The 56964-nt window shown below is 60.1% G+C and carries 50 protein-coding genes (2 of these 50 cut by a window edge); 28 read left to right on the top strand and 22 right to left on the bottom strand.

Annotated features, from left to right (window positions below):
* On the bottom strand, positions 1-446 hold the 5' portion of the coding sequence (locus ACP7B9_RS04330; protein ID WP_425861086.1) for an MFS transporter. 1045 nt of this gene lie to the left of the window's left edge; 446 of the gene's 1491 nt are visible here — the first part of the coding sequence; it begins with the start codon at positions 444-446; its stop codon lies off the left edge, out of view.
* A gap of 162 nt (positions 447-608) precedes the next feature.
* Between ACP7B9_RS04330 and ACP7B9_RS04325 the strand changes: the two genes are divergently transcribed.
* On the top strand, positions 609-1289 hold the full coding sequence (locus ACP7B9_RS04325; protein WP_425861084.1) for a TetR/AcrR family transcriptional regulator: 681 nt from the start codon (positions 609-611) through the stop codon (positions 1287-1289).
* On the opposite strand, the gene ACP7B9_RS04320 is transcribed toward ACP7B9_RS04325, so the two are convergent.
* Positions 1253-2515: an amidohydrolase gene (locus ACP7B9_RS04320; protein ID WP_425861082.1), complete on the bottom strand. Its 1263-nt coding sequence runs from the start codon at positions 2513-2515 to the stop codon at positions 1253-1255. The two genes, ACP7B9_RS04325 and ACP7B9_RS04320, sit on opposite strands and share 37 nt — an antisense overlap.
* Positions 2516-2701: 186 nt before the next feature.
* Between ACP7B9_RS04320 and ACP7B9_RS04315 the strand changes: the two genes are divergently transcribed.
* Positions 2702-4138 (top strand): mycothione reductase, encoded by a 1437-nt coding sequence (locus tag ACP7B9_RS04315; protein ID WP_425861081.1) that lies wholly within the window; start codon positions 2702-2704, stop codon positions 4136-4138.
* 105 nt (positions 4139-4243) lie between these two features.
* Here ACP7B9_RS04315 and ACP7B9_RS04310 read toward each other — a convergent pair whose 3' ends face one another.
* Genes ACP7B9_RS04310 through acs form a run of 4 tightly spaced genes read right to left on the bottom strand, consistent with a single transcriptional unit; the run spans position 4244 to position 9223 of the window.
* Positions 4244-4738: a CoA-binding protein gene (locus tag ACP7B9_RS04310; protein ID WP_425861079.1), complete on the bottom strand. Its 495-nt coding sequence runs from the start codon at positions 4736-4738 to the stop codon at positions 4244-4246.
* Complete coding sequence (locus ACP7B9_RS04305) at positions 4735-6081, bottom strand: O-acetylhomoserine aminocarboxypropyltransferase/cysteine synthase family protein (RefSeq protein ID WP_425861078.1); 1347 nt, start codon at positions 6079-6081, stop codon at positions 4735-4737. The genes ACP7B9_RS04310 and ACP7B9_RS04305 overlap by 4 nt, the downstream gene beginning before the upstream one ends.
* Positions 6081-7259, bottom strand: coding sequence for a dimethylsulfone monooxygenase SfnG (gene sfnG, locus ACP7B9_RS04300; RefSeq protein ID WP_425861076.1), 1179 nt, complete (start codon positions 7257-7259; stop codon positions 6081-6083). The genes ACP7B9_RS04305 and sfnG overlap by 1 nt, the downstream gene beginning before the upstream one ends.
* The gene (acs, locus tag ACP7B9_RS04295) at positions 7256-9223 is read right to left on the bottom strand and encodes an acetate--CoA ligase (protein WP_425861074.1); all 1968 of its coding nucleotides are present in this window, start codon (positions 9221-9223) and stop codon (positions 7256-7258) included. The genes sfnG and acs overlap by 4 nt, the downstream gene beginning before the upstream one ends.
* A gap of 315 nt (positions 9224-9538) precedes the next feature.
* Between acs and ACP7B9_RS04290 the strand changes: the two genes are divergently transcribed.
* The 3 genes from ACP7B9_RS04290 to ACP7B9_RS04280 all read left to right on the top strand — a co-directional run bounded on the left by ACP7B9_RS04290 (position 9539) and on the right by ACP7B9_RS04280 (position 12098).
* Entirely contained in the window at positions 9539-10111 is a 573-nt protein-coding gene (locus tag ACP7B9_RS04290) for a flavin reductase family protein (protein WP_425861073.1), read from the top strand.
* Between the two features lie 151 nt (positions 10112-10262).
* Positions 10263-10817 (top strand): NAD(P)H-dependent oxidoreductase, encoded by a 555-nt coding sequence (locus ACP7B9_RS04285; protein WP_425861071.1) that lies wholly within the window; start codon positions 10263-10265, stop codon positions 10815-10817.
* A 165-nt stretch (positions 10818-10982) separates the two neighbouring features.
* Positions 10983-12098, top strand: coding sequence for an FAD-dependent oxidoreductase (locus tag ACP7B9_RS04280; RefSeq protein WP_425861069.1), 1116 nt, complete (start codon positions 10983-10985; stop codon positions 12096-12098).
* An 80-nt stretch (positions 12099-12178) separates the two neighbouring features.
* Here the strand turns inward: ACP7B9_RS04280 and ACP7B9_RS04275 are convergent, their stop codons facing one another.
* The 6 genes from ACP7B9_RS04275 to ACP7B9_RS04250 all read right to left on the bottom strand — a co-directional run bounded on the left by ACP7B9_RS04275 (position 12179) and on the right by ACP7B9_RS04250 (position 19556).
* Positions 12179-13717 (bottom strand): alpha-N-arabinofuranosidase, encoded by a 1539-nt coding sequence (locus ACP7B9_RS04275; protein WP_425861067.1) that lies wholly within the window; start codon positions 13715-13717, stop codon positions 12179-12181.
* Between the two features lie 47 nt (positions 13718-13764).
* Positions 13765-14667, bottom strand: a complete 903-nt coding sequence (locus tag ACP7B9_RS04270) for a carbohydrate ABC transporter permease (protein ID WP_425861065.1) — start codon at positions 14665-14667, stop codon at positions 13765-13767.
* A 3-nt stretch (positions 14668-14670) separates the two neighbouring features.
* Entirely contained in the window at positions 14671-15609 is a 939-nt protein-coding gene (locus ACP7B9_RS04265) for a carbohydrate ABC transporter permease (RefSeq protein ID WP_425861064.1), read from the bottom strand.
* Between the two features lie 75 nt (positions 15610-15684).
* Positions 15685-17007 carry an extracellular solute-binding protein gene (locus ACP7B9_RS04260; RefSeq protein WP_425861063.1) on the bottom strand — a complete coding sequence of 441 codons (1323 nt, stop codon included), beginning with the start codon at positions 17005-17007 and terminating at the stop codon, positions 15685-15687.
* Positions 17008-17404: 397 nt separating this feature from the next.
* On the bottom strand, positions 17405-18409 hold the full coding sequence (locus ACP7B9_RS04255) for a LacI family DNA-binding transcriptional regulator (RefSeq protein ID WP_425861062.1): 1005 nt from the start codon (positions 18407-18409) through the stop codon (positions 17405-17407).
* Between the two features lie 106 nt (positions 18410-18515).
* The gene (locus ACP7B9_RS04250) at positions 18516-19556 is read right to left on the bottom strand and encodes a LacI family DNA-binding transcriptional regulator (protein ID WP_425861060.1); all 1041 of its coding nucleotides are present in this window, start codon (positions 19554-19556) and stop codon (positions 18516-18518) included.
* A 223-nt stretch (positions 19557-19779) separates the two neighbouring features.
* Here ACP7B9_RS04250 and ACP7B9_RS04245 point away from each other — a divergent pair, with 223 nt between their 5' ends.
* From ACP7B9_RS04245 to ACP7B9_RS04220, 6 genes are all read left to right on the top strand, one after another.
* Positions 19780-21111: an extracellular solute-binding protein gene (locus tag ACP7B9_RS04245; RefSeq protein ID WP_425861058.1), complete on the top strand. Its 1332-nt coding sequence runs from the start codon at positions 19780-19782 to the stop codon at positions 21109-21111.
* A 140-nt stretch (positions 21112-21251) separates the two neighbouring features.
* Complete coding sequence (locus ACP7B9_RS04240) at positions 21252-22097, top strand: carbohydrate ABC transporter permease (protein WP_425861056.1); 846 nt, start codon at positions 21252-21254, stop codon at positions 22095-22097.
* Between the two features lie 2 nt (positions 22098-22099).
* A complete protein-coding gene (locus ACP7B9_RS04235; RefSeq protein WP_425861054.1) occupies positions 22100-22981 on the top strand; it encodes a carbohydrate ABC transporter permease in 882 nt (293 codons plus the stop codon).
* Positions 22982-23003: 22 nt separating this feature from the next.
* A complete protein-coding gene (locus tag ACP7B9_RS04230) occupies positions 23004-24203 on the top strand; it encodes a Gfo/Idh/MocA family protein (RefSeq protein ID WP_425861052.1) in 1200 nt (399 codons plus the stop codon).
* On the top strand, positions 24200-24895 hold the full coding sequence (locus ACP7B9_RS04225; RefSeq protein WP_425861051.1) for a ThuA domain-containing protein: 696 nt from the start codon (positions 24200-24202) through the stop codon (positions 24893-24895). The genes ACP7B9_RS04230 and ACP7B9_RS04225 overlap by 4 nt, the downstream gene beginning before the upstream one ends.
* Positions 24880-26010, top strand: a complete 1131-nt coding sequence (locus ACP7B9_RS04220) for a Gfo/Idh/MocA family protein (protein WP_425861049.1) — start codon at positions 24880-24882, stop codon at positions 26008-26010. The genes ACP7B9_RS04225 and ACP7B9_RS04220 overlap by 16 nt, the downstream gene beginning before the upstream one ends.
* A gap of 93 nt (positions 26011-26103) precedes the next feature.
* Here ACP7B9_RS04220 and ACP7B9_RS04215 read toward each other — a convergent pair whose 3' ends face one another.
* Positions 26104-27381, bottom strand: a complete 1278-nt coding sequence (locus tag ACP7B9_RS04215) for a D-arabinono-1,4-lactone oxidase (RefSeq protein WP_425861047.1) — start codon at positions 27379-27381, stop codon at positions 26104-26106.
* 249 nt (positions 27382-27630) lie between these two features.
* Between ACP7B9_RS04215 and ACP7B9_RS04210 the strand changes: the two genes are divergently transcribed.
* The gene (locus ACP7B9_RS04210) at positions 27631-28089 is read left to right on the top strand and encodes a MarR family winged helix-turn-helix transcriptional regulator (RefSeq protein ID WP_425861046.1); all 459 of its coding nucleotides are present in this window, start codon (positions 27631-27633) and stop codon (positions 28087-28089) included.
* Between the two features lie 54 nt (positions 28090-28143).
* Positions 28144-28566: an organic hydroperoxide resistance protein gene (locus tag ACP7B9_RS04205; RefSeq protein ID WP_425861044.1), complete on the top strand. Its 423-nt coding sequence runs from the start codon at positions 28144-28146 to the stop codon at positions 28564-28566.
* A 90-nt stretch (positions 28567-28656) separates the two neighbouring features.
* Here the strand turns inward: ACP7B9_RS04205 and ACP7B9_RS04200 are convergent, their stop codons facing one another.
* The gene (locus ACP7B9_RS04200; RefSeq protein WP_425861042.1) at positions 28657-29574 is read right to left on the bottom strand and encodes a helix-turn-helix transcriptional regulator; all 918 of its coding nucleotides are present in this window, start codon (positions 29572-29574) and stop codon (positions 28657-28659) included.
* A 92-nt stretch (positions 29575-29666) separates the two neighbouring features.
* Positions 29667-30419, bottom strand: a complete 753-nt coding sequence (locus tag ACP7B9_RS04195) for a FadR/GntR family transcriptional regulator (protein ID WP_425861041.1) — start codon at positions 30417-30419, stop codon at positions 29667-29669.
* A 370-nt stretch (positions 30420-30789) separates the two neighbouring features.
* Between ACP7B9_RS04195 and ACP7B9_RS04190 the strand changes: the two genes are divergently transcribed.
* The 5 genes from ACP7B9_RS04190 (at position 30790) to ACP7B9_RS04170 (ending at position 37439) form a co-directional block, all read left to right on the top strand.
* Positions 30790-32307: an ABC transporter substrate-binding protein gene (locus tag ACP7B9_RS04190; protein ID WP_425861039.1), complete on the top strand. Its 1518-nt coding sequence runs from the start codon at positions 30790-30792 to the stop codon at positions 32305-32307.
* Positions 32308-32388: 81 nt separating this feature from the next.
* The gene (locus ACP7B9_RS04185; protein ID WP_425861037.1) at positions 32389-33336 is read left to right on the top strand and encodes an ABC transporter permease; all 948 of its coding nucleotides are present in this window, start codon (positions 32389-32391) and stop codon (positions 33334-33336) included.
* Between the two features lie 10 nt (positions 33337-33346).
* Positions 33347-34207, top strand: a complete 861-nt coding sequence (locus ACP7B9_RS04180; protein ID WP_425861036.1) for an ABC transporter permease — start codon at positions 33347-33349, stop codon at positions 34205-34207.
* The gene (locus tag ACP7B9_RS04175; RefSeq protein ID WP_425861034.1) at positions 34204-35997 is read left to right on the top strand and encodes an ABC transporter ATP-binding protein; all 1794 of its coding nucleotides are present in this window, start codon (positions 34204-34206) and stop codon (positions 35995-35997) included. Before ACP7B9_RS04180 ends, ACP7B9_RS04175 begins: the two co-directional genes overlap by 4 nt.
* A 23-nt stretch (positions 35998-36020) precedes the next feature.
* Positions 36021-37439, top strand: coding sequence for an amidase (locus ACP7B9_RS04170; protein WP_425861032.1), 1419 nt, complete (start codon positions 36021-36023; stop codon positions 37437-37439).
* Here ACP7B9_RS04170 and ACP7B9_RS04165 read toward each other — a convergent pair.
* Positions 37423-38151, bottom strand: a complete 729-nt coding sequence (locus ACP7B9_RS04165) for an SDR family NAD(P)-dependent oxidoreductase (RefSeq protein WP_425861764.1) — start codon at positions 38149-38151, stop codon at positions 37423-37425. The two genes, ACP7B9_RS04170 and ACP7B9_RS04165, sit on opposite strands and share 17 nt — an antisense overlap.
* Positions 38152-38244: 93 nt before the next feature.
* A complete protein-coding gene (locus ACP7B9_RS04160) occupies positions 38245-39738 on the bottom strand; it encodes an aldehyde dehydrogenase family protein (RefSeq protein WP_425861030.1) in 1494 nt (497 codons plus the stop codon).
* A gap of 128 nt (positions 39739-39866) precedes the next feature.
* Here ACP7B9_RS04160 and ACP7B9_RS04155 point away from each other — a divergent pair, with 128 nt between their 5' ends.
* Positions 39867-41027, top strand: a complete 1161-nt coding sequence (locus tag ACP7B9_RS04155) for a 3-isopropylmalate dehydrogenase (protein ID WP_425861028.1) — start codon at positions 39867-39869, stop codon at positions 41025-41027.
* A gap of 82 nt (positions 41028-41109) precedes the next feature.
* Here the strand turns inward: ACP7B9_RS04155 and ACP7B9_RS04150 are convergent, their stop codons facing one another.
* Both ACP7B9_RS04150 and ACP7B9_RS04145 read right to left on the bottom strand, forming a co-directional pair.
* Positions 41110-42501: an aspartate aminotransferase family protein gene (locus ACP7B9_RS04150; RefSeq protein ID WP_425861026.1), complete on the bottom strand. Its 1392-nt coding sequence runs from the start codon at positions 42499-42501 to the stop codon at positions 41110-41112.
* 35 nt (positions 42502-42536) lie between these two features.
* Positions 42537-44024, bottom strand: a complete 1488-nt coding sequence (locus tag ACP7B9_RS04145; RefSeq protein WP_425861024.1) for a CoA-acylating methylmalonate-semialdehyde dehydrogenase — start codon at positions 44022-44024, stop codon at positions 42537-42539.
* 155 nt (positions 44025-44179) lie between these two features.
* Here ACP7B9_RS04145 and ACP7B9_RS04140 point away from each other — a divergent pair, with 155 nt between their 5' ends.
* Positions 44180-45853 (top strand): PucR family transcriptional regulator, encoded by a 1674-nt coding sequence (locus ACP7B9_RS04140; RefSeq protein WP_425861022.1) that lies wholly within the window; start codon positions 44180-44182, stop codon positions 45851-45853.
* A 46-nt stretch (positions 45854-45899) separates the two neighbouring features.
* Here the strand turns inward: ACP7B9_RS04140 and ACP7B9_RS04135 are convergent, their stop codons facing one another.
* The 3 genes from ACP7B9_RS04135 to ACP7B9_RS04125 all read right to left on the bottom strand — a co-directional run bounded on the left by ACP7B9_RS04135 (position 45900) and on the right by ACP7B9_RS04125 (position 48210).
* Positions 45900-46256, bottom strand: a complete 357-nt coding sequence (locus ACP7B9_RS04135; RefSeq protein WP_425861021.1) for an MFS transporter — start codon at positions 46254-46256, stop codon at positions 45900-45902.
* 133 nt (positions 46257-46389) lie between these two features.
* Positions 46390-46539: a hypothetical protein gene (locus ACP7B9_RS04130; protein ID WP_425861019.1), complete on the bottom strand. Its 150-nt coding sequence runs from the start codon at positions 46537-46539 to the stop codon at positions 46390-46392.
* Positions 46540-46620: 81 nt separating this feature from the next.
* Complete coding sequence (locus ACP7B9_RS04125; protein ID WP_425861018.1) at positions 46621-48210, bottom strand: Na+/H+ antiporter; 1590 nt, start codon at positions 48208-48210, stop codon at positions 46621-46623.
* A gap of 256 nt (positions 48211-48466) precedes the next feature.
* Between ACP7B9_RS04125 and ACP7B9_RS04120 the strand changes: the two genes are divergently transcribed.
* The 8 genes from ACP7B9_RS04120 to ACP7B9_RS04085 form a co-directional block, all read left to right on the top strand.
* Positions 48467-50314: a glycerophosphodiester phosphodiesterase family protein gene (locus ACP7B9_RS04120; protein ID WP_425861016.1), complete on the top strand. Its 1848-nt coding sequence runs from the start codon at positions 48467-48469 to the stop codon at positions 50312-50314.
* A 119-nt stretch (positions 50315-50433) separates the two neighbouring features.
* Positions 50434-50886 (top strand): S-ribosylhomocysteine lyase, encoded by a 453-nt coding sequence (locus tag ACP7B9_RS04115; protein WP_425861014.1) that lies wholly within the window; start codon positions 50434-50436, stop codon positions 50884-50886.
* Positions 50883-51656 (top strand): 5'-methylthioadenosine/S-adenosylhomocysteine nucleosidase, encoded by a 774-nt coding sequence (gene mtnN / locus ACP7B9_RS04110; protein ID WP_425861013.1) that lies wholly within the window; start codon positions 50883-50885, stop codon positions 51654-51656. The genes ACP7B9_RS04115 and mtnN overlap by 4 nt, the downstream gene beginning before the upstream one ends.
* Before the next feature lie 263 nt (positions 51657-51919).
* Positions 51920-52972, top strand: coding sequence for a LacI family DNA-binding transcriptional regulator (locus tag ACP7B9_RS04105; protein ID WP_425861011.1), 1053 nt, complete (start codon positions 51920-51922; stop codon positions 52970-52972).
* A gap of 115 nt (positions 52973-53087) precedes the next feature.
* Positions 53088-54425 (top strand): ABC transporter substrate-binding protein, encoded by a 1338-nt coding sequence (locus ACP7B9_RS04100; protein WP_425861009.1) that lies wholly within the window; start codon positions 53088-53090, stop codon positions 54423-54425.
* Positions 54426-54434: 9 nt separating this feature from the next.
* Positions 54435-55376, top strand: a complete 942-nt coding sequence (locus tag ACP7B9_RS04095; protein ID WP_425861008.1) for a carbohydrate ABC transporter permease — start codon at positions 54435-54437, stop codon at positions 55374-55376.
* Positions 55373-56272 carry a carbohydrate ABC transporter permease gene (locus tag ACP7B9_RS04090; RefSeq protein WP_425861006.1) on the top strand — a complete coding sequence of 300 codons (900 nt, stop codon included), beginning with the start codon at positions 55373-55375 and terminating at the stop codon, positions 56270-56272. The genes ACP7B9_RS04095 and ACP7B9_RS04090 overlap by 4 nt, the downstream gene beginning before the upstream one ends.
* Before the next feature lie 18 nt (positions 56273-56290).
* Positions 56291-56964, top strand: partial view of a beta-galactosidase gene (locus ACP7B9_RS04085; RefSeq protein WP_425861004.1) — the 5' portion only. Its footprint extends 1417 nt past the window's final position; 674 of the gene's 2091 nt are visible here — the first part of the coding sequence; the start codon lies at positions 56291-56293; its stop codon lies off the right edge, out of view.

Below are 56964 nucleotides of genomic sequence, written 5' to 3'. Positions count from 1 at the left end.
GCCGGATCTGTGAACGTGGTGGTAAGCAGCGACAGGGCAGCCGGGGCCAGTAGCGCTGCGAAAATACCCTGCAGCACACGGGCTGCCAACAGAACGCCGAAGGTCGGCGCCGCGCCACCCAACGCGGAGGCCACAGCAAAGCCAACCAGTCCGATGAGGAAGATTTGCTTGCGGCCCATCAGGTCAGCAATGCGACCGCCAAGCAGGAGCAGTCCGCCAAAAGCGAGGGCGTAGGCCGTGATGACCCACGGACGGAGTATGTCGGAAAACCCAAGGTCAATCTGGGCGCTGGGCAGTGCCACATTCATAATCGTTGCGTCCAGAACCACCATGAGCTGGGACATGCCAATGGCAAGCATTGACCACCAGCGCAGGGCCGTCCATTTTGAATCCGGAGCTGACGGTTGGGTCTGGTTGACCTGTTTCGGTTGCGTTGCAGTACTCATATACCTTGCCTCTTGCGAATGATGAAGCCATCCCATCGGAATAGCTATTCCACCATGTTACTACATGCGGAACAGCTATTCCGGACGAATGGAAGTCAGGCTAGACTTGTGTTGTCTTGTATTGACCAAGCTTTATAACCGACCATCGAAGGCTTCACCCGCATGCCGCTGCCGCCATCATTGAATAACCAGACGCCCGCCAACCAGCTCCCTGGAGCGGACATCGCCGTCGTGCCCGCCGGGGCGGAAACGGCCACAGATCTGGCGCATGCACGTGACCGGCAGCTACATGACGCGGCCCATGAACTCTTTTCCCGAGACGGACTTGGCGTGCCCTTAGCGGATGTGGCCAAGGCGGCGGGTATCGGTGTTGCCACCCTGTACCGCCGCTACCGCGACAAGGATCTGCTGATCCTTGAGGTGTACCAGGATCATATGGCCTATGCCGAGAAACTCTCCGTGGAGGCGAACGACTACCAGGATGCTTGGGAAGGGCTCGTCTTCTTCTTGAGCCGCAGCACGGATCAATTCATGGCAGATCGGGGCATGCGCGAGTTGATTCTCGGCGGTTATGTCGGTGGCGTTGGCTGGGCCAGAGGTTCTTCCCACGCAGAACTCATCGAGGCTCTTGACAATCTCGAACACCGAGTCACGAACCAGCTTGAGCATCTCGTTTCCCGAGCCAAGGCCCAACACTCCGTCAGGAGCGATTTCGAGCCAACGGACGTGCTCCTCATGACAGCAATGGCCAACGCGGCTGCGCCGGTCAAGGAGTCCGGATGGCCGGTGTCCGGCCAGCGCGCACTTCAGCTGTTGATCGAGGGCATCCGCCCGCCCAAGTAAGCCATTGCGGCGACCACCTGAGCTTGAACACCTACGGCCAGTGTCGGATCAATGACGGGCGCAAAGAACGGCGAATGATTCGCTGGAATGTCCGCATCTAGCGTGCCCCGATTCGCAGCCGCCCGATATTGTTCCGGATCACTGCCGCCAAGGAACCAGTAGCTGTAAGGGACGCCGAATGCGTCAGGGATAGCGCTAAAGTCTTCGGAAGCGGTCTGTCGCACCGCTAGATGGACGGCCTCCTGACCAAAATGGGACGTAAAGGCGTCCGTGATTCGCGCCGTAACACCGGGGTCGTTGTTCGTGAGTGGGAACCGATCGTATAACTCGAACTCCGGCTCCTTTGGTGATCCCGCAGCAGCGCATTCTCCCCTCACGATGCGCTCGATGGCAGCCAGGACGCGCGCGCGAACGTCGTCGTCGTAGTTGCGGATGTTCAGCAGCATCGTGGCGCGATCGGGGATGATGTTGGATTTTGTGCCGGCATTCAACGCACCCACCGTCACCACGGCGGACTCCCCCGGCTTGACCTCTCGCGAAACGATCGTCTGCAGCTTCAGCACAATGGACGCGGCCAGAACCACAGGATCCACCGACATGTGCGGCATGGACCCGTGCGAACCCTTCCCGTAAACCGTGATCTTGAGCGAATCAGCTGCGGAAAGTACGGGCCCGGCCGCGATGGCCAGCGTCCCTGCAGGCAACGGCATGACATGTTGTCCAAGGACGACGTCAGGCCTGGGCACCTTGCCGACGAGGCCGTCCTCGACCATGACGCGGGAGCCCCCTCCGGCTTCCTCCGCCGGCTGGAACAAGGCAATATAGGTCCCCGACCACGCGTCGTGGCGCTCGGCCATCAGCCGTGCGGCACCGAGCAAAGCCGTCACGTGCACGTCGTGACCACAGGCATGCATAACGCCATCAACCTCGGACGAGTATGGCAGTCCGGTGGCTTCGGTGACAGGCAATGCGTCCATGTCAGCACGTGACATAACTGTGGGACCCTCGCCGTTAACCAGCACGCCAACCATGCCCGTTCCACCGATGTGCTGCACCGCATAACCGAAGGATTTGAGTTGATCGCTCACTAATCTGCTGCTCGCATGCTCTTGGAAGCTCAATTCAGGGTTCCGATGCAATTGCTTGTACGTCTCCGTGAGCCAGTCCATGGCGGGGTCGAGAGCGGCGAGGACTTCTCTTTCCGGAGCAGTGCTTTGCTGGTTCATGGCACAACGCTTTCTGAAAAAGCCATGGCGTCGATGCGCAGAATCAGTCTCGCGGGGTATCCGCGCCGGTTGCCGTGGTGATTGGATCTCAATCCTAGAATGATTCAAGCACTAGTAGGCCACGGCGGGTGGATCCACCCGCAATTAGTCACAGTCACCGAGACACCGCCACCGAAAGCGAAAATCATGCCCCACTTCGATTTAGTCATCATCGGCACGGGATCGGGCAACTCGATTCCGGGACCGGAGTTCGATCATTGGAACATCGCCATTGTTGAGGACGGTCTGTTTGGCGGGACCTGCCTGAACGTGGGGTGCATCCCCACTAAGATGTACGTCCACCCGGCAGAGTTGGCCGACGCCGCCCGCCACGGCCGCCCGCTGGGTATCAACGCCCAGCTGAACTCCGTGGACTGGCCCGCCATCCGGGACCGGATCTTTGCTCGCATCGACGCCATTGAGGCCGGTGGACGCAGCTACCGTGGAGGGGCCGAATGCCCCAATATCACCGTGTTTGCCGGACGAGGTCGCTTTACCGGACACAAGAGCCTGCACGTTGACATGCACGACGGCGGCACCGCCCAGGTGACGGCCGACAGATTTGTCCTCGCTGCAGGCTCGCACGCCGTGGTCCCCCACGTGTCTGGCCTCGCAGCATCAGCGGGTTCTGATGCGGCAGCTCGCGAGAGCGACGGGGCACCGTTCCACACCTCGGATACCATCATGCGCATCGCCGAGCTGCCGGCCAGCATCATTGTTCTGGGCGGAGGTTATATCGCCGCGGAGTTCGCCCACGTATTCTCGTCGTTTGGTGTCAAGGTCACCCAGATCGCGCGCGGCAAGCGCCTGCTCAAGTCGCAGGACGCAGACGTGTCCGCCCTCTTCACTCAGGAAGCTTCTGCGCGTTATGAGGTCCTTCTGGAGACGACGGTTAGTCACGCGGCCAAGTCAGGTGACGGCGTCGAACTTGACGTAAATGGACCCAACGGGGCAGCAACGATCACGGCGGACATTCTTCTGATCGCCACGGGACGCCGCCCCAATGGTGCAGGTCTTGAGGTTGAAAAGACCGGTGTTGCGCTGGACGCCCACGGCAGGGTGGTGGTTGACGAATTCCAGTGCACGGCCGTCGAGGGCATCTATGCGCTGGGTGACATTTCCTCCAAGTTCCAGCTCAAGCACGTCGCCAACCACGAAGCGAAGGTCGTCAAACATAACCTTGCCAACCCGGACGCTCGGATCAGCTCGGATCACCGCTTTGTTCCGGCCGCCGTGTTTACCGATCCGCAGGTTGCATCCGTTGGCATCACCGAGGACCACGCGGTCAAGGCCGGAATCCCCTACGCCGTGAAGGTGCAGAAGTATGCCGATATCGCGGCCGGCTGGGCGCGGGAGGATGCCAGGCACTTCCTGAAGGTTCTGGCGGACCCTGCCACGGGCTTATTGCTCGGCGCGCACGCCATTGGCCCCGAGGCGGCCACCATCATCCAGCCCCTGATTCAGGCCATGCACTTCGGCCAGAGTGCCCACGACGTGGCCCGTAACCAGTACTGGATCCACCCGGCCCTGTCCGAGTTGGTGGAGAACGCACTGCTGGGCTTGCCTGAACCAACGGCCCCATAGCCGCGCCAGGCTCAAGCCACAAGCCAGAAGTCGCCAGGCGCAAGGCGCACAAAAGGAGGAAGTCACCTTGGTTCAGGGTGTCTTCCTCCTGCTTTTTCTAGCTGTTTACGCCAAAACCTGGCGCTTTGAGGAGATCACGCCGGTGTCGAAACCGGCAAGATGCAGTCCCCCGTGGAAGCGGGCGTGCTCGATCTTGACGCAGCGGTCCATGACCACGGCCAATCCGGCGGCCTCGGCTTTCGCCGCAACCTCCTCGTGCCACGAACCCAGCTGCAGCCAGATCGTTTTGGCGCCTATTGCAAGGGTTTCCTCCAACACCGACGGAAGATCGTCATGGCGGCGGAAAACATCCACTAGGTCAGGGACCTCCGGCAGATCGGCCAGCGACTTGTACACCGGCTGGCCCAAGATCTCAGTAGCCACCGGATTCACAAAGTAGACCCGGTACCGGCTAGAGGACAGCAGGTACGTGGCCACGAAGTAGCTGGCACGGGAAGGTTTGTCCGAGGCCCCAACGATGGCAATGGACTTTGTCCGGCCCAGAATGGCCAGACGTTCTGGAGCTGTTGGCCCTACCCAAGTACGTTCAGTGGTGCTCATGCGATTGCTCCAATCGTGCAGGACGGTGCCGCAGCGTCGTCGGTGGTGTCCCCTCCGGATTCTTGGGCCACAGTAAGTGCCTGATCCAGATCCCACAGGATATCGGAGAGGTCCTCGAGCCCCACGGAGATGCGAATCAAGTCCTCGGGCACACCTGCCGCGTTGAGCTGATCGGCCGAGAGCTGCTGGTGTGTGGTGGAGGCCGGGTGCAGCACCAAGGTCCGGGAATCACCAATATTGGCCAGATGGCTGGCCAACTGCAGCGAGTCGATGAACGTCTTTCCGGCAGCACGGCCGCCGCGCACACCGAAGGCAAACACGGAGCCAACGCCCTTGGGGAGGTACTTCTGGCCCCGCTCAAAGTCGGGGTGGCTGGGCAGTCCGGCGAACTTGACCCATGAGACGCGCTCATCGGCTTCGAGCCATGCTGCCACCTCGGTGGCGTTGCGCAGGTGTTCATCCATGCGCTGAGGCAACGTCTCAACACCCTGCAGCAACTGGAACGCGGACTGTGCCGAGAGCGCCGGACCAATGTCACGCAACTGCTCGGAGCGCAACTTGGTCAGGAATCCATACTCGCCAAAGTTGCCCCACCAGGACACATTGCCGTAGGACGCAACCGGCTCGGTCATCGAAGGGAATTTACCGTTGCCCCAATTAAAGCGGCCCGATTCAACCACAACACCGCCGAGCGTTGTGCCATGGCCGCCGAGGAACTTGGTAGCCGAGTGAATGACGATGTCGGCCCCGAATTCGATGGGGCGGATCAGGTACGGCGTGCTCAGGGTGGCATCCACCACGAGAGGTACGCCGGCCGCGTGGGCCACAGCAGCCAGACCTTCCAGATCGGCGATGTCGCCGGAGGGGTTTGCCACGATCTCCGTGTAGACGGCCTTCGTGTTCTCCTTGATGGCAGCTGCGAAATCGGCCGGATCGTTGGAGTCGATGAAGGTTGTGTCCACGCCGAAGCGACGCAGCGTCACATCGAGCTGCGTGATGGTTCCGCCATACAACTTGGAGGAGGCCACAATGTGATCCCCCGCCCCTGCTAGTGCGGCAAAGGTGACAAATTCCGCAGCCATGCCCGACGCCGTTGCAACAGCTCCGATGCCGCCCTCCAGAGACGCAATGCGCTCCTCAAAGGCTGCAACCGTGGGGTTGCCGATACGTGAGTAGATGTTGCCGTACTTTTGCAGCGCAAACAGATTCGCGGCGTCGTCAGTGTCTTTGAACACGAACGAAGTGGTCTGGTAGATCGGCACCGCGCGGGCGCCGTGCTCGGCGTCGGGTGTGCCACCCGCGTGGAGGGCCCGGGTACGGAATCCGAATGTGTGTTCTGCCATTAGATGGATACCTTCTCGAAGTTGGTTTCCGGCAACAGTGAGGTGTCCAGCTCGGTTCCGTTCTTGCGGGCCAGGTCTGCCTCGAGCTCGCGGACAATCGGCATGACGTCCTTGCCGAACGCGGCAACTTCTTCCTGGAAGTGCAGGTAGCCGGTCAGCAGCAGGTTTACGCCGCGTTTCTTGTATTCCACAATGCGGGTTGCGAGCTGCTCGGGGGTACCGATCAGCTGGGTCTTGAAACCGTCGTTGTACTGGATCAGATCCTCGAAGGAGGAATCCGCCCACATGCCCTTGCCGTCCTTGGTGGAGGCGCCGGCTTCCTTGACTGCGGCAGCAAATCCCTCGACGGCGGGGCGGTGCGCCTTGGCCACGATTTCGCGCAGCGTCTCGCGGGCTTCCTTTTCCGAGTCGCGGGCAATGACAAAGCCATTGAGGCCAAAGCGCGGCTTGCGTCCGCTTTCGGCAGCCGCGGCCAGCACGCCGTTGACGTTCTCGGTGTAGCCCTCCAGTGTGCGGCCGTTGGAGAAGTACCAATCAGCCACGCGCCCGGCGGTGGCCTGCGCAGCTGTTGAGTTGCCGCCAAAGAAGATCTCCGGGTGTGCGCGGCCGGGTACGTCCACGGGAGCCGGCTTGAGCGTGAACTCGTTGATGTTGTAGTACTTGCCGGCCTGGGAGAATTCCTGCTCGGTCCAGAGACCACGCAACACGCGAATGAATTCCTCTGTGCGGACATAGCGCTCGTCATGCTCCAGCCAGTCCAAGCCAAAGTTGACGAACTCATCCTTGAGCCAGCCGGAAACAATGTTCACGGCGGCGCGGCCGTTGGAAAGGTGATCGGCGGTGATCATGAACTTGGCCAACACGCCGGGGTGCCACATGCCCGGGTGAACGGCGGCAATAACCTTCAGGCGCTCCGTTGCACCGAGCAAGGCCAAGGAGAAGCTCGTGGCCTCGTGCTGCTGATCCGCGCCATAGGACGCCGCGTAGCGAGTCTGCGTCAGTGCGTACTCAAAGCCACTGTTCTCGGCGATCTGCGCCAGCTTCTTGTTGTAGTCAAAGCTCCAGTCGGTGCGCTGTTCGATGGTGCTCACCACCAAACCGCCGGAAACGTTGGGAACCCAATAGGCAAACTTGAGCGGGGTGGCGAAGTCTGCAATGTTTTCTGGTGCGCTGCTCATGAGTGATCCTTCTTTTTGTTCTGGTCATTTTGGTATTGGGTAACGGCCGCGACGATGCCGGCCATCGATTCTTCATTTTGTAGCGAGGTGGTGTCGCCCAGGGGCGTCCCCTCAAACATTTGGGTCAGCAACCGGCGCATGATCTTTCCGGAGCGTGTCTTTGGGACATCAGGAACCACGACGATGGCGGCCGGCTTGGCGATGGGCCCAATCATGTGTGCCACGTGGGCACGCAATTCGGCTTCCAACGCGATGGGTTCCGGCTCACCGTGGGTCACCACAAAGGCGACGGCGGCATGCCCCGTCAGCGAATCGGCAACGGGGGTGACGCCGGCTTCAATGACGCTGGGGTGGGACACCAGCGCCGATTCAATCTCGATGGTGGAGAGCCTGTGACCGGAAATATTGATGACGTCATCGATGCGGCCAAGGATCCAGACGTGACCGTCCGCGTCATAACGGGCCCCGTCGCCAGCGAGGAAGTAACCCTGTTTGGCGAACTTTCGCCAGTATGAATCGAGGTAGCGCTGCGGGTTTCCCCAGACCGTGCGAGCCATGGCAGGACCTATTCCGTCAACCACAATCAGACCCTGCACATCGCGCTCAACGAGCGTTCCGGCGTCGTCCACTATGCGTACGCTCACTCCGGGCAGGGCACGGGATGCGCAACCGGGTTTGAACGTTGTGTCATCGGGTCGGGGCGAGAGGATGGTGGCGCCGGTCTCGGACTGCCACCAGGTGTCGACCATGGGCAGGGTGCCACCGCCAAGCTGATCCCGCAGCCAGTTCCAGGCTTGCGGATTGACGGCCTCGCCCACCGTGCCAAGGAGGCGAAGTGAGGAAAGGTCGTGGTGGGCCGGAACGCCGTCGGGGAACCAGCCCATAAGTGAGCGGACCAAGGTCGGCGCCGTGTAGTAGCTGGTGACACCGTAGCGTTCGATGATCTCAAAATGACGGCCGGGGTGAGGAGTGTTGGGAGTGCCCTCGAAGATGACCTGCGTGACGCCGTTGGACAGCGGCCCATAGATCTCGTAGGTATGCGCCGTGACCCAGGCCAGATCCGCCGTGCACCAATGCACATCCTGCTCGCGCAGTGCTGGGTCAGGGTTGCTGAACAACAGCTCGTGGCTGTATGAGGCTTGCGTGAGGTAACCGCCGGTGGTGTGGACCAGGCCCTTAGGTTGGCCGGTTGTCCCGGAGGTGTACATGATGAACAGCGGTGTTTCGGCGTCAAAGTACTCGGCCGTGTGCTCGGTGCTGGCACCGCCGACGGCGTCATGCCACCAGACGTCTCGGCCCTCGGTCCAGTCGATATCTGAACCTGTACGGCGAACCACCAAGACGTGCTCGATTGAGTTTTCACCGGACACGGCAGCATCGGCATTGGCCTTGACCGGCACGGCGGCGCCTCTGCGGAACTGGCCATCGGTGGTGACCAATAACTTCGCTCCGGTGTCCTCAACACGGAACTTCAAGGCTTCAGCAGAGAAACCACCAAACACCAATGAATGAATGGCCCCGATGCGCGCCACGGCCAAGGTGATGATGATGGTTTCAGCAATGACAGGTAAGTAAATGACCACCCGATCGCCCTTGCCGATACCCAACGCCTCAAGGGCATTCGCTGCCTGGCAAACCTCGTCTTGGAGTTCGCGGTAGGTGATGGCGCGGCGATCACCGGGCTCACCCTCACAGTAGAGGGCCACCTTCTCTCCCCTACCGGCACTAACATGGCGGTCCACGCAATTGACTGCGGCATTAAGTTTGCCGCCAGCAAACCATTCAATGCTTGGAACCCGAAGTTCACCGGAGGCGGGATCCATGGCCGGGACAAAGGTGTGGTCGGTGTGCCACGGCTGCACCCAATCAAGCCGGCGGGCTTGTTCAGCCCAAAAGTCCACCCTCAGGGCGTCTTCTACTGATCGCCGTGTGGCAGGTTCGGGGGCAATGCTGGTGGTACTCATGAAAACTCCATCAATCCTGGCTGTCGCACCCTTGCGTGCCAGCGGGTAGCTAAGGAGCCTCCGCGAGCAATTCAGGTACCGCGGCCTCAATGGTCCAGGTCTCTTGGCCGCAAGAAATATTTCTTCATAACTAGACCCCATAAGCAGCCCTGTCGCCAAATTTCCGGGTAATAAATGGTCACTATGTGGAACAAGTGCGGTAGAGAGCCATAGTTCGTAATCCCAAATCGTTCATTAGTTCAGTCAGGTGGTAATTTTTCACTCAGGACGGCAGCCGCTGTCCAGGCCAAATTTGGCCGCAATGAAGGAGTCGCCATGTCACAGTCACCCGCCATCGCCGAGCAAGGACCGTCCACCCATCACGGCTTTGCCGACATGCTCAGTGCCGACGACTTCAAATCCGCTTTTCGCAACCATCCTGCCGGCGTAGCCGTGATCACCGCCGACATTGGCGCCGGACCCGTAGGGCTGACGGCAACGTCCGTCATCTCCGTTTCGGCCAACCCGCCCTTGGTGGTGTTTTCATTGTCGTCAGCATCGTCGTCGACCCCCACGGTAAAGCGTGCTGAGACCGTCGTGATCCATCTACTCGGGGCTGAGCAGATCGGCCTGGCGAAGAATTTTGCCACCAGTGGCATTGACCGCTTCGAAGACACCTCGATCTGGTCTCGCCTGATTACCGGTGAACCGTACCTGCCTTCCTCAAACGCGTGGATGCGCGGCCGGATCGTCAATCAGATGGATGCCGGGGATTCGACAGTCGTCGCCGTGCAGATCCTGCAGGTCGATCTACCCGGCGAGACTGGCCGGTCCGCACAGGAATCCCGTCCGCTGGTCTACCACAACCGCACATGGCACTCCCTGAGTGAAACCTCCGTGGTGGAGTAGCGTCAGGGAAACCTTGAATGTGTTGCACATCACCAGAGATTCTTGGAATCCCGCAGCACTACGGGCCGTTATCAATAGTTGAAGCTTGAAACTTCGCGGGTCCGTGCGTGCTGCACTTATCCGTAATCCTTCAACACCGGGAGTTTTCCTTATGACAACAACTGTCCTCACCCTCGTAGGTTCCTTGCGCAACGGTTCCACCAACCGTCAGCTGGCCGAGGCAACAGCCTTGAACGCTCCCGACGGCGTGACCGTCAACGTGTTCTCCGGGCTGGAGAACATTCCGTTCTACAACGAGGACACCGACGTTGAAGGTCAGGTTCCGGAAGCTGCTCGCGAGCTGCGTGCCGCAGCCGCCGACGCCGACGCACTGCTGCTGGTCTCCCCCGAATACAACGGCACCATGCCTGCCGTTTTGAAGAACGCCATTGACTGGCTGTCCCGCCCGTTCGGCAACAGTGCCGCCAAGGACATGCCCGCCGTCGTTATCGGCACCGCATTCGGCCAGTACGGTGGCGTCTGGGCCCAGGACGAGGCCCGCAAGGCCCTGACCATTGCCGGCGCGAACGTCCTTGAAGACGTCAAGCTGTCAATCCCCAACTCGGTGGTGCGTTTCGCCGAGCTTCACCCGAAGGACGACGCCGAAGTTGTCGGCCAGGTTGCTGCCGTTCTTGAAGGCATCCGCGCCGTAGCCGCCAAGAACTAGAGTTCCTGATTGCCTGTTGTGCCCTGACCCTGCGGGGTTGGGGCATAGCGTTTTTAATGCCGTTTTTTGTGTCTTGCAGGGTCTTGCCGGGTCTTGCGAGCAACCTCCGTGGCATGATTGGCGGGCAAGTCCAGCACTCTGCGGACTGGAAGAGGAGTTGGAGCCATGGTTACTAATGTCGACGTAGTTGTCATTGGCGGCGGAGCCATGGGTTCCGCCGCAGCATTGAGTGTGGCCCGCAGTGGGAAGTCAGTGGTGTTGCTGGAACAATTCGCTTCTGGACACAGCCTTGGTGCTTCCCATGGCGCAACCCGAAACTTCAATATTGCCTACCGGGAACCCGAGTACCTTCGCTTGGTCAGCGAGGCCCGTTCCTTATGGGACGAGCTTGCGCAGGAGACCGGCCTCGCGCTGCTGGACCTTGTGGGACTCGTCAATCACGGCAATCTCGGAGTGCTCAAGGAGATCCACAGGGCCCATCAGGGATTTGGTATCCGCAGCTCGTTCATGGGGCCGCAAGAGGCCATGGCCCGGTGGAAAGGCATGCGCTTTCGTTCCGACGTGCTTTTTGTCCCGGAATCAGGACGGGTACGGGCGGCCGAGGCACTGAAGGCGCTGCGCATCGGCGCCGAAGCCAAGGGTGCACAATTTCTCTACGAAACACCTGTGCGAACTGTTGAGGTCCTGAGTGAGGATCTCGTCTCAGTGTCCACGGACACGAACGAATACCGGGCCACGCGCGTCATTGTCACGGCTGGAGCCTGGACCCGGAAACTGCTCGATGGGATCGTCGAACTCCCCCGGCTCGTGGTGACCCAGGAACAGCCGGCGCACTTCCGGCCGGTGAGTTCAACTCTCGAGTGGCCGAGCTTCAATCACAATCCGGATCCCGGTACGCCCGATGACGACTACTGGTACAGCCCGACGTATGGCATGGCAACTCCCGGTGAAGGCATCAAAATTGGGTGGCATGGCGTGGGGCCCGTGGTTGATCCCGATGCGCGGGATTTCACGGCCGAACCGATCCAATTGGAGGCCCTTCGCCGCTACGTGCGTGATTGGTTCCCCGGGCTTGACGCCGATTCCTTCGAAACCATCAGCTGCACCTACACCTCCACGGATTCGGGCGATTTCATCCTGGACCGCTTCGGTCCCGTCGTGGTCGGTGCAGGCTTCTCCGGGCACGGCTTCAAGTTCACTCCGGCCATCGGGCGAATCCTGGCTGACCTCACCGACGGCATCGACGCACCGGAACTTTTCCGAACGCCTCGCTCACGCTGAAGCTTTACGAAATAGCTGAGGGCACCGACCACGTGAAAACGGTCGGTGCCCTCAACTTTCTCTGCTCTTCCTGCGAAACGCTAGTTCTTGGTGACTTCCAGTTCCACCACTGCCCACGACAGGGCCGGAAGAGTCAGCCGCAGCTCATCGCCGGAGGCCTTGACGCCCGCAAGAGCTGCCATGCCAATCCGGTCCTGGCCATCCAGGCTGTTCTTGGTGAAGCGGTCCTGTCCCTCCGGGGCTTCCAGCACTTCGGCCCGAGTTACTCGCCCTGCGTCAAAGCCACGCAGGGCCACCTCGACGTCGGCCGCCTCATCGAGGCCACGGTTGGCGAAGAACAACGCCATCCGGCCATTTTCCTCATCCCACGTTGCGCTGACATCCACCAGATCCGCATCACCGAACTTGGCCGTTTCAACCTTGTCGGACTCCACCTGGGTTCGCAGGATCTGGCCCTTGGCCAGTTCCGCCATGCGGGAGAACGGGTAGAAGATGCTTTGACGCCAGGCCGGCCCGTTCGGCTCGGCCAAGATGGGTGCAATGACGTTGACCAATTGTGCCTGGTTGGCAATCTTGACCCGGTCACCGTGACGGAGCAGTGAGTTCAGGAGCGTACCTACGACGACGGCGTCGGTCACGTTGTATTTGTCTTCAATGACGCGAGGATGTTCGCGCCAGCCTGAAGCGTTGACGCGGTGGGGCTGATCCTCGGTGTCCAGTCCACTCTGGTACCAGACGTTCCATTCGTCGAAGGACAGGTTGATGTTCTTCTTGTGCTTGCCCTTGGCGCGGACCGAATCTGCCGTGGCCACCACTGATTCTATGAAGTAGTCCATATCGACCGCACTGGCAAGGAAACTGGCCGCGTCGCCGTCGTGCTCCTGGTAGTAGGCATGCAGCGAGACGTAGTCCACCTCGTCGTAAGCGTGCGTCAGGACCGTCTGCTCCCATTCGCCGAACGTGGGCATGGCCGAACTAGAACTGCCGCATGCCACCAATTCAATCGTGGGGTCAACCAGACGCATGGCCTTGCCGGCCTCCTGCGCTAGGCGACCATACTCGTGGGCTGTCTTGTGGCCAATCTGCCACGGACCGTCCATCTCATTACCCAAGCACCAGAGCTTGATGTCGAAGGGATCCTTGTGCCCGTTCTTGGCACGCAGATCCGACAGGTACGTGCCGCCGGGGTGGTTGGCGTACTCCACGATCTCGCGGGCCGCATTCACCCCGCGGGTGCCCAAGTTGATGGCCTCCATGATTTCGGTCCCAGCCTTGCGGGACCAATCGACAAACTCGTGCAGACCAAAGGCGTTCGTTTCCAAGGTGTGCCACGCACCATCGAGGCGGCGCGGGCGGTTGGCCACGGGGCCAATCCCGTCTTCCCAGTTGTAGCCCGAGACAAAGTTTCCGCCGGGGTAACGGATCACCGTGGCGCCCAGCTCCTTGGTGAGGGCAAGGACGTCCTTGCGGAAGCCTTGATCGTCGGCCTGGGCATGGCCGGGTTCGTAGATGCCTGTATAGACGCACCTACCCATGTGCTCTACAAACGATCCGAAGAGGCGGTGCGGAACTTCTGAGATGGTGAAATCGCGGTCAATACTGATCCGTGCACGTGACATGGCGCTGTTCTCCTGTTGTGTTTTAGTTGTTGACGTGTAGGAAAAAATTAGGTGCCGGCCAGGCCGGTGGTGGAAATGCCCTTGATGATCTGGCGTTGGAAGAAGAGGAACACCACGATCAGTGGCAGTGCCGCCAACAGGGCCGAGGCCATGTTCTGGGCGTACTGGATGCCATAGGCGCTCTTGATGGTCTGCAGCCCAACCGGCAGGGTGAGCATGGAACTTTCGTTCGTGACAATGAAGGGCCACAGGAAGTTATTCCAAGCTCCGATGAACACGAAGATGGCAACGGCCGCCAGAATGGGCCGTGACAGCGGAAGCACTACCTGCCAGAAGATCCGGATCCGTCCGGCACCGTCCACGAGAGCGGCATCTTCAAGTTCGCGGGGAATCTGGTCAAAGAACTTCTTGAGTACAAACACCATGGCCGGAGCAATGACTTGCGGCAGGATGATCCCCCAGTACGTGTCAATCATGTGAAATGAAACCATCTGGTAGAACAAAGGAATGATCAGCACCGGGGGCGGCACAATGAGCGAGGCGACGATGATGGTCATCATGACCTTCCGGCCCTTGAAATCAATCCTCGACAGCGCATAGGCGGCCAGCGTCGAGATGGCCAAGGTGATGATCGTGATGGCTGCCGCGGTGAAGAGCGAGTTGATTGTCCACTGCGGAATGTTTCCTTGTTGCAGAACCTTGGCAAATGCATCAAAGGTGAACCCGGACTTAGGGACAAGGGTGATGGGGGTGGCCGCTGCTTCCGTCTCGCTTTTGAGTGCCGTGATGGTGGCCCAGGCGAAGGGAACAAGCCAGGTGACGGCTAGGACGGCCACGATGAAGGTGGCGAGAACTCGGCTCGGCTTGATGCGTTTCCGACGTCGTATGACGAGAGTTGGGCGCGCACCGCCGGCGCTTTGATGGGTGGGAGTGAGTGTCGAGGCAGTCATGGTTTATGCGCTCCTCTTACGAGTGACAAAGAACTGTGAAATCGAGACGATGACGATGATGGCGAAGAAGATGTAGGAGATGGCTGCTGAATATCCCAAGCGATATCCTGTGAAGCCGGACTCGAAGATGTACTGCACGACGGTTCGGGTGGATCCTGCCGGGCCGCCGGCCGTCATTTGATAAACCTGATCAAAGATCTTCAACGAGGCCAGCACCTGCAGGATGACGATCATGAGCGTAGTGGCCTTGATCTGCGGCAAAGTGATGGAGAAGAACTGTCGCCATCCGCCGGCTCCGTCCAGCTGGGCCGCCTCATAGTGCGCCTGGGGAATGTTTCCCATGGCGGCCAAGTACAGGAGAAAATTGAAACCAACAGTCCACCAGAGTGTGGCTATGACGATCGACCACATGGCCACATCTGGATTGTTGAGCCAGTCAATGGGGGCAATGCCGATCTTCCCCAGGAGTTCGTTGATGAGGCCCAGCTGGGGGTTGTACATCCACACGAAGAACAACGAAACAACTGTGGACGCCAGTAGATACGGCGCAAAGAAGGATAGCCGCCACAACCACTGTGCAGGCAATCCCATGTTGACAAGGGCCGCCATCGCCAGGGCCACAAGAACCAGTGGCACGGTGCTGATGAGGGTGAAGTAGAACGTGTTGCCCATGGAATGCCACATATCGGCATCACCGAGAGCTTCGAGGTAGTTGGCGAACCCAACGAATTCGCTATTGGCACCCGTGAGTGATTTTCCGGTGAAACTCATATAGAGCCCGTAAATCAGGGGCCAGATGAGGAAGACCCCAAAGAACGCCAAGAACGGTGCCATGAAGGACCATCCGTGTCTGCGGTCTCGCCGCAGCTTGATGGCGTGATTATTTTCAGGTGTTCGTACCGCGGGTATTTCTGACGTGCTAGAAACGGTGGACGTACTCATTGCTTTGGCTCCCTTGCCGCAAAGATGACTCTCCCAAAGATGACTTGCGATGCCTATGAGGTGCTCTGGCCGGCTCTAGACCGGGTTGGGCTTGGACAACAAGGTGTCCAGCCGTTTGATGAAGGAGTCCCAGCCGTCCTTGGCCTTGGTGCGGCCGAGGAAAACGTTCTGGACGTTCTCGGCGAAGAAGGACTGAAAATCCGATCCCGAACCGGTGAACCAGGCTCGCGGATCGTAGTTGATGATGTCCGCCGCGCCTGAATAGTGCGATTGCGGAAGCAGCTCCGCGTACTCTGTTGACCGCACCACAGGCTGGTAGGCGGGGATGTGGCCGGCCTGGGCCCAACTGAATGAGCCCTTCAAGATGTCCGCAACGAATGAGTAGACAAGTTCGCGCTTGCGTGGGTCCAGATTCAATTGGTGCGGCAGTACAAAAGAGTGCGAGTCTGCGTAGGCCGCCGGTGTCCCAAACAACGTGGGAATGGGCATGGCATCAAACGGGACCTTGGCTGTCTGCATGGTGGGCAGCTCCCAGACGCCACTGACGAACATGCCAGAGTCCTGCGCGGCAAACTCTGCAATGGCTGTCCCACCGTCACCGCTGGGCGTGGCGATGGTGTCATCCAGCAGCGAGTGGATGTATTCGAGAACATCAACTGCCACGTCCCGGTCGACCACGGCTTTTTGTCCCTGGACAAGTTCCATGGGTGCCGCATGCTGCTTGTACAGCGTGTAAAACAAACGCCACATCTGCGCCCCGTCACCCAGATAGCCATAGGACAGGCCGTGTTTGCCGGTTACCCTGGCCATCTCAACGGCCAATTCCTTGAAGCCTTCGGGGGTGTATACGGATTCCAGCTGGCCGTTTGCGCCGAGGAGACCTGCCTTCTCCGCCACTTCGGTGTTGTACATGAGAATGAACGGGTGTGAATCAAGGGCGATGGAGAACAACTTCCCATCCTGCAGACTGTTTTCCCAGATTCGGGGCGCAAAGTCCTGCTCGGACACACCCTTGCTGGCCAACAGCTCCAGATCCCAAGAGTCCAGAAGTCCACCTGGGGCGTAGCCAGCAACGCGAGAGGCGTGCATGACAGCCACTTCCGGCGGCCTACCCCCAGCCGACGCCATGGCCAGCTTCGTGTAGTACGGAGGTCCCCAGGCCAAGACTGTTGGATTGACATGAAATTCCTGCTGCGACGCGTTGGCCGCATCAATCATGGCCTGCATTTTGATGCCATCCCCGCCCGAGAGCAGATGCCAGAAACGCAGTTGCTCCTTCTGTGCTGCGTTGGCCGAGCCACCACAGGCGGAGAGTAAACTTCCTATGCCGATAGCCGAAAGGGCCAGTCCCCCACCGCGCAGCAATTGCCGGCGGGAGAAATTATTGACTTGATTCATCGCTCACTCCTTTGGATGCGATTGCACTTCAAGAACTGAGTATTCCCTGCCTCCCCCAACATTCAAGAAGCAAGAAACACATCAGTGATTGTGATCTGCTCCACAGATTACATCGTTGTAATGTGTGGCACAAGACCTTTTTGTTAGCGTGCACAATATTTCTTGTTCGACGGCGTGTGGTCATGGGTGCTGGTGAACAAGGGCCGCGATGACCACCAAATTCTTGCCCGGGGGCTGTTGTGGTGATTCGCTCTAGGTGGACCGGGGGCGAATCACCACAACAGCCCCCGGGTGCCACTATTGAGCGGGCTGGCCCGTATTTGACGCGGTTGTGATCCTCTTGGCTGGCAGCGGCGAGCTCCTTCTCGCGACCAGCTGCGTAATCTGGTGTGGAAAGTTAGCGGATTTCCGTGCTGGCTCGGGACACGAGCCGATAAGGCAGAATGACCTCCACCGGATCCCGCCGCCGGTCCTCCATGCGCCCTGTCAGCAGCCGGAGAACCTCCACGGCAAGGGCCCGCTTGTCGAAGGAAATGGTTGTCAGCGCCGGCACCGCAAACTTGCCGTGGTCAATGTCGTCAAACCCGGCCACGAGGACGTCCTCGGGCACCCGGTGTCCGGCGTCGGCAAGAACACTGAGTGCCCCGATGGCCAACGAGTCCGTGAAACAGAAAATTGCCTGGGGCAGCGGATTCCTCAGGAGGTAGTCACGCAACGCGTGGGCACTGCCCCCGGGTGTCCATTCGTCGCACGGGATTTCAAGCCTTGGGTCATGGGCAATACCAAGTTCGGCCAGGGCCTGCCGATAGCCGCTGGTGCGGACACTGGCGGTGTCCGTGCGCTTCTTTTCCGTGCCGCCCAGGATGGCAATACGGGTCCGGCCGCCAGCGGCAAGGGCCAGCGACATTTCACGGGCCGCATTGAAATTGTCAACACCTACGTGATCCACGCGCCGCTGTTCAACCTCGCCAATCATGACCATGGGCGGAAGGTTCCCACCCACGCGGGTGGCACTTTCATCGAGGGCAACGGGATTGAGGATCAACCCATCAATGAGGTTGGCCCGGGCCTTGGAGACAAGATCCAACTCACGCTGCGGATCGTGACCGGTTTCCTCCAGCTGGACACTCCACCCTTGCTCATGCGCCACTTCCACAATGTGGTGGGCCACCTCGGCGGAGTACGGAGTTCCCAAATCCGGAAGTGCCAAGGCAATGACGCCTGAGCGTCCGTTACGCAGGCCCCGTGCCGACAGATTCGGTATGTAGTCCAACTCGGCAATGGCAGCCTCGACCCTTACCCGTGTTCCTTCACTGACCGGCACCAAGCCGTTGACCACGTTCGAGACAGTTTTGGGTGACACGCCCGCACGAGCGGCAACATCTTTGACGGTGGCCCGCATCGTTCCCCTTTTGTTTCACGAATGTCCCGGCGCACAGCCGATGACACCATCACATTACCCGGCACCCACTGCCTTTCCGCCATACCACTCACCGCGGCGCCAACGCCTATCTGAGGCGCGGTGGAGCCGTTGAGTCCCGGACAACCAACTCGGTAGCCAATTCCATATGCGCCGAATCCAGTGCTTCACCCTTGACCAAGCGAAGCACGGCCCGCAAGGCCGCCCTGCCCATTTCCTGAAGAGGCTGAGCCACGGACGTGAGCCGTGGCAGGGTCTGTTCGGTCAACGGCGTGCCGTCGAAGCCCACAAGGCTCAAGTCGTCAGGCACCCGCAGCCCATGCTGCCGCGCTTCTTCCAAAACACCAAGGGCCACGGTGTCGGACCCGGCAAATATGGCCGTCGGTGGCTCGTCAAGGGTTAGAAGCTCTCGAGTGCCAGCAACACCAAACTGCCTCTTGAACTCCCCCGCCAAGATGTACTCGGGACGCGAGGATATGCCGTGGCTCATCAGAGCCGCCAGGTACCCATGAAGCCGGGCGACACTGCATTCAGCGGCATTGGGCCCGCCCAGGAACGCTATTCGCTCGTGCCCAAGCCCGATGAGGTGCTCCGTAGCTTCCTTGCCGCCGGCCCAATTTGTTGCGCCAACACTGGTGTATCCCTGACGTGGCGGATTCAAGGGGTCAATTACCACCACCGGAATGTTGCGCTGTTGAAATGAGTCCAGCTGTTGGCTCGTCAGTTCGGACGTGACGAGGATGAGCCCCTTGCGCCCGGATTCCACCATGCGCTGGGCCCATTCCTCAGGATTGGCCCGGTGCAGTTTTGCTGGCGTGACGTTGCCAACCACTACGTCAACATCTTCTGCCGCCGCACAATCAAGGATGCCGGTCAGCAACTCCATGGAGTATTGGGTATTTGTGCCATCAATAACCAGGTCAACCATGACTGGTCCGGTGGACCTGGCCCGACGCTGCATCGGTGACTCGTAGCCAAGCTCCGCCAGTGCGGCTTGAACGCGTACACGCGTTGCTTCCGCAACATCGTCGCGTCCGTTGATCACCTTGGACACCGTTGGTGCCGAAACTCCGGCAAGGGCCGCAACAGTCGCAAGGACCGGTTTTGCCTTCAAACCCGCTTGATTCATGCCATCACCCGACTCTTTCGAAATGTTTCAGTCATCGAAGTCTGCAACATTCCCGGCCAATCAGTCAAATAGTCCCCACGAAGGGTTGACATGTGACGACAATCACCACTATGTTCAATCCAGTCGTAGAATTAGTTGCGAAATATTTCGAATCTAATTCTTTTCTTGTTCGTCATCCGCATTCAACGTAGCCACGTATTGGCTCTTTTCAATGGAGATAAGAATGGAACACAACACCACATCGCGCAGATCTTTCCTCACGCTGGCCGGGCTGGCGCCCTTGGCCGTTTGGGGACTTACTGCTTGCGGTACCTCTGGCCCCGGCGGAACTTCGGGCGGCGCTGGCTCGGCCAGCATGTGGTCACTGACCGGCGCTCCCGGTGAGACCATCCGCAAGTCCTCGATCGATGCGTACAACAAGGCCAACGCTGACGAGCAGATCAAGCTCACGTTCTTCCAGAATGACGCGTTCAAAACGAAGATCAAGACCGCCATCGGCGCCGGCGAGGCGCCCACCATGATCTACGGGTGGGGTGGCGGCGGGCTCAAGACGTACGCAGAGGCCGGTCAGGTGATCGATCTGAGCGATTGGCTGGCCGAGAACCCGAAGGTTAAGGACAGGTTGTTCCCTTCCGCTTTTGGTGCGGCAACCGTTGACGGCAAGGTTTATGCCCTCCCCAACGAGACCGTTGCCCCCATCATCTTCTTCTACAACAAGGAGCTCTTTGACAAGGCCGGAGCTCAGCCCCCTAAGACGTGGGATGAGCTCATGACGTTGGTCAAAACGTTTAACGATCTGGGCATCGCACCCATCTCACTCGGTGGCCAGTCCCGCTGGACGTCCATGATGTGGCTTGAGTTTCTGTTTGACCGGGTGGGCGGCCCTGAGGTTTTCAACGACGTCTTCGCCGCGAAGGAAAACGCGTGGTCCAACCCCGCAGCCATCGAGGCCCTGACCAAAATTCAGGATCTCGTCTCGGCCAATGGGTTTATCAAGGGTTTCTCATCCATAACTGCCGATTCCAATGCGGACCAGGCCTTGCTGTACACGGGCAAGGCCGCCATGATGCTTCATGGCGCCTGGACCTATGGCGGTATGAAGAGCGACGGCGCCAACTTCGTTCAGGACGGCAAGCTCGGATGGTTTGACTTCCCAACCGTCGACGGCGGCAAGGGCGATCCGAAGAATACCGTGGGCAACCCCGGCCAGTACATGTCCATCTCGGCCAAGGCGAGCGAGGAAGAGCAGGCGAGCGCGAAGAAGTACTTCGCCGAAGGCATGCTCACCGCCGACGAGGTCTCTGCCTGGATCGCCTCCGGTGCCGTGCCGATCGTCACCGGGATTGAAGATCAGCTGGCGGCGACGGAAGACAAGGACTTCTTGGGCTACGTCTACACGACGGCAAAGGACGCACCCAACTTCCAGCAATCATGGGATCAGGCCTTGAGCCCCACTGCGGCCGAGGCTCTCCTGAACAACATTGACCAGCTGTTCACGAAGTCGATCACGCCGGAGCAGTTTGCCAAGAACATGAACGCGACGCTGGGCAAATGACCTCTACCGTGACTGCGAGAGAGCAGATCTCCGGATCTCGGAGACAGCGGAAAGCGCCAGGGAACGCTCGGAAGACTGACAAAACGAGCCTTGGCAATTCACGTGTCAGTGGGAACACCGCCACGGGCCGATTGAACTGGATGGTGCTGCCGGCACTGATCATCTTCATGGTCTTTGCCATCCTCCCGCTGGCCGGGGTACTCCTCCTTAGCTTCACCGACTGGGACGGCATCGGTGCCATCGGCTTCGCCGGAATTGAAAACTGGCTGCGAGCTTTTGGCGACCCGACCATGTACCAGGCGTTGTGGTTGACGTTTGTCATCATGGCCCTGAGCTGGCTCATCCAGACTCCCATCAGCTTGTTGCTGGGAACGTTCACCGCCGGATCCCAGAAGTACCGGGCGTTGTTGGCGGTGCTGTATTTCCTCCCGCTCCTGCTCTCATCGGCTGCCGTCGCCATCGCCTACAAGGCCTTGCTGGATCCGAACTTTGGCCTCGCCGCCGGCTTGCACATGCCCATTCTGGCTCAGGACTGGCTAGGCCAACCGCAGCTGGCCCTTGGCGTGGTCATCTTCGTGGTGTCGTGGCAGTTCATTCCGTTCCACACGCTCATCTATCAGGGTGGTGTACGCCAGATTCCCAAGTCTCTCTATGAGGCAGCCTCGATTGATGGGGCCGGCAGGGTCAAGCAATTCTTCTTCATTACGGTGCCGCAATTGAAGTACACAATTATCACCTCATCCACCCTCATGGTGGTTGGTGCCGTGACCTACTTTGACATGATCTTCGTGATCACAGGCGGCGGCCCCGGCAACGCCACCCGAAACCTAGCCTTGGATATGTACCTCACCGGCTTCAAAGCCAATCAAATGGGCCAGGCCAGCGTCACGGCCGTGATCCTGGTAGTCCTCGGCTTGGGACTGGCCTTGTGGCTGCAGCGTCTCGGCGGCAAAGACAACAACGGCAGCCAACTGGAAGGCATGTAACCATGGCAACAACACTGCCTACGACGGCGGCTCCCGCTAAAGTTTCCCGCGGCGCAGCCGGCGCACGGCTGCGCAAGCTCAATCTTCCGGCCGGTCTGGCCGGTTGGATCTGGCTGGCCGTCATCATCATTCCGATCTACTACATCGTGGTCACCTCCTTCAAGAGCCAGGCTGGCTACTTTAGTCAGAATCCTCTGGCCATCCCCAGCGAACCGACGCTGGATAACTACAAGATGGTGCTGTCCAACGATTTTGGCCGGTACTTCCTCAATAGCGTGATCGTTACTTTGGGGGCCACGGTTCCGGCCGTCGTCTTTTCCTTCATGGCGGCGTTCGCCATTGTGCGCGGCAACGGAGCCTTCCTTAAAAGCGTCAATGGCTTGTTCCTGATGGGTCTGGCTATCCCCTTGCAGGCGACGATCATTCCGGTGTACCTCATGATCATCAAGCTGAACTTGTATGATTCCCTGCTGGCCCTGGTGTTGCCGTCCATCGCCTTCGCCATCCCGTTGACGGTCCTCATCCTCTCCAACTTCATCCGCGATGTGCCGAACGAACTGTTTGAATCCATGCGCCTAGATGGTTGCAGCGAATGGCAGACCATGTGGCGCCTAGCGCTTCCGCTCACCAAGCCGGCCATTGTCACGGTGGCGATCTACAACGGACTGGGTGTTTGGAACGGGTTCCTGCTGCCACTGATCCTGACCCAAAGCCCGGAACTGCGGGTTCTGCCCTTGGCACTGTGGACCTTCCAAGGCCAATATTCGGTCAATATCCCGGCCGTCCTTGCATCGGTGGTTCTCACAACATTGCCCATCCTGGTGCTCTACATCCTTGGCCGCCGTCAACTACTCAGCGGCCTCACCGCAGGCTTCAGCAAATAATCCCCGAAAGGACATCACCAACATGACGACGGACAAAGCTGCCCTGCGTGTGGGCATGGCCGGCTACGCGTTCATGGGAGCCGCCCACTCCCACGCCTGGCGCAGTGCACACCGCTTCTTTGATCTTCCCCTCACCCCGGAACTGACGGCGATCGCCGGGCGCAACCGGTCCGCCGTCGAACAGGCCGCCGCGCAAATGGGGTGGGCGTCGACGGAGACCGACTGGCGTGCCTTGATCGAACGCGATGACATCGACCTGATCGACATTTGTACCCCCGGAAACACGCATGCGGAAATCGCCATCGCCGCGCTCAAAGCCGGAAAGCACGTCCTGTGCGAAAAGCCGCTCGCCAACAGTGTGGCCGAGGCACAGGAGATGACGGCAGTTGCCGCGGAAGCTGCGAAGAATGGCGTGTTTGCCATGTGCGGCTACTCGTACAGGCGCACCCCTGCCCTTGCACTCATGAAACGCATGGTGGCGGAAGGCAAGGTCGGAACCATCCGCCATGTCCGCGCCCAGTACCTCCAAGACTGGCTAACAGACGGGAGCGCACCACTGACGTGGCGTATGGACAAGTCAAAATCCGGCTCGGGCGCACTCGGCGACATCGGAGCCCACAGCATTGACGCAGCCCAATTCGTCACGGGCCTGAACATCACGGGCGTGTCCGCCATCATGGAAACCTTTATCACCCAACGGCCCATCGGAGGCGACTTCATCGGCCTGGGCGGCACCGGTGCGGTCGACGAAAACACCGAGATGGGACCTGTCACGGTGGATGACGCCGCCATCTTCACGGCGCGGTTCGACGGCGGCCCCATCGGTGTGTTCGAGGCGACTCGCGCCGCCCTCGGCAGAAAGAACGCAATGCGATTGGAGGTCAACGGCACCCTGGGATCGCTGGCCTTCGACTTCGAGGACATGAACTTCCTGCAGTACTACGACGAGCGCGATGCTGCCGGCGAACGTGGCTTCCACCGCATCATGGTCACCGAACCCGAGCACCCCTATGTTGGCAACTGGTGGCCTACGGGTCACGGACTCGGGTACGAACACGGCTTCACGCATCAGGTGGTGGATCTCGTGACCGCGCTGGGCGCCAAGACCCAGCCCACGCCGTCGTTCGCGGAAGCCCTGGGCGTTCAGCGCGTTCTGGCCGCCGTCGAGGAAAGTGCCACCAACAACAGCCACTGGACAACCATCAAAGGAAATAAGGCATGAGCACGAAAAATGCACTCATTGTGCGCGGCGGCTGGGACGGACACCAGCCCGTCGAGGCCACCGAACTATTCATTCCCTACCTCCGCGAGAAGGGCTTCGACGTCCGAGTTGAGGAAAACACCGCCGTCTACGCAGATGCCGAGTACATGGCCAGCGTGGATTTGATCGTGCAGTGCAACACCATGACCACCATTGAGCCGGAGGAGTTCAAGGGCCTGCGTGCCGCCGTCGAAAGCGGCACCGGCCTAGCCGGCTGGCACGGCGGAATCGCCGATTCCTACCGCAACAACTCCGACTACCTGCACCTGATTGGCGGCCAGTTTGCCTGCCACCCGGGCCACCACCCGGACGAGGCCACGGGGGAACAATCGGATAATTACGTTCCGTACACGGTCACCATGAATGCCGCAGCCGCGACCCATCCCATCACGGAGGGCATCGGAGACTTCGAGCTGGTCACCGAACAGTACTGGGTCTTGGCCGACGACTACATTGACGTCCTGGCCACGACCACCCAAAAGGTTCGTGAGTGGGACCCCTGGAACCGTGAGGTCACGTCCCCCGCCATCTGGACGCGCCAATGGGGCAAGGGCCGGATCTTCGTCTCAACCCCCGGCCACCGCGTGGAAATTCTGGAAGATCCCAACGTCAAAACCATCATCGAAAGGGGCATGTTGTGGGCGAGCCGCTAAACATCCTGAACATTGGCATTGTGGGCTGTGGAAACATCATTGCCCAGTATCTAAGCACGCTCCCCTCATTGGAGACTCTGCGGCTCGTTGCCGTGGCTGACCTGGATGTTGCCCGGGCCGAGGCCGTGGCCGCAGATTTGCCCGGCGTCCGTGCCCTGTCGGTGCAGGAGCTCATGGACGACGACGAGGTGCAGTTGGTCTTGAACCTCACCATCCCGGCCGCCCACGCGCAGGTGGCCCTGCAGGCCATCGCGGCGGGCAAGCATGTCTATGGTGAAAAGCCGCTGGCCGCTACGGCCGAAGAGGCTGCCGGAGTGCTCGCTGCAGCGGCGGCCGCCGGACTCACCGTCGGGTGCGCCCCGGACACTGTGTTGGGAACGGGCACCCAGACTGCCCGGCGTGCGATTGATGATGGCTTGATTGGCCGACCCATCTCGGCGACGGCCACCATGATGTGCCCCGGGCATGAGCGTTGGCATCCCAATCCGGACTTCTACTATGTTCCAGGTGGTGGCCCCTTGCTGGACATGGGTCCGTACTACGTCTCCGCCTTGGTGACGTTGTTGGGACCGGTGAAATCGGTAATCGGCGCCGCCAGCTACACACGCGATTCACGCACCATTGGCTCCGGGCCACGCGCCGGCGAGGAGATCCCGGTCTCCACGGACACCCATGTCAGTGGAGTGCTGATTCACGAGTCCGGCGCCCTGTCCACGCTCGTCATGAGCTTTGACGCCGTCGCCACACAAGCCGCCAACATCGAAATCCACGGGGAGAGCGGCTCACTCATTGTGCCCGATCCCAATCGCTTCGATGGCGATGTCAAGCTGCATCGTCTCGGCGGTGACGGCTGGGAAACCCTCCCGGTCTCGGGTGGTTACGTTGATGGTGCCCGCGGGATTGGCCTGCACGATCTCGCCGCAACTCCTGTAGGTGCGGAGCCACGCGCTGGGGGCGCCCTTGCCTTCCACGCCTTAGAAGTCATGGAATCTGTCTTGAAGTCCGCCCATACAGGCCAACTCGTAGATATCGCCAGCACCTGCTCGCGACCTGAGGCTGTTCCGTTGACCGTCCTCGCCGCAACAGATGCGCTGGCAGGCTCTGCGAAGGGCTAGCTCAACAAGAAGTCCGCCTACCCCGTGTCCAGAAGAACGAGGTGGGCGGACTTTTCAGTTCCTGTAGCCTGGCTGCAAAGCCGGCCGGGACTTCTATTCTGCGAAAACAATCCGCTTGAGGAAATCGTTCTGGAACTTGCCCGTTGGGTCCAGCTTCTTCACAAGCGCCTTGAATTCATCGAACTTGGGGTACAGGGGCGCAATCGCGGCTGCATCAACCGTGAAGACCTTGCCCCAGTGGGGCCTGGCAGCAAAAGGTGCCAGCGCTTGTTCAATCAAGGGCAGCACACCCTCAACGGCTTCCTGATCCAGCGTCCACGTGAAGTGCAGGGCAATCCCATCGCGGCCGTAGTTGCCACTGAGCCACAAGTCATCGGCTGCAACGGTGCGAATCTCTGCCACCAACAGCAAGGGCGTAATGACGTCAGTGAGCTGGCGCATGGAGTTAATGGCCGCCACCGCATGCTCACGAGGCACCAAGTATTCACTCTGAATCTCATCCCCATTGCTGGGAAGGTAGTCCATACGGAAGTGTGAGAGCCGGCCTGAGGCGTTGCCAGCCAAGCCCAACTGTGGGGTGCAATTCACGGCGGAGACTCCTGGCAGTGGATGCAGCTCGGTACGTGCCGCCACTCCGCCAAAGAAATCTTCAGGGAAGTCCCCGGTGCGTCCGTCACCCTGCCGTTGCTTGAACCATGCCTGGCCAACGGTGTCGCCGCTCCAGTCGGTAAAGAGGCTGACGGAATAGGCACTCGCGGTGATGGCATCGTAGTTCGCCAGCACCGTATCCCACGGCAGCTCCGTGTAGACGTGCTGAGCCACCGTGAAGTCAGCTTCGATCCGCAAGGTAACTTCGGTGAGAATCCCCAACGCGCCCAAGCCCACCACGTAGGCGGCAAAGTTGGGCGTGCCCTCGCGCGTCACGGTGCAGAGGTCACCGCCTGCATCAACGAAGGTAAGGCCCAGTACCGACGTGGCAAGATTTCCGTTGCCATCACCCGATCCATGGGTGCCCGTAGCGATCGCACCGGCAATGGAAATGTGGGGCAAGGAGGCCAGATTGTGCAGGGCAAAGCCATGCCTCGCCAGTTCCGTTGCCAGCACCCCATAGCTGGTCCCCGCACTGACGCTCACGGTGAGCTTTTCTGCGTCAATGGTGATGTTCGGTGCAATGTTCGCCAAACTCACAAGGATGCCTTCTGAGTCAGCCAACGGATTGAAGGAATGGCGCGATCCCAGAGCCCGGACTTTCGGCGCTGCAGCCACCAACGCGCGGAGATCCTCAACGGACTCCGGGCTGTGGATGGCGCTGGCACCGTAGCTGTAGTTCCCGGCCCAGTTCCATTCGATCGTATCCAGTTCCGCCGTCATGGGAACCATCCTGTTCTCTTAGCTATTACTTAATTTGATGTGATCAACAACATATCAAGAACAAGGATGTTTATCCAGCGTTTGCTTGCGCTGAGTGACTGGTTTTGCCGCCGTTGGCCAGTTGTTAGATCTCCCGTAAGCCTCACCTCGCCAATATGTTGACTTAGGGCACTAATCTGAGCCGCGAAAAATTCGTCGCACTTTCGGCTTAACTTGATTGTGCGTAATTAAGTTGTGTACAATCAAACCATGACGACGAACGATTACCACCTTGACTCCATGGTTTGCTTTGCGATCTATTCTGCATCGAACGCCGTGGCCAAGGCGCACCGCGTAGCCCTGGAGCCATGGGGGCTGACCTACACGCAGTACATCGTCCTGCTTGAAACCGACACCTCCGACGCCGGCCTGACCGTCAGCGATCTCGGGACCAGAATGGGCCTGGATTCGGGCACACTGTCACCCCTCCTGCGCCGGCTCGAGCAGCGCGGGCTCGTGTTGCGTCAGCGAACGTCATCCGACGAACGGGTGGTCACCGTAACCCTTACCAAGGACGGCACCGCCACCCTCAAGGACGTTCTTGTTGCATTACAGCCTCTGCGTGCCGCGTACGGCTTTGAATCAGCCGCGCAGGCACAGGAGCTTGTTAACCAGCTCCATCGCATCACCGAAGGCATGCGCCAGTTGACTGCTTCACCGCAGTCCTGACGCACCCTACCCACAAACCAAAGCAAGACCCCAACCCCTTACGGAAGGTACCCCATGACTCCCCTTTACACCGCAGAAGCACTCGCTACCGGAGCCGGTCGCAACGGCAAGGTCCGCACCATCGATGGCCAACTTGATTTGAATCTGGCCATGCCCAAGACCATGGGCGGCTCCGGCGACGGCGCAAACCCGGAACAGCTCTTCGCCGCTGGCTATGCAGCCTGCTTCCATTCCGCCTTGCAGCTGGTGGCCCGCACCCAAAAGGTCGACATCACCGATTCGTCCGTCGGCGGCCAGGTCCACCTCAGCCCCAACGGAAAGGGTGGCTACGAATTGGCCGTTGCACTGGAGGTAATCCTGCCTGGCATCGAGGCAACCGTTGCCCAGTCTCTCGCTGACGCGGCACATCAGGTGTGCCCCTATTCAAATGCCACCCGCGGCAATATTGAGGTCACCATTTCCGTCTCCGACGACTAAACAAACTCATTGGCAACCTTGAGGTGAGCTAACCCTGTTCTGCCTGCACTCCTGGAGTGCAGGCAGAACAGGTTTAACGCCCAAATTGGTTCACTGCCTGCCGCTGCGATCCCTTGAATTCTGTCCGGGCGGCACTAGCTTTTCGGGACCATATTCCGTTGCGGCCCAGGAGGCCAGCAGGCGCAGCGCTTCCTCCGAGGAAGAACCTGGTTCCGCAGCATAAATAGTCACGGTCAGGCCGGGCTCGGCGGCCATCTCCAGGCCCTCGAAGGCTAGGGTGACCTCACCAACCACCGGATGACGGAATTTTTTTGACCCCGTGCCGTGATGCCGAACATTGTGCGCACCCCAACGGCGGCGGAACTCCTCAGATCGGGTGCTGAGTTCGCCGATGAGGTCGTGAAGTTCCTTGTTGTGCGGATCCCGGGCGGCCTCCGTCCGGAGAATGGCCACCGTCACCTCGGCAAACAGGCCCCAATCCGGGTAGAAGGACTTGGCTCGTTCGTCAAGGAATGTGTACCGCGCAATATTAGGGGGCTGGCCCGGCATGTCGTATACATCTTTGTAGAATGCGCGGGCCAGGTCATTTACCGCCAACAAATCCATGCGTCCGTTGCGGACAAAAGCAGGCCCGGCCGTCACGGCGTCGAGCGTCCACTGCAGGCTTTGGTGAGCAACCCACGTCTTGGAGTTTCGACGTCGAGGTGGCCTCGCCACCGGACTGGCCGCGTGAGCCAGATCGAAAAGGTGGGCACGTTCGGCGTCGTCCAAGCACAGCGCCTTGGCTACGCTATCGAGCACCTGCGGAGAAGCGCCGCTGATGGCTCCGCGCTCCATGCGGGTGTAATACTCGATGCTTACCCCCGCCACCGTCGCGACCTCACTGCGGCGCAGCCCCGTCACACGCCTATTGGTGCCGGCTGGCAGACCAAGCTGCTCGGGCGTGACCTTGGCGCGGCGTGAGGATAGAAACTCACGTACCTCGTCTCGATTGTCTCGATTGTTCATATCCCCACACTAACCACAGTGCCGCTGGCATGGGAGTCCCTGTCGGTGCCCCTCAACCGGGCGCCCGCCGGAGTTGACCAGCGCAGAAGCGCCTAGCCCAGCAGGGCGTCCATTCCGAGCGCCGTTCCCTCCGGAAGCAACGGGACATAGCGGTCATAAATGGCTTGCCGGGCTCGGCGCCCAGCGTCAACACCTTGCCTGGCGGCAATGGCCTCGAAAATCTCCCGATCCAAGGCCGCCGACGCCGCCTCGGTTCTCTCGGTGGCGCCCGAATCCGAAAGTTGCTGGGTAATCAATCCAACGATCGCCCCTGCCACGGCACGCCCACACATGGTCAGCAGGGCATTGCCGCTGGCTTCCCACACAGCCAGGTGGAAGTCGACGTCGGCCCGAGCAAAGGCCGCCGCATCCTTGCCAACCGCCTCCTCCATGCGTTCAATGGCTGAACTCATGGCGGCCAATTGCTGCTCGTTATGCAACGCGGCAGCCAAGCGGCACGCCGATGATTCCAGGACCAGACGAAATTGCACCAGCTCCGACATGGACAACGAATCCATCCGTGCCATGGTGACGAAGGAACGGGTCATCGATTCCGGTGAGGGTTCCAGCACCTTGGGTCCGCCGCGTCCGCCAGGTTTGGATTCAACCAAGCCCATGGACTGCAAAACCCGCAGTGCCTCACGCACGGTTGGCCTACTGACCGAGAACTGAACCATCAGTTCACGCTCGGAGGGCAAGTGGTCACCGGCAGCTATCGCTCCGGAAGTGATGGCCGTTTCAATCTGCTCGACAACCCGTTCATAGGTGAGGGTCGCGACGGCTGGCGTGAAGGTAACTGGTTTCATCTGGTGCCTTAGGTCGTGGGAACTATGGATGTGCGAGCAGTTGATGAACTGGTAGGACCAGCCAACTTATTAGAAATATACAACCATTGATGTTTGCGCGTCAGTCCCCTGCGGCGAATCGAATCCTCAGCGAGCGGGTCCGCTTCATCGGTGGGATGCACAGCGCCGCGTGGTCACATTGCCCAAGTGAACGTCATCTTTGGTGTCCGCTATGAGCAATGGCTCGCGTGGCCCCGCCGAATCCAGCAATGCATGTACACAATATAACTGGCCTGACCATTGAATTATTTTCGTCAATGGACTTCAATGGTGTTGGACAAGTCACATTGAAGAGTCGATCGAACACCAGATTCCAACCGATGGGGTACACATGCTTCGCTCAAATAAAATCAGCCGGTCGATGGTGCTGCTCGTCGCAGCCACGCTGTCGCTCACCGCTTGCAACGCCGGCTCGTCGACAGGCACCAACGACGCTGAGCCCAAGACGTCGCTGACTGTGGCCCTTACCGGTCCCCCGGTAAACCTCGACTTCACCACCACGGCAGGTGCGGCCATCCCCCAGGCACTCATGGCGAACATCTATCAGGGCTTGGTGCGGATTGACCAGGACGGTAAATTGCAGCCATTGCTAGCCGATTCCTGGGAACTGAGCGAGGACCGCAAGACTTATACGTTTAAGCTCCACCCTGGCGTCACCTTCTCATCCGGTGATACGTTCACGGCCGACGACGTCAAGTTCAGCATTGAACGCGTCAAGTCAGATGCGTGGAAGTCCAGCCTGAAAAACAAGATGAACGTCGTCAAGGCCGTGACGGTAGTGGGCGATACCGAGGTCAAGGTTGAGCTCAACCAGCCAAGCAACGCCTGGCTCTATGACATGGGCTCCCCCATCGGGGCCATGTTCGATCCCAAGGGGGTCGACGCTCTCGCGACCACGCCAGTAGGAACGGGTCCGTTTACCGTCAGCGCATGGAAGCCGGGCGATTCCCTTGAATTGGCTGCACGCACTGACTACTGGGGCACCGCGCCATCGCTGAAAACCGCGACTCTGCGCTACTTTGCCGATGCCACTGCCACCACCAACGCCCTTCAGTCGGGCGATGTTGACGTGGTCTACAACATGCAGGCACCTGAGCTGCTCTCTAGCTTCAAGGACAACAAGGATTACCAAGTCCTAGAAGGTACATCCACGGGCAAGATCATCTTGTCGATGAACAACAAGGCTGCGCCGTTCAACGACGTGCGCGTCCGCCAGGCCGTGATGTACGCCGTGGACCGCAAGGCGGTCATGGATACAGCGTGGAATGGCATGGGGACACTCATCGGCGGCCCCGTCCCGCCGTCGGATCCTTATTACGAAGACCTCAATGACGCGTACCCCTTTAACCCCGACAAGGCCCGAGTCCTGCTGAAGGAAGCCGGCGTGGAGAACCTTGACATCACGTTCTCGGTTCCCACGCGTCCTTACGCAACCGCGGTTTCGGAAATCGTCGTCTCGCAGCTCAAGGACGTTGGCATCAACGCAAAGATCGAATCCACCGAGTTCCCCGCCGTATGGCTGGATCAGGTATTTACCAAGCATGACTACCAGATGTCCGTCATCCTTGCCGTTGAAACCCGGGATGTATTGACCATGTTCAACGACCCGAACTACTACATCGGTTTCGACAATTCGAAGATCAAGGACGATGCCGCGGCGGCAGATACTGCCGATGAGGCCGGTTATGTCTCCGGAATGAAGAAGGTCGTTAAGAGCATCGTTGACGACGCCGGTTCCGATACCTTGTTCCTGTTCCCCAACATTGTGGTGGCAAAGTCCACGGTCACCGGGATTCCAGCAAATGCTGTCTCAACGGGCCTGGACATCAGTTCCATGGGGTGGAAATAGATGATGTTGAAGTAGCAATACCCTGAGTATGGGGTTGTCCCTTGGGGATGAATTACTGGATCGACGGAATGGAAACCCGGCATGGTGATGCGTATTTTGACCAACCTGCTCAGGTTTGTGGCGACCTTCGTGGTGGCCACGGTCCTGGTGTTCCTTGTTATGCGCACCGTGCCGGGAGATCCAGCGCAGATTGCACTTGGCGTTGATGCAACGCCGGAGCTCATCGCACAAACCCGCGCCGAGTTCGGAACGGACCGTCCGCAGATTGTGCAGTATCTGGAGTGGGCCCGCGGACTGCCCTTTGGTCAGTTCGGCACTTCGTATGTCACCCACCAAAACATCAGCCCCCTGGTCGCGGACCGCGTCCAGGTATCGCTGATCTTGGTCATCTTGGCCATGCTGGTGGCCTTGATCATTGCGATTCCGATGGGAACGTTGGCTGCTGTCAAGCATCGCAAGGCCTCAGGTGCAGTCATTAGTGCCATCAGCCAACTTGCCATTGCCATTCCCGGCTTCCTTGCCGGAATTCTGCTCGTGGTGGTGTTTGCCCTGAACTTGGGCTGGTTCCCGGCTAACGGCTGGACCCCGCCGGGGCAGGACTTTGGCCAGTTCCTCTCCCGGGTGGCCTTGCCCGTGCTGGCTCTGGCCTCCGTCCAGGCCGCCATTCTTACCCGGTACGTGCGCTCGGCGGTACTCGAGGTCATGAGCGAGGACTACCTACGGACAGCGCGGGCCAAGGGGCTGTCGCCGCTGGGCGCGCTGCTCAAGCACGGACTGCGGAACGCCGCCATTCCAGTCCTGACCGTCACCTCGGTCCAGCTGGCCGCCTTGATCATTGGCGCCGTCGTCATAGAAAGGGTCTTCGTGATCCCAGGGCTCGGCTCCATGCTGTTGGATGCCGTTGGCAACCGTGACCTGCTCACTGTCCAGTCCGTGGTGATGGTGCTGGTGGGGATTACTTTGGTCATCAATTTGCTGGTCGATGTGTTCTATACCGTCCTAGATCCGCGCATTCGGAAATCGGCATAGGGGAATCGCCATGGCTACGAAAATCAAGACCATCAGCCCCGTGAAGCGCCGCCGGCGGTGGCGGGGATCCATGCTTGTGGGCGCCGTATTGGTGGGCGTGGTGGTTCTCTCCGCCTTGCTCTCCTATTTCTGGACACCCTTTGACCCGGTTCAGGCCTATCCGCTTGACCGGTTACAAGGCCCAAGTTTTACGCACCTGATGGGCACGGACAGATATGGCCGGGACGTCTTCTCCGGCATCCTCTACGGTGCCCGGATCACGCTGCTCGTTGGCATGGTGTCCGTCGGCATCGCGCTGCTGTTGGGCACGCCGCTGGGAATCCTGGCTGGTATGAAGCGCGGTGCCACCGAAGAAGTGACTATGCGGTTCGCTGACATCTTGCTTGCTTTTCCGGCTCTATTGTTGGCCATCATGTTCTCAGCCATCTTCGGTGCCAGCACGGTAACGGCCATGATCGCCATTGGTCTTGGGTCCGTTCCCGGCTTCGCCCGGGTGGCCCGTTCCGGCACGCTTCAGGTCATGAGTACCGAATACGTCCAGGCCGCCAAGGCATCGAGCCAGCCCGCATTTCGCATTGCCCGCCGACATGTTTTACCCAACATCATTGGCATGGTGGTGGTGCAGTGCTCGGTAACATTTGCGCTGGCCGTCTTGGCGGAGGCGGCCTTGTCCTTCCTTGGGCTTGGCACTCCGCCGCCAATCCCCAGCTGGGGACGCATGCTCCAGGAGTCCCAACAATTCCTTGGCACATTCCCCCTGCTTGCCTTCTGGCCTGGTCTTGCCATCGCTATTGCTGTGATGGGTTTCAACATGTTGGGTGATGGATTGCGGGATCGTTTTGATCCCAAACTGAACGGAGACCGCCCATGAGCACCACGGCACCAAAGCTGCTGAGCGTTGAAAACCTGTCCGTAAACTACGCCGGCTTCAGTCTTGTCCGGGATGTCTCCTTCGCCATGGCGCGCGGTGAACGCATCGGCTTGATTGGCGAATCCGGTTCCGGCAAGTCCTTGACCACAACAGCTCTCATGGGCCTGCTGCCCGAGGGTTTGCAATCGAGTGGCGCCGTGCATCTTGACGGCCACAGCCACAACTTCATCGGCGCCACGGATGCCTCCATGCGCAAGATCCGCGGCCGTGACATGACCATGGTCTTCCAGGAACCCCTCACGGCGCTGAATCCACTCATGCGCGTGGGTGCCCAGGTTGCCGAGGTCATGACGGTGCACCACACGGCCGGATCCCGCCGGGAAGCGCAGGCGAAGGCCATCGAGATGCTGGCCGCCGTGAAGCTGCCGGATCCCGCCGAGGCGGCCCATGCCTACCCCCACCAGCTTTCCGGCGGCCAGCGCCAACGCGTCATGCTGGCCATGGCTCTAGCCAACGATCCTGCATTGCTGTTGTGTGACGAGCCCACCACAGCACTGGATGTCACGGTGCAACGCCAGGTCCTGGATTTGGTTTTGGAATCAGTTCAGGAACGCGGCACAGGCCTGCTGTTCATCACCCATGACCTCGCTGTTGTTGCCAACATGTGCACGAGGGTCCTGGTCATGAACCATGGCCGCGTGGTTGAGGAAGGGCTCACGGAAGACATCTTCACCCGACCCCAGCACAGCTACACGCGGGGCCTTCTCGCCGCCAGCGACATGGAAGCAAAGGACAATGACGGGCGCCTGTTCACCGTCGCCTCTGCGGCGGCGTATGTGCCGCCAAGCCCGGAGGAGGCCCTCCTTCGCGCCAAGGCTGCGGCCGTTGCGCCAGCTGCTACCGCTGGGGCAGTGAAGGACGACGCCGAACCCAGCCCCGAGCAGAAGGCGGACGTTGCGCCTCCGGTCATCGCCGTGACGGAGCTGACCCGCACCTACCGACGCGATCGAACGTCTCTCTTTGCCAAGGCCGCAGAGGTGCATGCACTCAAGGATGTGAGCTTCGTTGTGCGGCCGGGCGAACGCCTTGGCGTTGTGGGTGAATCCGGTTCGGGAAAGTCCACCCTCCTGCGCATCCTTGCAGGCCTGGACCGACCTACTTCTGGTTCCGCAGTGGTCGCCGGCAACGAGGTGGCTGGTGCTGCCGAGCGGAGCCTGGTCCAATTGCGCCAGGAGCTACAGATCGTCTTCCAGGACCCCATGGGTTCGCTTAATCCACGCATGCGGGTGCTTGACATCATCACCGAACCACTCTTGGTTCCGGGCCGTTCGGAATCGGCCGCGCAACGACGTGACATGGCAGTCTCAATGCTTGAGGCCGTGGGACTCGGTCCGGAAACCCTCGAGCGGTATCCACACCAGTTCTCCGGCGGCCAGCGCCAGCGCATCTCCATAGCCCGGGCACTCATCTGCCGGCCCCGGGTGCTGGTGGCCGACGAACCCGTTTCGGCCTTGGACGTCTCGGTCCGGGCGCAGGTGCTGAACCTGCTGGCGGATCTGGTGGACCAATACCAGCTGACACTCGTGTTCGTCTCTCATGATCTGGCTGTTGTACGGCACCTGTGTGATCGGGTTGTCGTCATGCGCAAGGGAGAGATCGTGGAGGCCGGCGACACCGAAAGCGTCTATCAAAATCCGCAGCACCCGTACACGCAAAAGCTCGTGGCCAGTTCAATGAATCTCCGCGCCGAGGTGCTCGCCCGCGAGTCCCTGGCGCTTCAGAACGATTAGCAATCACCACCGAAAGGACCGTCATGAATCAGGCTGAACGCGATCTCACGGCACTTGAACTCTCCACCGCCTATGCTTCCGGACTGGATCCGCGGGAGGTTGCCGAATCGGTGCTGGCTCGCATAGCGGACCTTGAACCGGTTCTTAACGCCTTCTATGTTCATGAGCCGGATCAGGTTCGCCGCGATGCGGAGGCATCGGCCAAGCGGTGGGCGGCCGGCACCCAACTATCCGCGTTCGACGGCGTTCCGGCCACCGTCAAGGAGAACATCGCCCGAATCGGTGTGCCAGCTCCGTCAGGAACCGCCATCCCCAATCCACCTGTCGCGACGGAGAACGCACCTGTCACAGACAGGTTGTTGGAGGCTGGAATCGTCATTCTGGGTTCCACCACCATGCCTGACTGGGGAATGTTGTCCTCGGGCGTATCGTCCCTGCATGGGATCAGCCGCAATGCGCTGGACCCGTCGTTGACAACCGGTGGATCGAGCGCCGGGGCTGGCGCCGCTGCCGCCGCCGGGTACGGTCCCTTGCATGTTGGCACCGATATTGGCGGCTCCATCCGATTGCCAGGGTCCTGGTCAGGGCTGGCCACCCTAAAACCCAGCGCCGGGCTGGTCCCGCTCAACGTGCCCTATCTTGGCCGGGCCGCAGGTCCCCTGGCCCGCACGGCGGCGGACGCTTCCACCCTCATGAGCCTCATAGCGCGGCCCGACATTCGCGACTACTCCACCCGCCCCTACCCGGCGATGAAGTGGTTTTCCGGCCCGGCCAACCCTGCCGGCCTGCGAGTCGCATTGCAGCTGGACGCCGGGTCCGGTGCCGACCTCGATCCCCAGATCGCCGAAGCCGTGCAACGCGCGGCGGATCTCTTTGCCGCGGCAGGCGCCCACGTCGTCGAACTTTCTCCGTTCATGACCCCGGCCCAGCTTGCCGGGATCGACGCCTTCTGGCGGACGCGATCCTGGGCGGATTACAGTGCACTCGACGAGGAACAGCAGGGGAAGGTGCTGCCCTATATTGCCCGCTGGTGTTCAGGTGGCAAGGATTACGACGGCGTCGCCACAATGGAGCATTACCATCGCTTCGCCCAGGTGCAGCAGGCCACCATCGCGGCTACGGCAGGCTTTGACTTGGTGCTCTCCCCTGTGGCGCCCATGGCGGCTTTTGCGGCCGAGCAGCCCATGCCGGTGGATGATCCCGATCTGCCGATGGCCCATATTTCCTTCACCATGCCGTACAACATGTCGGGCCAGCCTGCGGCGACCGTCAACTGTGGTTTCATGGCCGATGGGCGAACGATCGGACTACAGTTGGCAGGCCCCGTGGGTGCCGACGACAAGGTATTGGCAGCTGCTGCTTGGTTTGAAACGGTGCGAGGAGACGCGGTCCCGGATTGGGCCCACGCCTCCTCGCACGGGGCGCTTAAGCCGGCGGGGTAAACCGACCGTCGATGGCGGTCCAGCCGCCGTCGACGGTCAAGACCGAGCCGGTCACAAAACTTGCCGCATCCGACGCCAAGTAGACCACGGCGCCTGCCAACTCTTCCGGGCGCGACCACCGTCCCAACGCACTCTTGTTTGCGTAGGCGTTGTACCACTCCGGGTTTGCCTTGATCTGGGCCGTTAGTGGTGTCTCGACGACGCCCGGCGCGATGGCGTTGACCCGCACACCCTGCTCACCGAACTCGGCGGCCGCCGTGCGGATCAGCTGAACCAGACCGGCCTTCGTGGCGGCATAGGCGCCCTGACCGGGCTCAACCACCGAAGCGCGAATCGAGGAAAAGCCCGTTATGGAGCCGCCGCCACGGGCAGCCATCTGCGGAGCGAAGGCCCGGATCAGGGCAAAGGACGCGCGGAGGTTAAGATTGACGACGCGGTCAAATTCCTCCATCGAGTAGTCGGCTATCCGCTTGCGGACATTCGTCGCCGCCGTGAAAACCAGGGCGTCCAGCTCGGGGTAGGCCGCGGCTGTTGCGGTGACGGCATCCACGTCGGTGACATCCAGGTCAATGGCAGTGGCACCGCCGCCAGCCAGTGCGGCAGTTTCCTGCGCACCCGCAACATTGCGGTCGGCGCAAATGACGGTAGCTCCCTGAGCGGACAGGGCAAGGCTCGCTTCGCGGCCGATGCCGCTACCGGCCCCAATGACCATGGCAAGGCGTCCATCCAGACGGAACAGTTGGGTGTAGTCGGTGGTTGAGTTCACATTCATTCCTCGGGTCGATGCGGATCAGAAATAGAGAGATCAGGCCGGGCGGATCATGGCCATGCGGGTGGTGGTGAATTCTTCGATGGCCCAGCGCGGGCCCTCCCGGCCAACGCCCGAGTCCTTCACTCCCCCATAGGGCATGATGTCGGAGCGGAAGCCGGGAATCTCGTTGACCACCACGCCGCCCACGTCCAGGCCGTTGATGGCAGCAAAAGCAGATTTCAGGGATCGGGTGAACACAGAGGCCTGCAGTCCATACCGGGAGTCATTGACCAACTCGATGGCCGCCTCCATGCTGTCCACCGTCTCTAGAGCCACAACGGGACCGAAGATTTCCTGGCACCAGAGCGGTGAGGAGTGCGGGACATTGGCAAGCACCGTCGGGTAAATCAGCGATTCCGAGTCAGTGCCTGAGTCATCACTGACGCCGTCTACCGGTGAATTCGTGGCGACGATCCAGGCCCCTTGAGTGAGCGCCTCTGCCACCCAGGACGTGATCCGCACAGCCGATGCTGAGTTGATGACGGGGGCAACGCGCGTGGCCGGGTTGCGGGGATCGCCCACCACAACTTCCGGAATTCTGCTGGCCAGCTTGTTCGTGAATTCCTCTGCGATCCCGGTCAGCAGGACCACACGCTGGACGGAGATGCACGCCTGCCCGTTGGCATAGAAGCCACCGCGGATGACGGCGTCGACCGCGGCGTCCACGTCGGCGTCGTTATCAACGATCAGGCCCGTGTTGGAGCCTAGTTCCAGGACTGTTTTTCGGGGTGCGGCCGCACGGGCGATCTGATGTCCCACGGCCGCGGAGCCGGTGAAGGACACGACGGCGGCCCGGGAGTCACCGACGAGGGCCTCGCCCACGTCCACCCCACCATTGACCATTTGCACGGCGGCGCGGGGAAGATCATGGGCGGCCAGCACGTCACGGATCAGCTCCACGAGGAGCAGCGTCGCAAGCGGTGTATCGGGTGAGGGCTTGATGACGATGGGGCAGCCGGCGGCCAGCGCCGGGGCAATCTTGTGCGTGGCGAGCAGGACCGGATAGTTAAAGCCGGCAATTCCCACCACGACGCCGGCTGGCCGGCGGGTGTAATAGCCCAGCATGCCTTCGCCCAGTGGCTGTAGGTCCAGCGGAACGGTCTCTCCCGTTGTCCGGGACACTTCCTCGGCTGCGGCCGTCCAGGTAGTGAGCGTGCGTGCCATCTCCACAGCGCAATCGAGGATGGGCTTACCCGTTTCCAGGACTAGGAGGCGCGCAAATTCCTCGGACCGTGCGGACAACTTGTCTTGAATGTCCATCAGGAGCGCACGTCGTTTGCCCGTGCCTGCCGCCGCCATGGCGGGAAGGACGGCAGCGGCCTCGGCCATGGCCAGGGATGCACTGGCTGCGTCACCCACGGGAGCCTTGCCAATGATGGAACCGTCGAAAGGAAAGCGAATGTCCGCTTGCGCCGTGGCCCGAACGCCAGATTCGCCGATGGGCAGGCTTTGACCGAGAAGTTCAAGGGACGGTTGGGCGATGGTCATCGCAGTTCCTTTCCAGCGCCGCTGTGGTGCCGAGGGGGTTGGTGCAGGACGAGTAACACCCTAGCCATTGAGTGGTCTTACCAGTAATATAAGCAGACTACTAGCGAAATATGCCGGAGGCAATGGATATGACAGGCAAAACGAATTTGGCGCACAAGCAGCGGCACTATCGCCTGGCTGTCGTGCCAGGGGATGGGATTGGTCCGGAGGTCATCCAATCCGCCCTCACCGTGCTGGACGCGGCCGAGACGGCCTTCGGATTCACCACCAAACGTGAGCACATTGCCGCCGGCGCTAAGCACTATGTGGCCACCGGAGAGCTCTTCAGCCCAGCCATCGAGGAAAGGCTGCGAGACAATGACGCCATCTTGTTCGGCTCCATGGGCGATCCGTCCGTGGCCCCCGGAATATTGGAGCGCGGTTTCATCCTGACCATGCGCCAGGTCTTTGAGCAGGCCGTCAACCTCCGCCCAGTTCGCCTATACCCCGGCGTCAAAACACCGATCGCCGAGCTGACGCCCGATCGCTGCGACCTAGTGATCGTCCGGGAGAACACCGAGGGCGCCTACGTTGGCAGGGGCTCAACCGTCCATGCCGGCACACCCAACGCTGTGGCCGTCCAAGAATCAGTCAACACGCGTGCCGGCGTTGAACGGGTTGTTGACTACGCCTTCAGGCTGGCCTCCTCCCGCCGCAAGAAGCTAACGCTTTGCCACAAGACGAACATTCTCGTCGAGGCCGGCAAGCTGTGGCAGGACACGGTGAATGACCTGGCCGCAAAATACCCTGACGTTGAAACTAACTATGTTCATGTGGACGCCATGTGCTTCCACCTGCCGATCGCCCCGGAACGCTTTGATGTTGTTGTCACTGACAATCTCTTTGGCGACATCATCACAGACCTTGGTGCGGTGATTCAGGGCGGCCTGGGTGTCGCCTCGAGCGCCAACCTCAATCTTGATCACAGTGCCCCCAGCATGTTCGAGGCCATCCATGGATCTGCACCGGATATTGCCGGTAAAGGCTATGCCAACCCCGCCGGCGCCGTACTGTCACTGGCCATGTGCCTAGCCCACCTTGGCGAAGATCAAGCCGCCCTCGCGATTGAGTCCGCCACAGTTGCCGTCTTGGGAACCATGAAGGGGTTGAGCGGTCCGGACATGGGTGGAAATACGCAGGAGATTGGGCAGCGCGTAGCTTATGCCCTCAACGACATTGCTGCCGGACGGGAACCGCTACTGGCTGGAATGTCCGTCATGGATGGCATCAAGGCCGCAGCACTGTCCTAAGAATCACACAACAGTTAACGAAGATGCCCTGGGTATCACCAAATGCGTTGGTGATACCCAGGGCAAACTTTCGTGGCGAGGGTTAGGCTACGAGCCCGTCAGCGATGTCCAGCACCTCGTCGAGGATTGCCAAGCCCGCAGCGGCATACTCCCTGCTGGTGTTGCATGGCGGGACCACGTGAATGCGGTTGAAGTTGGCGAACGGCAGCAATCCTCGTTCCTTGCAGGCCGCGATGAGTTGGTTCATCTCGGGACTGGAGGAGCCGTAGGGTGCTAACGGTTCCCGAGTGGCCCGGTCCTTGACGAGTTCGATGGCCCAGAAGACGCCCTTTCCACGCACTTCACCAACAGAGACGTGACGCTCGGCAAAGCCGGCCAGTGCCGGGCCGATGACGTCGGTGCCCAGCATGGCGGCGTGGTCCACCATGCCTTCGGTTTCCATAGCGTTGATAGTGGCAACTGCCGCTGCGGTGGCTAGCGGGTGCCCTGAGTAGGTCAGGCCCCCAGGGTAGACGCGTTTGCCAAAGGTGGCGGCGATTTCCGGGCTGATCGCGACTCCGCCCAGGGGTACGTAGCCGGAGTTGACGCCCTTGGCGAAGGTCATGAGATCCGGGACAACGTTGAAATGCTCCACCGCGAACCACTTGCCTGTGCGGCCGAATCCTGTCATGACCTCGTCGGCGATGAACATGATGCCATATTTGGTGCACAGCTCCCGTACCCCTTGCATATAGCCGGCCGGAGGGACGTAGATCCCCGCCGATCCTGGAATGGATTCCAGGACCAGGGCCGCGATCGTTGTGGGTCCTTCGAAGCCGATCAGTTGTTCAAGGTGCTCCAGGGCGCGCTGGCTCTCTTCTGCTTCCGTTGTTGCATGAAAGCTGGTCCGGTACAGGTAGGGCGGGAAGAAATGCACCGTACCGGTGCTGGCGGAATCGTTGGCCCACCGCCTTGGGTCACCGGTCATATTCACCGCCAATTGAGTGCCGCCATGATAGGAGCGGTAGGCCGAGAGGACCTTGGGCCGTCCGGTATGCAATCTCGCCATGCGCACGGCGTGTTCGTTGGCGTCGGCGCCACCGTTGGTGAAGAAGATCTTATTCAACTCCCCCGGGGTCCGCTCGGCGATAAGCCGGGCGGCCTCGGAGCGGGCCTCGTTAACATAGCTGGGGGCGATGGTGCACAGCTTGACGGCCTGTGCGGCGATCGCCGCCACTACGACCGGGTGTTGGTGGCCGATATTGGTGTTGACCAGCTGCGAGGAAAAGTCGAGGTACTTCTTCCCGTCCCCGTCCCAGACCCACGATCCCTGAGCGGCCGCAATGACCATGGGATCCAGCAGATCCTGGGCCGCCCAGGAATGGAATACATGTTTGCGATCCAGCTCATAAGCTCTCCGTGCGGCAGCCGTATCCACTGCGGGAGCCTGGAGCACTTCGGTGGGTGTGCCGTGATTCGCCACGGTAAAAGTCATGTCCGTCTCCGATGGTTGAACGAAAGGGGTTGGGGTCACGCGTTTTGGGGGAAGCCAAGGTTAATGCCGCCGTGGCTTGGGTCTGCCCAACGCGTGGTGACCGCCTTGCCGCGGGTAAAGAAGCTGACACCTTCGCTGCCATGTGCATGTGTGTCCCCGAACAGGGAATTCTTCCAGCCGCCAAAGGAGTAATAGGCCATGGGTACGGGTACCGGGACGTTGATGCCAACCATGCCGACCTCAACCTCGTTCTGGAAGCGGCGGGCCGCCCCGCCGTCGTTCGTGAAAACCGCCGTGCCGTTGCCGTAGGGGTTTGCGTTGATCACCGCGAGTGCCTCATCGAAGCCCTCAACCCGAAGGACCGACAAGACCGGGCCAAAGATTTCATCCTGGTAGATGGACATGTCAGTGGTGACGTCGTCGAACAGGGTGGGGCCAACAAAGTAGCCGTCTCCTTCCGCATCCGGGGTGACCGTCCGCCCGTCCACCACCAAAGTGGCTCCGGCTTCTTCACCGGCATCGACATAACCGGCAACCTTGTCCCGGTGGGCAGAGGTGACAAGCGGGCCCATGTCACAGCCACGCATCCCGTCGCCAGTACGGAGGGAGGTGGCGCGTTGGGCAATCTTGGCGACGAGCTCATCAGCGATGCCGCCCACAGCCAGGAGGGCCGAGATGGCCATGCACCGTTCACCAGCCGAACCGAATCCGGCATTGATGGCGGCATCGGCGGCAAGGTCCAGGTCAGCATCCGGCAGGACGATCATGTGGTTTTTCGCGCCGCCAAGAGCCTGGACACGCTTGCCATTGGCCGTGGCTGTTTCGTACACATACTTGGCGATCGGCGTTGACCCAACAAATGAGACGGCCTTGATGTCCGGGTGGGTCAGCAGGGTGTCCACGGCAACCTTGTCGCCCTGGAGGACGTTGAACACGCCGTCCGGCAACCCGGCTTCCTTCCACAACTCCGCCATCCAGCCGGCCGCCGTCGGAACTTTCTCGCTGGGCTTGAGGATCACGGTATTGCCTGCCGCAATTGCCAGCGGGAAGAACCACATGGGAACCATGGCCGGAAAATTGAAGGGGCTGATGATGGCTACCGGGCCAAGCGCTTGGCGCACCGAATGAATATCGACCTGTGTGGACGCGTTCTCCGTGTAGCTGCCCTTGATCAGGTGCGGTATGCCGCAGGCAAACTCGACCACTTCCAATCCGCGGCTGACTTCTCCCAAGGCATCGTCAAAGACCTTGCCATGTTCGGCTGTGATGATGGCGGCCAGCTCGCCCTTGCGGGCGTTGAGCAACTCGCGGAAGGAGAACAGGATCTGGGTGCGGCGGGTCAGTGAGGTGTCCCGCCATGCAGGGTACGCAGCCTTTGCCGCGGCCACCGCGGCGAGACCATCTTCGACGCTGGCCAGGGCCACCTCGGCGGTGACCTTCCCTGTCGCCGGATTGGTGACCTGCGCCGTGCGCTCCCCCGCCGGTGCATAGCCGCCATTGATCCAGTGCGCGATCGTCTTCAATGCTTCTCCTTGAATGGTTGGTGCCGGGATGGTTGCTGCCGGCCATAGCTGGTGCCTTGAATGCTTAGTGCCGTCATGCCAAGTCTTCCTTCCCCGTTAGCTCGACATAATTAGCAAGCTGTAAAAACATTCAACCGTTGACTTACACTGTGTAAATGCTGCCCACGATTCGCTCCATTCTCGAGCTCACCATGCTCCGAGACGCCGTCCCGTCCGTCCTGGGTGGTGCAGCCGCCTTGGACTCCACTGTGCGCTGGGTGCATGTGAGCGAACTGCTGGACATGGCAGGCCTCCTTTCGGGTGGCGAATTGGTGTTGACCACCGGCCTGGAGCTAGAAAAGGATCCCGATCTTGCCACGGCGTACCTGGATTCGCTGGCCCAAGCAGGTGTTGCCGGACTCATTGTTGAACTCGTAGGTAACCGTGCACGCAGCCTTGAGGCCCTGCGGTCCGCCGCTGCTGACTCCCGTTTCCCGGTGATCGTCCTCGAGCACCGGGTGCGTTTCGTGGCAATTACGGAGACCGTGCACCGCATGATCGTCGCCGAGCAGTTGGAAAAGGTTGAGCGTGCCCGGGACATCCACGAAGCCTTCACGCAGCTCAGCCTTGAAAGCGCCGGCACGCAACAGGTCGTGGAACAGGCAGCCGCCATGATTGGCGCACCCGTAGTTCTTGAAGACCTCCACCACCTGGCCCTGGCCTTTGCGGCCCGGAACGTCGACGCGTCCGAGCTGCTCCATGACTGGGAGAGACGTTCACGAACCACACCCGCCCTTGCCGGAACGGGACGTGCCGGTGCAGAACAATGGCTGCAGGTTCCGGTAGGCGTGCGCAACCAACTGTGGGGGCGTTTGGTGGTGCCAATGCCACCGCAGGACGACGAGGTAGCCGTGATGGTGCTGGAGCGCGCCGCCCAAACCCTGGCCATCAATCGATTGGCAGAACGCGACCAGCGCGAACTCTCCCAACAAGCTCAGGCTGGCCTGTTCAACATTCTGCGCAATCCCCGAGGGCTCAGCGAAGCCGAGGCCGTGGCCCGCGCAGCGTCTCTGGGGCTAAGGCGCTCGCCGTACTATGTACCCGTTGCTTTCCGTGCTGCCCAGGCGGGAGCTGCACTGAATCGTTCTGGACAGAACGGAACGGCCCAATCCACGAAGGGCAACTCCCAGCGCGACCCGCTGGCCGCCCAGCAAGCAGAACGAGAGCTGCTCGAACGCTTGACCCTCGTCATGAAATCCATGTCAGGCAGTGCCCTGAAGGCCAGCATTGAGGCCGGCTCGGTGGGCATGATCCTTGCCCTTCCGGCCAGTCAACTTGAGGACGCCACCTTGGAACGGCTGGCGCAGTCCTTGGCCAGCCACGCCGGTGAGGGGTCAACGCTGTGGACCATCGGCGTCGGGCGTCTGCGGGGAACCCTTTTGGAGGCGGCCGGCGGCATCGATGAAGCCGCTCACGTTGCCGAAACGGCCGCTACGCTCCGCGATTCTTCCCGGCTGTTCTACCGGAGCACGGATGTCCGGCTCAGGGGCCTGCTCGCCCTCCTGCGCGACGATCCTCGCGTTCAACAATTCGCCGAATCCGAACTTGCCGGCATCCTCGAGGCGGAGGCACAGGGGCACACCGGGCTCCTTGACCTCTTGGGTCGTTACCTCGAATCGGGCGGCAACAAGGCGGCCTTGGCCCGCAGCGGTTATCTCAGCCGGCCAACGCTGTACGCCCGGTTGGCGCGCTTGGAAGAGCTGCTCGACGCCGAACTGGACGACGCCGAATCCCGCACCTCCCTGCATGTGGCACTGCTCCTGCACCGCCTACGTGGCGAATCCGGCTGAGGCATGTGTGCCGTCTGGCCCTTGCGTGGGCTCCGTCATGTCCACTTTATGAATTGAGGGAAACGCCCTGGCCAGTAGCCTGCACCGTGGTTGCTGGGACGTGGCGTCGCGCCAGTGAAATCGTGAACGGTACTATTCCATATCTCAATCCTTGGAAGGCACGTCCGATCAGCAAAATGGTGAAGTTGGGCGCCACGGCGGCGATGATGGAGCCGATCAGGATCAGTGACAATGCAACCAGAAGGAGCTGCTTCCTATGTGGCCCGTCGCTGATCCTTCCCATGACCGGCGTGGCCATGGCTCCCGCCAGCAGGTTGATGGTGAGCATCCACTGGGCTGTGCTCACGGGAACGTTCATTTCCACCGCGATCGACGGCACCAGGCGAACCGATGAGATACTCATGGGTATTCTGCATCCGAGTTACGCCAGGACTGGGACGGCGGTCTCCAGGATTTCTCGCTCACGATGTGTGAGTTGTTCGCCTACGGCTTTGTCCAACCACATATTGCCGGTCATCTGTTCGGCGGCAAGTTTTTTACCGTCCGGTCTCCGTGAGGTGGATCCACACCTTTCGTCGCTCGTGTTCATCCGGGGTCCGTTCAACGAAGTTCAGCGCCAACAGCTCACGGTCTGCCAGCGAATTACCCTGAAGACTGATGTGGATGGCAAGAGCCAATTCTGACATGGTCGCCCCCTCTGGAACGGCCATGAGGAAACTCTGCAACCAACTTGATCAAGTTATTTGATGACTATCATCGTGCACCGATCAATCAGTGAGATGCTCAGGCACAAGACGTAGTTCCTCTGAATCGAGTTTGGCTTGGATCTGGCGCAGCACGGTGTCGTCGATGTGCTCTTCATTGCGCAAGCGCACAACGGTGGCGCGTTTGCCTTCTAGGATCTCCAAACGTAGTGCCGTGTATTGCCGGTCGCGACGCACCTCGTCGTCGACATCCTCCGAAGCGCTTCCGCCGGCACGGAGAAGATAAAGATGCGCCAAGTACTCTTCTCGGAGTCGCTCGGTCACCGGGGCATCGATACCCAGCCGAGCAGAAACGCCGTCGAGGGCTTCAAGAGCCTCCTGAGTGGCGGCCGTCAACGCGAGTAGCCGCTCTTCCTCAATGCCAACATCGTGCGGCAGGGACGCCCACCGCACCACGATCGGCAGCAACATCCCCTGCACAACACTGGTCACCACGATCACACCTGCGGCGACGAACACGATCAAGTCACGATCGGGGAAAGGTTCACCCGAGTCCAAGAGAAGCGGGACGCCAAGTGCGGCCGCCAAAGAAACGGCACCACGGAAACCGGCTACACCGCTCACGATTCTCGCCCGAGAACCAATCCGACGCAGGCGCTGGGCCGGACGGCGGTCCAGCAAGCGGATCGCGTGCGTGACCGCAAACAAGAAGGCAATGCGGACCACAATCAGCGCAATCGAGATGATGCCAACCAGGCCCAACCCGCGAAGGATGAGTCCGGCGTCGAGGGCTCTCGTGGCTACCTGCAGTTCGAGCCCAACAAGAACGAACAGGGAGGCGTTGAGCAGAAATGTCGACAAGCTCCAGAAGCCCTGTGACTGCCGGCGGGTTGCAGCCCGCCCCCGGCGCGGTGAGGCTTGGCTCATGATCAGCCCGGCCGTAACAACGGCAAGTACGCCCGATGCTTCAATGGACTCGGCCAACAGGTAGGCGGCAAAGGGCGTCAAGATCGTCAACACGGTTTCCTGCAGGGCATGATCAAGCCGGGCACGCAGGCGGATGACGAGCCAGGCCATGACCGCGCCGATCAAGATGCCGCCCCCATAGGCGAGGACAACAAGCCAGATGATGTGCAGCGGCGCGATTGCTTCGGTTCCGAGGGTGTAGGTGACGGCGATGCCGTAAATGACCAGGGCCGTTCCATCGTTGACGAGGCTCTCGGCACGCAAGAGCGTTACATGCCGACGCGGTAGGTTTCGTGTCAGGGCACCCACGGCCGTCGCGTCGGTGGGCGCCAGTGCCGCGCCGAGAACCCAAGCCGGGCCCCATGGCACGCCAAATAGGTGAGCGATCACAGCCAGTACGCCCGCGGTCACCACCACCAAGAGTGTGCTGTTTAGCAGGATGCCACGAAAGTTTGCGCGGATCTCTCGCAGCGACGTCGTCAAGCTTTCCCAAAACAACAGTGCAGGTAGGAACAGGAAGAGCACCACTTCTGGGGGAAGCGAGACCCCTCGTAGAACTGGAACGAAGCCCAGCAGCACCCCACTGATCAATAAAAGCAGTGGCGGTGCGATGTGGAGGCGGCGGGATAGCCCGCTGCACACCATGATGGTCACCCCTAGGATGACGACGATCTCAAGTCCGAGCATGCTCTCACCCTTCAACTACAAGGGGCGCCATTGCCCGCGCGACGATTGTGCACCATCTGGTTCCCAGATGACACTGCGGATACCTATATGAAACCACGCCCGCCCCATGTCGTCACTGAAGCCGAGTAATCCCGGCCTTCACGGGCCGGTGGGCGGCTAGCCACACACCGGCCCACTGAAGCGACGCCAGCGGTGGAGAGACGAAGATCATCCCTGAAAAATGCGCGTTCTGGCCCCGTGTGGCGATACTGGAAGGATGTCGAAACGTGTTTTATCGCCCTTGACAGCACTGCTGGGGCGCTCCATCAGGCAGTTATACATCCTGCCACTGCGCTACTGGCTTCTCACCGGCAGCATGTATGCCGTACTGGATCTTTGGGTCAGCCCACTCATTTCCCGGCTCCTGCTGGCGGCCGTCCATCAGGCCGGGTTGGCTACACTCACTGACCGCACGATGAGCACGCTATTGACGTCCCCGGCGTCCCTTGGAATCCTGGCGGGTACCTTCATTATTATCTCCGCCGCGACCCTCCTTTCCTTTGCCACAATGCTGATCATTGCCGATCTTCAGTTCACTCGGCAACCGCCCTCAATTACCGCGGTTGCCGGGCGCCTCCTCCATTTGGCCAAGAAGGCGTACCGGCCCGGAGCCCCCATCGTCGCTGCAGAACTGGCGCTTCTTGCCCCTCTAGTTGGTTACACGCTCTTTGCTCCCGTGACAGGAAATCTCGGCATCCCGCCGTTTATTGGCCGCGAATACATGAAGACGCCGCTTTCGGCGCTGCTGTTAATAGCGGCCGCCGCAGTTGTCATTGTGATCATCTACGTATCGATCCTCACCATGCCCTTCGCACTGGTGCGGAATCAAACCCTGGGACGCAGCTTTATCGATAGCGTGCGCGCCATTCGGCAAGGCGGCATCAGGCTGGCACTGACTCTCGCAGTTGCCGCGCTGGGGGCACTCCTGGTCTCTCGCGGCGGTGCTTGGCTGCTCGGTCGGGGTGTCGATGCCTTGAACTCCAGATTCGATCACACGAGTGTTGCAGTCACCGCAGCGACATTCGCGTTCGCCTCGTTGTCTCTTGCTACGGCACAAGGTTTTGCCAACTTGTTCGCCGGTGAAGCTCGCATTTTCTACAAGATGCCATTCGTTTCAACAGTTACTAAGTTCAACGTTCGCGCGCCGCTGAGTCGCGGCACGGATGCTCGGACCGCGCTTCGATCGGCCGTCGTCATCGCCCTCATCTGCGGCACCGGAGCCGCTGTGATCCAGCCAGCCATGGCAACTATCCAGGTGACCGAGCCAGCCCCCACATCGAGCGGCAACGGGCAAGCCCTCGTCATCGGGCACCGTGGATATGACTCCGGTGGGGTGGAGAATACCCTCGGTGGGCTGGTGGCTGCCGCCGCGATGAAGACGGACATGGTCGAGGCTGACTTCCAGCAAACGTCCGACGGCGTATTTGTCGCCAGTCATGACACGAACCTGCTGGTACTGGCAGGAAAGAACCAGAACATCTACGAAATGACCGCGGCGGAAGTCGCGGCAACAACGGTGACGATGAAGGGCCATAGCGGAACGATTCCCACCATGGCGGCCTACGTTCAAATGGCGCATGACATTGGCATGCCCCTGCTGATCGAGCTCAAGGTTACCGGCCATGAGAAACCGGGCTACGTTGAAGACTTCCTCGCAGAACTAGACGCGGTCAATGGTTTTGAAGGCAACATCTTCCATTCACTGAACCCGGCCGCCGTCGAGAGAATCAAGACCATGCGGCCCGAACTCCGGGTGGGACTGACCATCGGCCTGCTCTACGGTTCACTGCCAACCACGCCCTGCGATTTCTACGTCATTGAGCAGGCCTCGCTGACTTCGGAGATGATCGAGGCCGCTCATGGGCAGGGTAAGGATGTGTACTCATGGACGGTTAACGGCGAGCTCAGCATGCGCGCGCTCCTGAGGGCCGGCGTCGACGGTCTCGTTACCGACCACCCCGATCTTGCTCAAGGCAACCGTGACGAGCTATCGCCCGGTTCCGACTATGTGGACGGCGATGTCCGGAACCAACTGCTGCTTGAATCACGGTCCCGCCAGCTCTGATCCGTTTGGCCCGCGGCCGCTGGCAGCAATGCCGCTACTATGAATGTGGCATGAATTGGCCGCGAGCAAGTCCCGCTTTGACACCCCAGCATGAAAGCAAAATCATGAATCCTTCACGCATGAATGTAGAGTCGTTCAACCTCGATCACCGCTCGGTCGCAGCACCGTATGTGCGGATCGCCGATCGCAAAGAGCTTCCCCTCGGCGATGTCATCACTAAATATGACGTACGTTTCACCCAGCCGAACGTGGCTCATCTCGAGATGAAGGCGATCCATTCGCTGGAGCACTTGTTCGCTGAATGCTCACGGAACCATTCAGATTCGGTCATCGATTTCTCCCCCATGGGTTGCCAGACGGGGTACTACCTCATCCTCCAGGGCGAGCCCAATATCCCCTCCGTACTGGACCTCATCGAGGCCACACTGACGGACATTTTGAAGGCCACCGAGGTTCCTGCCGCCAATGAAATTCAGTGTGGGTGGGGCGAAAACCACTCGCTCAGTGCCGCTCAGGATGCTGCACGGGACTTCTTGGCAAAGCGTGACGAGTGGGAACAGGTTTCCGCTTGAGCGCCATTGAAATGAACACGATTGAAGTCATTGTCATCGCAGCCATGGAAGAAGAAATTGCACCGTTTCTTCAGCGCTCCACGGACGTCAGTGATCCGATTCGCGTCGGTAATTCCATCCACCGCAACGTGGTTATCAACGGCGTACAGACGTTACTGGTGCAAGGCGGGATCGGCCTGGTCAACGCCGCCGGCGCGGCCACGTCAGCGCTCCTTCGGGCAAATCCGGACTCCCCGGAAGCACTCCGCCCTTTGGTGATCAGCGCTGGCACCGCCGGTGGCTTGGGTGATTCCGTCAGGGTCGGCGACGTTGTGGTGGGAACTGACAACATCAACGCCAATGCCGACGCACGCGCCTTCGGTTATGTGCTTGGACAGGTCCCCGGCATGCCGGTGTCCTACCCTGTCCCGCAGGTCCTGTTGGATCTTAGCTCCGTCGTGGTGCCTGAGCATCGCACTGGTGAGACCCTGCACCAAGGATTGCTGCTCTCCAGTGATTCCTTTGTGGACCAGGATCGTTCGGTGGTGGTCAAGGAACTCTTTGATCAAGTCCTCGCTACTGATATGGAGTCCTCCGCGATCGCCCAGACCTGTCACGTCTACGGGGCTCCGTTCCTCTCCATCCGCGGCATCTCCGACCTCTGTGGACCCGCGTCCGATGCCGACTTCCTGGTTCATGTGGACGACGCGGCTGAACGTTCGGCCGAAATTGTCACCGCAGTCATCGCTTCATGGGTTGCAGCCGGGTCACCCCGAACCGTTGCTGCCTGATCTGCACCTCTGGGTGTGAAGGGAGCCGGTCAGCAAGTGCTGACCGGCTCCCTTTCTCTTAATTCCTTGGCCGCGAGTATTCCTCAAGCACAGGCGTCGCTCCTTTCCCCTACCGAAGTTCAACGACGTCGGACCCACTCAGAAAAGTCATCGACAAATTACCATTGACTACGTAGTCAATGGTGTGATTGAATTCGTATCAGATAGATTGACTACGTAGTCAACACCACTGGAGGCACATCTTGCAGCACATCGGCGCAGCAGTGACACAATCACCCAAACCTGGGGCACGCGTGTCAATGATGGATATTGCGCGGCACTCCGGTGTGTCTCAGAAGACTGTCTCACGGGTTGTCAACGGAGAGGCTCATGTATCGCCAGATGTAAAGGCTAAGGTTCAGCAATCCATCGATGAGCTCGGATTCCGCCCCAATGCGGCAGCCCGTGCCCTCGTGACACAACGCTTCAAGCGAATTGGCATGGTAACCATCGGAACCACTCTCTTTGGTCCGACGGCGATACTAAGCGGTGTTGAAGCTGCTGCAAAGTCTGCGGGATACTTTCTCAGCGTGGTCCGCACCGGCGATGGAACCCCTGCCCAGATCCAGTCGGCCATCGACCAACTGGTGACACAAGGAGTGGACGGAATTATCTTGTCAGAGCCAATCGACGTTGGTCATCCGATCATGGACGTCCCTATGGGGTTGCCCGTCCTCAGTTTTGACCAGCCCTCGTCCATAACGCGTGACCACGAACTGGTGGTCGGCCTTGATGAGAGTGCAGCGGCACGCAGTGCAACAGAGCATCTACTGGCACTGGGGCATGAAACCGTGTGGCACATTGCTGGCGATGAGAATTGGGCCGCAACCCGGCGCCGAATTCAAGGCTGGCAAGAGGCGTTGAGTGACGCAGGCGCAGCCGAACCGGCCATCATCTACGGCGACTGGTCCCCGGCATCAGGCTATGCCGCAGCGCAGTCAATGTTGAACCGGCCTGACGTCACGGCCATCTTTGCGGCCAATGACACCATGGCCGTCGGAGCTATGCGGGCCTTTCAGCTGGCAGGGCTGAACGTTCCGGAGGATGTGAGCATTGTTGGATTTGATGACAGCCCCGAATCCGCATTTCTACACACACCACTGACCACTATTCGTCAAGACTTTGACGAAGTAACACGCCTGGCCGTGCACCGTCTGATCCGCACGATCGAAGGCCATCCACCAACTACTTTGCACAGATCCGTCCCCGCGCAGCTCATCATCCGCGAGTCAACCGCCCGGCGATCACCTGAACGGCACCACATCCGTTCCATCTAAACGGATCTCCGCCGTTCCCACTAAACGACTCCCCTAGGAGCCGTTCCCTCTCAGCACCATTACTGACACTGGAGTCAACCATGCCCAAAAACATGCCCAAAACGGGTGAAGACGCATGAAAAAGAGCTATTTAAGCCGTCGCGAGCTGCTCCGTATCGGGACTATTGCGGGAGGTTCTTCACTTCTTGCAGCATTTGTCACCGGATGCGGATCTTCCACCCCCACGGCGGTGAGCGCTGGCGCCGTCGACCTGTCCATGTGGACCCACGATGACGGCTACATCAAATTCTTCGAATCCTCGCTGCTGGCAGTCAATGCGGGCAGCAAATTTTCCACTACCTTGGCTTTCACCAAGATCGGTTCCAGTGACATCGTCACAAAATTGATTGCCCAAGCCGTTGCGGGGCGCGGCACACCTGATGTTGCCGGACTGGAAATAGGGCAGTTTGCCCGGCTGCTCAACGGAGACCTGGCCGACGAGTTGCTCGTGGACCTTTCCGAAGTTGCCGCCGAATTTGGAGACGACCTGATCCAGGCCCGAACGGCACCCTTCTCTAAAAATGGCAAGCTATTTGCCCTAGACTCCGACACTCCACTGGCTGTCTACTATCACCGTGAGGACCGATTCCGCGAACTCGGCATTCCCACAGACCTCGCCTCATGGGAAGACCTGGCCCAGGCCGGCGGTCAGGCGAACAAGAAGCACGGAGTTTCCTTCGGGGCCCTGGCCACTGGAACTGATCTGCCACAAGTGGTCCAAGGCTTCCAGATCCCCCTCGTTCAGCGAGGAGGGAACCTGTTCGACAAGAACGGTGACCTGACCATCGAGACTCCGGAGGCCGAAGAAGTCCTGAGCTTCTTGTCCAAATCGGTGCAGTCCGGCGTCTACACGACGGTCTCTGATTACTACGGTGCCGGCATGCAGGCCGCGTTGAAATCCAACAACCTCTTGGGCGTGGCCATGCCATCCTGGTACGCCGCCTACGGGATTGTGCCAAATGTGCCGGAGCAGACGGGAAAGTGGCGGATCCGGGCCCTGCCTCCATTTAGCGGTGGAGGAAGCCGGACATCCGTTGGTGGCGGTACGGGATTCGCGGCGGTCCGAGGGAAGGCCAACTCAGCTGCCGCCGTCGAACTTATCAAGGGCGCCTATCTTTCCAAGGCTCAACAAGTTCAGCGCTATAAGCAACTCGGCTACTTGCCTACCTTGCGCTCGGTGTTCGACGATCCTGAGTTGCTCTCCCTTGAAAACGAGTACTTCGGCGGCCAACGCGTCTTCGAGGTCTACAGCGACATCATCGATGACGTTCCCGAAATCTACCAAAGCGGCAATCAAATGATCCTCAATACAGTTCTCAGCGGATACCTGTTGCGTGCCTACAACGGTGACCTCACTCCCTCCCAGGCCCTCACCGCCGCTGCCCGGGACTTCCGCGGCCAGACTCGAAACTAAGGTCACCCCATGTCAACACTTGCCAAAGAACGTCCACTCGCCCGACGCACGGAGTCTCCCTCCATCCGGCGCCGTCCATACAAGGCCGGTGGCCGTATCGCCCCCTATGCCTTCATCGCTCCGTTCTACGTTTTGTATCTACTGTTCATGATTGTGCCCGTCATAGCAGCCTTCGTACTGAGTCTGACCTCGTGGGTTGGCTTGGGAGCACCGACCTGGGTTGGACTACGCAACTACACCAACCTCCTCCACGACACCAGTTTTGGCACGGCCCTGACCAACTCGTTGGTCTACGTTCTAGTGGCAATCTTCATTGTGGTCCCCGCCGCCCTGATGATCGCGCAAGCACTGCATGCCAAGGGACTCAAGGGTCGGGACCTGTTCCGTTTGGCGTTCTTCATCCCCATGGTGCTGTCCCCCATCGTGATCGCCCTCGTCTTTTCATTGCTTCTAGACACAAATTACGGACTTCTCAACGCCGTCTTGAAGGCTCTCTTCGGGGTTGGCGACATCAACTGGTTGGGTACGCCGGATCTTGCCCGGATGGCAGTGAGCTTCGTGCTGCTCTGGCGCTGGGTGGGTTATCTGACCATCTTTTTCCTGGCCGGACTGCAAGCAGTACCTGCCGAACTCTATGAAGCCGCGGAGCTCGACGGCGCAGGCATGGTCCGCAAGTTCACGACCGTCACGCTGCCGGCACTACGCCCGGTAACGGCATTCGTCGTCGTCACATCCTTCATTAGCGCTGCGCAACTGTTCGATGAACCGTATCTACTGACCAAGGGTGGGCCCGGAGAATCAACGCTAAGCGTCGCCATGTTCATCTTCCGAGCTGCGTTCGAACGTCAACAATTCGGATATGCCGCCGCCGCTGGCATCATCCTCTTTGCCCTGGTCTTCACCTTGAGCCAAATCCTTAACCGCGCCCTGTCGATCGGTAAAACGTCATGACAACAACTTCAGCACCGTCCACAACATCATCCGTCACGTCATCCTTCGGCCGAAGGAAGAAACCTGGCAGGACCGGATTCATTGCCCGCCGCAGTCTGCTGTACTTGACACTGACAGCGCTTTTGCTTGTCTTTGTAGCACCCTTGTTTTGGGCCCTGAGCGGCTCCTTTAAGAATCGCGGGGACATCTTTGCCTCTCCCCCTAGCTTGATCCCCAACCCGTTCACGGTGGAAAACTACACCACACTCTTGAATACCCAACCATTCTGGAACTGGTTCTTCATGAGCGTTGGCACAGCCCTCATTGCCACCATCATTTCGGTCTTCGTCTGTTCATTGGCCGGGTATGCGTTCGCCAAGTTCGATTTCCGCGGCAAGAAGATCTTGTTCAACATCATGTTCAGTTCTTTGTCCGTGCCCTTTGCCGTAATTCTGGTCCCATTGTTCATCCTTGTCGTCAAGACCGGACTGTCTGAACCTTGGTTCGCCTTGATTGTTCCGTGGGTGGCCCCCGCCTTCGGGATCTTCATGATGCAGCAGTACATTGTTCAAGCGGTCCCCGACGAAATCATCGAGGCCGGCAGAATTGATGGCAACAGCGAGTTCGGCATCTTTTGGCGACTGGTTCTACCCCTGCTTCGCCCCTCCCTTGGAGCCCTGGCTGTTTGGAGCTTTCTGCAGACCTACAACAGCTTCTTATGGCCTCTTGTCCTGGTCTCAGACTCCAACCAGTACACGCTTCCCCTTGGCCTGAACATTCTCTTCGCTGCCGAAAACCGTTCCTTTGATCTAGTCCTGGCAGGATCCGTACTCGCCTCAATACCGACTATTTTGGTCTTCTTCCTCCTCCGCAAACAACTCCTTGATGGCCTCTCCGCAGGCGCAGTCAAGGGCTAAGAAAGGCAAGCAATCCTTATGGCCTCATTTCAGGACCGTGTCCTCTTCGGCGCGGCGTATTATCACGAGTACCAGCCAACTCCCCGGCTCGACCGGGACCTAGATCTTATGCAGGCCGCGCACTTTAGCGTGATCCGTGTCGGCGAGTCTGTGTGGTCCACGTGGGAACCCGAAAACGGAGTCTTCGATCTCGACTGGCTCTTGCCCGTTCTCGACGGCGCCCACGCCCGTGGCATCAGCGTCATTCTTGGAACACCGACCTACGCCGCACCCCCGTGGCTGGCGCGGCTGTACCCGGAGATCAATGTTGACCGGCGCACGGGTGCCCCCATGGGGTGGGGTGTACGCCAAGAAATTGACTACACACACCCGGCCTTCCTTTTCCACGCTGAACGCATCATTCGCAAGATCATGGATCGCTACGCCGACCATCCTGCCATCATTGGTTTTCAGGTCGATAACGAGCCCGGAAACGAGATTTTCTATAACCGGGGAGTCTTCCAACAATTCACCGATGCCCTCCGCCAGCAGTACAGAACAGTGGAGGCGCTTAACAAGGAATGGGGCCTCACCTACTGGTCACACAGACTGTCCACGTGGGCTGACCTTTGGACTCCCGACGCCAACGCCCAACCACAATATGCACTCGCCTGGCGCCGATTCCAAGCCCAGCTAACCACCAAGTTCATCAG

The sequence above is a fragment of the Arthrobacter sp. TWP1-1 genome, from assembly GCF_049897845.1.
GTDB lineage: Bacteria > Actinomycetota > Actinomycetes > Actinomycetales > Micrococcaceae > Specibacter.
Note: the sequence above shows the minus strand (reverse complement) of the source record. Positions and strands in the feature narration are given on the sequence as shown.

What these genes read in the sequence shown, in the direction of transcription:
- ACP7B9_RS04275 (WP_425861067.1), bottom strand. Translation starts at nt 13,717, where the DNA reads ATGTCACGTGCACGGATCAGTATTGACCGCGATTTCACCATCTCAGAA.
- ACP7B9_RS04135 (WP_425861021.1), bottom strand. Translation starts at nt 46,256, where the DNA reads ATGAGTATCTCATCGGTTCGCCTGGTGCCGTCGATCGCGGTGGAAATG.
- ACP7B9_RS04095 (WP_425861008.1), top strand. Translation starts at nt 54,435, where the DNA reads ATGTCAACACTTGCCAAAGAACGTCCACTCGCCCGACGCACGGAGTCT.
- ACP7B9_RS04280 (WP_425861069.1), top strand. Translation starts at nt 10,983, where the DNA reads ATGGTTACTAATGTCGACGTAGTTGTCATTGGCGGCGGAGCCATGGGT.
- ACP7B9_RS04310 (WP_425861079.1), bottom strand. Translation starts at nt 4,738, where the DNA reads ATGAGCACCACTGAACGTACTTGGGTAGGGCCAACAGCTCCAGAACGT.
- ACP7B9_RS04160 (WP_425861030.1), bottom strand. Translation starts at nt 39,738, where the DNA reads ATGACCATCGCCCAACCGTCCCTTGAACTTCTCGGTCAAAGCCTGCCC.
- ACP7B9_RS04245 (WP_425861058.1), top strand. Translation starts at nt 19,780, where the DNA reads ATGGAACACAACACCACATCGCGCAGATCTTTCCTCACGCTGGCCGGG.
- ACP7B9_RS04130 (WP_425861019.1), bottom strand. Translation starts at nt 46,539, where the DNA reads ATGTCAGAATTGGCTCTTGCCATCCACATCAGTCTTCAGGGTAATTCG.
- ACP7B9_RS04270 (WP_425861065.1), bottom strand. Translation starts at nt 14,667, where the DNA reads ATGACTGCCTCGACACTCACTCCCACCCATCAAAGCGCCGGCGGTGCG.
- ACP7B9_RS04195 (WP_425861041.1), bottom strand. Translation starts at nt 30,419, where the DNA reads ATGAAACCAGTTACCTTCACGCCAGCCGTCGCGACCCTCACCTATGAA.
- ACP7B9_RS04315 (WP_425861081.1), top strand. Translation starts at nt 2,702, where the DNA reads ATGCCCCACTTCGATTTAGTCATCATCGGCACGGGATCGGGCAACTCG.
- ACP7B9_RS04205 (WP_425861044.1), top strand. Translation starts at nt 28,144, where the DNA reads ATGACTCCCCTTTACACCGCAGAAGCACTCGCTACCGGAGCCGGTCGC.
- ACP7B9_RS04090 (WP_425861006.1), top strand. Translation starts at nt 55,373, where the DNA reads ATGACAACAACTTCAGCACCGTCCACAACATCATCCGTCACGTCATCC.
- ACP7B9_RS04185 (WP_425861037.1), top strand. Translation starts at nt 32,389, where the DNA reads ATGGTGATGCGTATTTTGACCAACCTGCTCAGGTTTGTGGCGACCTTC.
- ACP7B9_RS04215 (WP_425861047.1), bottom strand. Translation starts at nt 27,381, where the DNA reads ATGACGGCGGAACTGGATACGATCGAATGGAACTGGGCCGGGAACTAC.
- ACP7B9_RS04120 (WP_425861016.1), top strand. Translation starts at nt 48,467, where the DNA reads ATGTCGAAACGTGTTTTATCGCCCTTGACAGCACTGCTGGGGCGCTCC.
- ACP7B9_RS04260 (WP_425861063.1), bottom strand. Translation starts at nt 17,007, where the DNA reads ATGAATCAAGTCAATAATTTCTCCCGCCGGCAATTGCTGCGCGGTGGG.
- ACP7B9_RS04265 (WP_425861064.1), bottom strand. Translation starts at nt 15,609, where the DNA reads ATGAGTACGTCCACCGTTTCTAGCACGTCAGAAATACCCGCGGTACGA.
- ACP7B9_RS04175 (WP_425861034.1), top strand. Translation starts at nt 34,204, where the DNA reads ATGAGCACCACGGCACCAAAGCTGCTGAGCGTTGAAAACCTGTCCGTA.
- ACP7B9_RS04305 (WP_425861078.1), bottom strand. Translation starts at nt 6,081, where the DNA reads ATGGCAGAACACACATTCGGATTCCGTACCCGGGCCCTCCACGCGGGT.
- ACP7B9_RS04210 (WP_425861046.1), top strand. Translation starts at nt 27,631, where the DNA reads ATGACGACGAACGATTACCACCTTGACTCCATGGTTTGCTTTGCGATC.
- ACP7B9_RS04285 (WP_425861071.1), top strand. Translation starts at nt 10,263, where the DNA reads ATGACAACAACTGTCCTCACCCTCGTAGGTTCCTTGCGCAACGGTTCC.
- ACP7B9_RS04125 (WP_425861018.1), bottom strand. Translation starts at nt 48,210, where the DNA reads ATGCTCGGACTTGAGATCGTCGTCATCCTAGGGGTGACCATCATGGTG.
- ACP7B9_RS04255 (WP_425861062.1), bottom strand. Translation starts at nt 18,409, where the DNA reads ATGCGGGCCACCGTCAAAGATGTTGCCGCTCGTGCGGGCGTGTCACCC.
- ACP7B9_RS04250 (WP_425861060.1), bottom strand. Translation starts at nt 19,556, where the DNA reads ATGAATCAAGCGGGTTTGAAGGCAAAACCGGTCCTTGCGACTGTTGCG.
- ACP7B9_RS04235 (WP_425861054.1), top strand. Translation starts at nt 22,100, where the DNA reads ATGGCAACAACACTGCCTACGACGGCGGCTCCCGCTAAAGTTTCCCGC.
- sfnG (WP_425861076.1), bottom strand. Translation starts at nt 7,259, where the DNA reads ATGAGCAGCGCACCAGAAAACATTGCAGACTTCGCCACCCCGCTCAAG.
- ACP7B9_RS04100 (WP_425861009.1), top strand. Translation starts at nt 53,088, where the DNA reads ATGAAAAAGAGCTATTTAAGCCGTCGCGAGCTGCTCCGTATCGGGACT.
- ACP7B9_RS04240 (WP_425861056.1), top strand. Translation starts at nt 21,252, where the DNA reads ATGGTGCTGCCGGCACTGATCATCTTCATGGTCTTTGCCATCCTCCCG.
- ACP7B9_RS04225 (WP_425861051.1), top strand. Translation starts at nt 24,200, where the DNA reads ATGAGCACGAAAAATGCACTCATTGTGCGCGGCGGCTGGGACGGACAC.
- ACP7B9_RS04290 (WP_425861073.1), top strand. Translation starts at nt 9,539, where the DNA reads ATGTCACAGTCACCCGCCATCGCCGAGCAAGGACCGTCCACCCATCAC.
- ACP7B9_RS04180 (WP_425861036.1), top strand. Translation starts at nt 33,347, where the DNA reads ATGGCTACGAAAATCAAGACCATCAGCCCCGTGAAGCGCCGCCGGCGG.
- ACP7B9_RS04325 (WP_425861084.1), top strand. Translation starts at nt 609, where the DNA reads ATGCCGCTGCCGCCATCATTGAATAACCAGACGCCCGCCAACCAGCTC.
- ACP7B9_RS04115 (WP_425861014.1), top strand. Translation starts at nt 50,434, where the DNA reads ATGAATGTAGAGTCGTTCAACCTCGATCACCGCTCGGTCGCAGCACCG.
- ACP7B9_RS04140 (WP_425861022.1), top strand. Translation starts at nt 44,180, where the DNA reads ATGCTGCCCACGATTCGCTCCATTCTCGAGCTCACCATGCTCCGAGAC.
- ACP7B9_RS04150 (WP_425861026.1), bottom strand. Translation starts at nt 42,501, where the DNA reads ATGACTTTTACCGTGGCGAATCACGGCACACCCACCGAAGTGCTCCAG.
- ACP7B9_RS04170 (WP_425861032.1), top strand. Translation starts at nt 36,021, where the DNA reads ATGAATCAGGCTGAACGCGATCTCACGGCACTTGAACTCTCCACCGCC.
- ACP7B9_RS04230 (WP_425861052.1), top strand. Translation starts at nt 23,004, where the DNA reads ATGACGACGGACAAAGCTGCCCTGCGTGTGGGCATGGCCGGCTACGCG.
- ACP7B9_RS04320 (WP_425861082.1), bottom strand. Translation starts at nt 2,515, where the DNA reads ATGAACCAGCAAAGCACTGCTCCGGAAAGAGAAGTCCTCGCCGCTCTC.
- ACP7B9_RS04190 (WP_425861039.1), top strand. Translation starts at nt 30,790, where the DNA reads ATGCTTCGCTCAAATAAAATCAGCCGGTCGATGGTGCTGCTCGTCGCA.
- acs (WP_425861074.1), bottom strand. Translation starts at nt 9,223, where the DNA reads ATGAGTACCACCAGCATTGCCCCCGAACCTGCCACACGGCGATCAGTA.
- ACP7B9_RS04165 (WP_425861764.1), bottom strand. Translation starts at nt 38,151, where the DNA reads ATGGTCATTGGGGCCGGTAGCGGCATCGGCCGCGAAGCGAGCCTTGCC.
- ACP7B9_RS04155 (WP_425861028.1), top strand. Translation starts at nt 39,867, where the DNA reads ATGACAGGCAAAACGAATTTGGCGCACAAGCAGCGGCACTATCGCCTG.
- ACP7B9_RS04200 (WP_425861042.1), bottom strand. Translation starts at nt 29,574, where the DNA reads ATGAACAATCGAGACAATCGAGACGAGGTACGTGAGTTTCTATCCTCA.